The sequence below is a fragment of the Erythrobacter sp. JB1-7 genome (assembly GCF_057365015.1).
Map to the genome: position 1 here is coordinate 2,962,742 of NZ_CP200291.1, position 57,671 is coordinate 3,020,412.

The 57,671-nt window shown below is 58.1% G+C and carries 49 protein-coding genes, 1 tRNA gene and 5 pseudogenes (1 of these 55 cut by a window edge); 40 read left to right on the plus strand and 15 right to left on the minus strand.

Annotation, left to right across the window (positions count from 1 at the left end):
* Positions 1–54 precede the first annotated feature (54 nt).
* Positions 55–1,260: a type III PLP-dependent enzyme gene (locus tag AC0V6W_RS14465; RefSeq protein WP_486151144.1), complete on the plus strand. Its 1,206-nt coding sequence runs from the start codon at positions 55–57 to the stop codon at positions 1,258–1,260.
* Positions 1,261–1,485: 225 nt separating this feature from the next.
* Entirely contained in the window at positions 1,486–1,677 is a 192-nt protein-coding gene (locus AC0V6W_RS14470; protein WP_486151146.1) for a hypothetical protein, read from the plus strand.
* 42 nt (positions 1,678–1,719) lie between these two features.
* Here the strand turns inward: AC0V6W_RS14470 and AC0V6W_RS14475 are convergent, their stop codons facing one another.
* The 4 genes from AC0V6W_RS14475 to murI form a co-directional block, all read right to left on the minus strand.
* Entirely contained in the window at positions 1,720–2,424 is a 705-nt protein-coding gene (locus AC0V6W_RS14475) for a nitroreductase (protein ID WP_486151148.1), read from the minus strand.
* A 104-nt stretch (positions 2,425–2,528) separates the two neighbouring features.
* Entirely contained in the window at positions 2,529–3,401 is an 873-nt protein-coding gene (locus AC0V6W_RS14480) for a TauD/TfdA dioxygenase family protein (RefSeq protein WP_486151150.1), read from the minus strand.
* A 119-nt stretch (positions 3,402–3,520) separates the two neighbouring features.
* Positions 3,521–4,741: a 5-aminolevulinate synthase gene (gene hemA, locus AC0V6W_RS14485; RefSeq protein WP_486151152.1), complete on the minus strand. Its 1,221-nt coding sequence runs from the start codon at positions 4,739–4,741 to the stop codon at positions 3,521–3,523.
* A gap of 164 nt (positions 4,742–4,905) precedes the next feature.
* Entirely contained in the window at positions 4,906–5,706 is an 801-nt protein-coding gene (gene murI, locus AC0V6W_RS14490; protein ID WP_486151667.1) for a glutamate racemase, read from the minus strand.
* 95 nt (positions 5,707–5,801) lie between these two features.
* Between murI and plsY the strand changes: the two genes are divergently transcribed.
* The 5 genes from plsY to AC0V6W_RS14515 all read left to right on the plus strand — a co-directional run bounded on the left by plsY (position 5,802) and on the right by AC0V6W_RS14515 (position 11,150).
* Positions 5,802–6,401, plus strand: a complete 600-nt coding sequence (gene plsY, locus AC0V6W_RS14495) for a glycerol-3-phosphate 1-O-acyltransferase PlsY (RefSeq protein ID WP_486151154.1) — start codon at positions 5,802–5,804, stop codon at positions 6,399–6,401.
* Positions 6,398–7,510, plus strand: a complete 1,113-nt coding sequence (gene dprA / locus AC0V6W_RS14500) for a DNA-processing protein DprA (RefSeq protein ID WP_486151156.1) — start codon at positions 6,398–6,400, stop codon at positions 7,508–7,510. The genes plsY and dprA overlap by 4 nt, the downstream gene beginning before the upstream one ends.
* A 103-nt stretch (positions 7,511–7,613) precedes the next feature.
* Positions 7,614–8,303, plus strand: coding sequence for a hypothetical protein (locus AC0V6W_RS14505; RefSeq protein ID WP_486151158.1), 690 nt, complete (start codon positions 7,614–7,616; stop codon positions 8,301–8,303).
* 73 nt (positions 8,304–8,376) lie between these two features.
* Positions 8,377–10,962: a type I DNA topoisomerase gene (gene topA, locus AC0V6W_RS14510; RefSeq protein ID WP_486151160.1), complete on the plus strand. Its 2,586-nt coding sequence runs from the start codon at positions 8,377–8,379 to the stop codon at positions 10,960–10,962.
* Between the two features lie 5 nt (positions 10,963–10,967).
* A complete protein-coding gene (locus tag AC0V6W_RS14515; protein ID WP_486151162.1) occupies positions 10,968–11,150 on the plus strand; it encodes a hypothetical protein in 183 nt (60 codons plus the stop codon).
* Positions 11,151–11,281: 131 nt separating this feature from the next.
* Here AC0V6W_RS14515 and AC0V6W_RS14520 read toward each other — a convergent pair whose 3' ends face one another.
* The 4 genes from AC0V6W_RS14520 to lepB all read right to left on the minus strand — a co-directional run bounded on the left by AC0V6W_RS14520 (position 11,282) and on the right by lepB (position 14,574).
* Entirely contained in the window at positions 11,282–11,965 is a 684-nt protein-coding gene (locus tag AC0V6W_RS14520) for a hypothetical protein (protein ID WP_486151164.1), read from the minus strand.
* Positions 11,965–12,870: a GTPase Era gene (gene era, locus AC0V6W_RS14525; RefSeq protein ID WP_486151166.1), complete on the minus strand. Its 906-nt coding sequence runs from the start codon at positions 12,868–12,870 to the stop codon at positions 11,965–11,967. Before era ends, AC0V6W_RS14520 begins: the two co-directional genes overlap by 1 nt.
* A gap of 109 nt (positions 12,871–12,979) precedes the next feature.
* Positions 12,980–13,687, minus strand: coding sequence for a ribonuclease III (gene rnc, locus AC0V6W_RS14530; RefSeq protein WP_486151168.1), 708 nt, complete (start codon positions 13,685–13,687; stop codon positions 12,980–12,982).
* A complete protein-coding gene (gene lepB / locus AC0V6W_RS14535; RefSeq protein WP_486151170.1) occupies positions 13,684–14,574 on the minus strand; it encodes a signal peptidase I in 891 nt (296 codons plus the stop codon). Before lepB ends, rnc begins: the two co-directional genes overlap by 4 nt.
* A 50-nt stretch (positions 14,575–14,624) precedes the next feature.
* Here lepB and pgi point away from each other — a divergent pair, with 50 nt between their 5' ends.
* From pgi to AC0V6W_RS14620, 17 genes are all read left to right on the plus strand, one after another.
* Positions 14,625–16,157 (plus strand): glucose-6-phosphate isomerase, encoded by a 1,533-nt coding sequence (gene pgi / locus AC0V6W_RS14540; RefSeq protein ID WP_486151172.1) that lies wholly within the window; start codon positions 14,625–14,627, stop codon positions 16,155–16,157.
* A gap of 389 nt (positions 16,158–16,546) precedes the next feature.
* Positions 16,547–17,158: a hypothetical protein gene (locus AC0V6W_RS14545; protein ID WP_486151174.1), complete on the plus strand. Its 612-nt coding sequence runs from the start codon at positions 16,547–16,549 to the stop codon at positions 17,156–17,158.
* A 32-nt stretch (positions 17,159–17,190) separates the two neighbouring features.
* Positions 17,191–17,598, plus strand: a complete 408-nt coding sequence (locus AC0V6W_RS14550; protein ID WP_486151176.1) for a hypothetical protein — start codon at positions 17,191–17,193, stop codon at positions 17,596–17,598.
* A 229-nt stretch (positions 17,599–17,827) separates the two neighbouring features.
* Positions 17,828–19,294, plus strand: a complete 1,467-nt coding sequence (locus AC0V6W_RS14555; protein WP_486151178.1) for a DEAD/DEAH box helicase — start codon at positions 17,828–17,830, stop codon at positions 19,292–19,294.
* A gap of 105 nt (positions 19,295–19,399) precedes the next feature.
* Entirely contained in the window at positions 19,400–20,428 is a 1,029-nt protein-coding gene (locus tag AC0V6W_RS14560; RefSeq protein WP_486151180.1) for a hypothetical protein, read from the plus strand.
* Between the two features lie 99 nt (positions 20,429–20,527).
* Positions 20,528–21,883, plus strand: coding sequence for a glutathione-disulfide reductase (gene gorA, locus AC0V6W_RS14565; protein WP_486151182.1), 1,356 nt, complete (start codon positions 20,528–20,530; stop codon positions 21,881–21,883).
* A 107-nt stretch (positions 21,884–21,990) separates the two neighbouring features.
* Positions 21,991–23,523 (plus strand): acyl-CoA carboxylase subunit beta, encoded by a 1,533-nt coding sequence (locus AC0V6W_RS14570; RefSeq protein WP_486151184.1) that lies wholly within the window; start codon positions 21,991–21,993, stop codon positions 23,521–23,523.
* A 9-nt stretch (positions 23,524–23,532) separates the two neighbouring features.
* Complete coding sequence (locus AC0V6W_RS14575; protein ID WP_486151186.1) at positions 23,533–23,883, plus strand: hypothetical protein; 351 nt, start codon at positions 23,533–23,535, stop codon at positions 23,881–23,883.
* A 105-nt stretch (positions 23,884–23,988) separates the two neighbouring features.
* Positions 23,989–24,288 (plus strand): GIY-YIG nuclease family protein, encoded by a 300-nt coding sequence (locus AC0V6W_RS14580; RefSeq protein WP_486151669.1) that lies wholly within the window; start codon positions 23,989–23,991, stop codon positions 24,286–24,288.
* Between the two features lie 105 nt (positions 24,289–24,393).
* The gene (locus tag AC0V6W_RS14585; protein ID WP_486151188.1) at positions 24,394–24,834 is read left to right on the plus strand and encodes a VOC family protein; all 441 of its coding nucleotides are present in this window, start codon (positions 24,394–24,396) and stop codon (positions 24,832–24,834) included.
* Between the two features lie 121 nt (positions 24,835–24,955).
* Positions 24,956–25,744 carry an enoyl-CoA hydratase-related protein gene (locus AC0V6W_RS14590; RefSeq protein ID WP_486151190.1) on the plus strand — a complete coding sequence of 263 codons (789 nt, stop codon included), beginning with the start codon at positions 24,956–24,958 and terminating at the stop codon, positions 25,742–25,744.
* A gap of 46 nt (positions 25,745–25,790) precedes the next feature.
* Entirely contained in the window at positions 25,791–27,956 is a 2,166-nt protein-coding gene (scpA, locus tag AC0V6W_RS14595) for a methylmalonyl-CoA mutase (protein WP_486151192.1), read from the plus strand.
* Between the two features lie 95 nt (positions 27,957–28,051).
* Entirely contained in the window at positions 28,052–28,375 is a 324-nt protein-coding gene (locus AC0V6W_RS14600; RefSeq protein WP_486151194.1) for a hypothetical protein, read from the plus strand.
* On the plus strand, positions 28,372–29,382 hold the full coding sequence (gene bioB / locus AC0V6W_RS14605) for a biotin synthase BioB (RefSeq protein ID WP_486151196.1): 1,011 nt from the start codon (positions 28,372–28,374) through the stop codon (positions 29,380–29,382). The genes AC0V6W_RS14600 and bioB overlap by 4 nt, the downstream gene beginning before the upstream one ends.
* Before the next feature lie 50 nt (positions 29,383–29,432).
* On the plus strand, positions 29,433–30,734 hold the full coding sequence (locus AC0V6W_RS14610) for an O-acetylhomoserine aminocarboxypropyltransferase (RefSeq protein ID WP_486151198.1): 1,302 nt from the start codon (positions 29,433–29,435) through the stop codon (positions 30,732–30,734).
* 12 nt (positions 30,735–30,746) lie between these two features.
* Positions 30,747–31,166 carry a lysozyme inhibitor LprI family protein gene (locus AC0V6W_RS14615; protein WP_486151200.1) on the plus strand — a complete coding sequence of 140 codons (420 nt, stop codon included), beginning with the start codon at positions 30,747–30,749 and terminating at the stop codon, positions 31,164–31,166.
* Positions 31,167–31,251: 85 nt separating this feature from the next.
* Entirely contained in the window at positions 31,252–33,288 is a 2,037-nt protein-coding gene (locus AC0V6W_RS14620; RefSeq protein ID WP_486151671.1) for an ATP-binding protein, read from the plus strand.
* Positions 33,289–33,309: 21 nt separating this feature from the next.
* Here the strand turns inward: AC0V6W_RS14620 and AC0V6W_RS14625 are convergent, their stop codons facing one another.
* From AC0V6W_RS14625 to AC0V6W_RS14635, 3 genes and pseudogenes are all read right to left on the minus strand, one after another.
* The gene (locus AC0V6W_RS14625) at positions 33,310–34,080 is read right to left on the minus strand and encodes a cyclase family protein (RefSeq protein WP_486151202.1); all 771 of its coding nucleotides are present in this window, start codon (positions 34,078–34,080) and stop codon (positions 33,310–33,312) included.
* Positions 34,077–35,193: pseudogene (gene aroB / locus AC0V6W_RS14630) on the minus strand (3-dehydroquinate synthase). Before aroB ends, AC0V6W_RS14625 begins: the two are co-directional and overlap by 4 nt.
* Entirely contained in the window at positions 35,184–35,750 is a 567-nt protein-coding gene (locus tag AC0V6W_RS14635) for a shikimate kinase (RefSeq protein ID WP_486151204.1), read from the minus strand. Before AC0V6W_RS14635 ends, aroB begins: the two are co-directional and overlap by 10 nt.
* Positions 35,751–35,788: 38 nt before the next feature.
* Between AC0V6W_RS14635 and AC0V6W_RS14640 the strand changes: the two genes are divergently transcribed.
* The 5 genes and pseudogenes from AC0V6W_RS14640 to AC0V6W_RS14660 all read left to right on the plus strand — a co-directional run bounded on the left by AC0V6W_RS14640 (position 35,789) and on the right by AC0V6W_RS14660 (position 41,460).
* Positions 35,789–35,998, plus strand: coding sequence for a hypothetical protein (locus tag AC0V6W_RS14640; protein WP_486151206.1), 210 nt, complete (start codon positions 35,789–35,791; stop codon positions 35,996–35,998).
* Positions 35,995–37,911: a hypothetical protein gene (locus AC0V6W_RS14645; protein ID WP_486151208.1), complete on the plus strand. Its 1,917-nt coding sequence runs from the start codon at positions 35,995–35,997 to the stop codon at positions 37,909–37,911. Before AC0V6W_RS14640 ends, AC0V6W_RS14645 begins: the two co-directional genes overlap by 4 nt.
* A 39-nt stretch (positions 37,912–37,950) precedes the next feature.
* Positions 37,951–38,834, plus strand: a pseudogene (locus AC0V6W_RS14650) (tyrosine recombinase).
* Positions 38,835–38,899: 65 nt separating this feature from the next.
* Positions 38,900–39,838, plus strand: a pseudogene (locus AC0V6W_RS14655) (acetyl-CoA carboxylase carboxyltransferase subunit alpha); the annotation flags it as partial.
* Positions 39,839–39,968: 130 nt separating this feature from the next.
* Positions 39,969–41,460: pseudogene (locus AC0V6W_RS14660) on the plus strand (M48 family metalloprotease).
* 95 nt (positions 41,461–41,555) lie between these two features.
* Here the strand turns inward: AC0V6W_RS14660 and AC0V6W_RS14665 are convergent.
* Positions 41,556–41,717: a Flp family type IVb pilin gene (locus AC0V6W_RS14665; RefSeq protein WP_486151210.1), complete on the minus strand. Its 162-nt coding sequence runs from the start codon at positions 41,715–41,717 to the stop codon at positions 41,556–41,558.
* A gap of 130 nt (positions 41,718–41,847) precedes the next feature.
* Complete coding sequence (locus AC0V6W_RS14670) at positions 41,848–42,027, minus strand: Flp family type IVb pilin (protein WP_486151212.1); 180 nt, start codon at positions 42,025–42,027, stop codon at positions 41,848–41,850.
* A gap of 111 nt (positions 42,028–42,138) precedes the next feature.
* Between AC0V6W_RS14670 and AC0V6W_RS14675 the strand changes: the two genes are divergently transcribed.
* From AC0V6W_RS14675 to folE, 3 genes are all read left to right on the plus strand, one after another.
* The gene (locus AC0V6W_RS14675) at positions 42,139–42,543 is read left to right on the plus strand and encodes a (deoxy)nucleoside triphosphate pyrophosphohydrolase (RefSeq protein ID WP_486151214.1); all 405 of its coding nucleotides are present in this window, start codon (positions 42,139–42,141) and stop codon (positions 42,541–42,543) included.
* 53 nt (positions 42,544–42,596) lie between these two features.
* A tRNA-Arg gene (locus tag AC0V6W_RS14680) sits at positions 42,597–42,673 on the plus strand.
* 301 nt (positions 42,674–42,974) lie between these two features.
* Positions 42,975–43,586: a GTP cyclohydrolase I FolE gene (gene folE, locus AC0V6W_RS14685; RefSeq protein WP_486151673.1), complete on the plus strand. Its 612-nt coding sequence runs from the start codon at positions 42,975–42,977 to the stop codon at positions 43,584–43,586.
* 69 nt (positions 43,587–43,655) lie between these two features.
* Here folE and AC0V6W_RS14690 read toward each other — a convergent pair whose 3' ends face one another.
* Positions 43,656–44,135 (minus strand): redoxin family protein, encoded by a 480-nt coding sequence (locus AC0V6W_RS14690; protein ID WP_486151216.1) that lies wholly within the window; start codon positions 44,133–44,135, stop codon positions 43,656–43,658.
* A 152-nt stretch (positions 44,136–44,287) separates the two neighbouring features.
* Between AC0V6W_RS14690 and ahcY the strand changes: the two genes are divergently transcribed.
* From ahcY to trxA, 8 genes and pseudogenes are all read left to right on the plus strand, one after another.
* Entirely contained in the window at positions 44,288–45,706 is a 1,419-nt protein-coding gene (gene ahcY, locus AC0V6W_RS14695) for an adenosylhomocysteinase (protein ID WP_486151218.1), read from the plus strand.
* A gap of 105 nt (positions 45,707–45,811) precedes the next feature.
* Positions 45,812–48,191: pseudogene (locus tag AC0V6W_RS14700) on the plus strand (sensor histidine kinase).
* A gap of 41 nt (positions 48,192–48,232) precedes the next feature.
* A complete protein-coding gene (tsaE, locus tag AC0V6W_RS14705; protein WP_486151675.1) occupies positions 48,233–48,658 on the plus strand; it encodes a tRNA (adenosine(37)-N6)-threonylcarbamoyltransferase complex ATPase subunit type 1 TsaE in 426 nt (141 codons plus the stop codon).
* Between the two features lie 12 nt (positions 48,659–48,670).
* A complete protein-coding gene (locus AC0V6W_RS14710; RefSeq protein ID WP_486151220.1) occupies positions 48,671–49,672 on the plus strand; it encodes an aminoglycoside phosphotransferase family protein in 1,002 nt (333 codons plus the stop codon).
* Positions 49,669–50,403, plus strand: coding sequence for a nucleotidyltransferase family protein (locus AC0V6W_RS14715; protein WP_486151222.1), 735 nt, complete (start codon positions 49,669–49,671; stop codon positions 50,401–50,403). Before AC0V6W_RS14710 ends, AC0V6W_RS14715 begins: the two co-directional genes overlap by 4 nt.
* Positions 50,396–53,416, plus strand: a complete 3,021-nt coding sequence (locus AC0V6W_RS14720) for a PD-(D/E)XK nuclease family protein (RefSeq protein WP_486151224.1) — start codon at positions 50,396–50,398, stop codon at positions 53,414–53,416. Before AC0V6W_RS14715 ends, AC0V6W_RS14720 begins: the two co-directional genes overlap by 8 nt.
* Entirely contained in the window at positions 53,413–56,943 is a 3,531-nt protein-coding gene (gene addA / locus AC0V6W_RS14725) for a double-strand break repair helicase AddA (RefSeq protein WP_486151226.1), read from the plus strand. Before AC0V6W_RS14720 ends, addA begins: the two co-directional genes overlap by 4 nt.
* A 51-nt stretch (positions 56,944–56,994) precedes the next feature.
* Positions 56,995–57,315 (plus strand): thioredoxin, encoded by a 321-nt coding sequence (gene trxA / locus AC0V6W_RS14730; RefSeq protein WP_486151228.1) that lies wholly within the window; start codon positions 56,995–56,997, stop codon positions 57,313–57,315.
* A gap of 75 nt (positions 57,316–57,390) precedes the next feature.
* Here trxA and AC0V6W_RS14735 read toward each other — a convergent pair whose 3' ends face one another.
* Positions 57,391–57,671, minus strand: partial view of an inositol monophosphatase family protein gene (locus tag AC0V6W_RS14735; protein WP_486151230.1) — the final stretch only. It continues 523 nt past the right edge of the window; 281 of the gene's 804 nt are visible here — the last part of the coding sequence; its start codon lies off the right edge, out of view; its stop codon occupies positions 57,391–57,393.

Below are 57,671 nucleotides of genomic sequence, written 5' to 3' on the forward strand. Positions count from 1 at the left end.
AGCCCATAAACCGCTTAGGCGGACAGAAACTAAACCTTCTGGGGGTCCCTTGAGTTGCACACTTTTCCTGACGCACGCACTGTAGTCCGCTCGCTCGCTCCGGATGAGCCGATCATCCTTAACCGCCCCCACGCGGCAAAGCGGGCGGCTGCGTTCTTTGCCGAGAGATTTCCGGGCAAAGTGCTTTATGCGGTCAAAGCCAATCCTGCGCCCGATCTGATTGAATGCCTGTGGGATGCGGGCATCACGCATTACGATGTCGCCTCCATTGCTGAGGTGCGTTTGGTGCGCGGCCTGCTGGCGGATGCTGAGCTGTGCTTTATGCACCCCATCAAAACCCGCAAAACCATTGCCGAGGCGTATTTCCAGCACGGGGTGAAAACCTTCAGCCTTGATAGCCACGAAGAGCTGACCAAAATTGTCGATGCCTGCCGCGATCCCGAAACGGGCGAGGCGGCAACCGATTTGCGGTTATGCGTGCGGCTGCGGGTATCATCGGAACACGCGCAATTGAGCCTTGCGGCAAAGTTTGGCTGCGATCAGGCAGAAGCGCCCGGCCTACTTCAAGAAGCGCGCCAGCATTGCGATTGGCTGGGCGTGTGTTTCCATGTCGGCAGCCAGGCGATGACGCCGTGGGCTTTCGTACAAGCGCTGGACCGCACCCGCGCCGCGATTGCCAAAGCCAGCGTGGTGATCGACATGGTGGATGTGGGCGGAGGTTTCCCCAGCATCTATCCCGATATGGAGCCGCCCCCGCTCGAAGATTATTTCGCGATCATCGCCAAGCATTACGAAGAACTGCCCATCGCCTATAACGCAGAGCTGTGGTGCGAACCGGGCAGGGCGCTGGCGGCGGAATTTTCCAGCATGATCGTGCAAGTGACCAAGCGGCGCGGGGATGAGCTGTATATCAATGACGGCGCCTATGGCGCGCTTTATGATGCTGCTCATGTCGAGTGGCGTTTTCCTGTGCGCGCGCTCGAAGATGATTTGCGCGATGGTCTGGTGGACTTCGCCTTTTACGGGCCGACCTGCGATGATGCCGATTACATGGCAGGCCCCTTTTCTTTGCCCGGCGATATTCAGGCAAGCGATTATATCGAGATTGGCATGCTGGGCGCTTACGGCGCGGCGATGAAAACGGGCTTTAACGGATTTGGCGATGCGCAATGCGTGGTGGTCGAAGACGAACCGATGATGAGCCTGTTTACAGGTGAGCGCCCCCAAGTGGACGCGGACAATGTGGTGAGCCTGCGGTAAACCTGCGATCTACAGGCCCCACGGACACACTAATTTCTTCTTTTTCAATAATATGGCCGCGTCATGCGGAGGCTTAGGCGTGTCTTGTTACATCATTTAACCTTGGTGTATATTTAGTTTCATATGTTACTAGTGTAGTCCCATGTTGCACTGCAGCAATGCAGGCTGACGTAAGGACAATCGCACATGCACTGGGACATACGAAAATTATTGGAACCTTCTCTTATGACACGAGGAATTTTTAGAACACGAGGCGGTTGGGGCGATGATGATAGCGTTTGTGTACGCTATGCCGACGGGGCCGAGCTGGAAGTGCCGCGCATTCAATATGAAGCGCTGATCAACAATCCGCCCTTCGACGCTCTGCCATGGCAGGAAGATATGCCTGCGCAAAACGCCCAGAGCAAAGCGTTGTGAGAGCACGCTGAAGGTCCGAGGCTGGCAGAGCCAGCTTACGCCTCAATCAAACCCGACGAACCTGACAGCATCCTCTTCGCTTTTGCGGTTCGAATAGACGCGGTTTGCGGGGAAATCGGGATCGGGCCAGCCCATCGCGACCGCTTTCATAATGACCTGATCGTCGGGAATACCGGCATGTTCGCGCACCACCGGGCTTTGCATGATACCTTGTGAATTGATGACGCAGCCAAGCCCCTTGGACCATGCCGCATTGACCAGCGCGGTGGTGGCAGCGCCGCAATCAAACGCGGTGTCATCGCTTGTGCCCAGTTCGCGATCGTAAGTGACGATGACGCAAACGGGCGCGTCGAACTGGCGAAAGCCGCGCAGCACCCAATCCTGCCGCGCTTCCTTGTCATCGCGGGCAATGCCCATTTCGGTGAACAATTGGACCGCGACCTCAATCTGGCGTTCGCGGTGGACCCCTGCAAACGGCTCGCCGCGCCGAAATTCGCGGCTGTCGGGTTCGCCTGCAAGGATGCGTTCGGTGTTGCCTTTGCGAATGCGGTCCAGCGGTTCGCCTGTGATGACATGAAAGTGCCAGGGCTGTGTGTTCATGCTGGTGGGCGAGCGCATGGCAAGGGCGAGCACATCGGCGATCAGCTCTTTGGGCACAGGCTTGTCGAGATAGCCGCGAATGGATTTTCGCCCGCGCACAACCTCGGCAAAGGTCTGATTTTCGTTGCCGCCCAATTGGCTATCCATGCCGTATTCTCCCGATTCTGTTCGGCACGAGAGCTAGCGCAAGCGGAGGCAGGCGCAAAGGACGCTAGGGAACGGGTGGCTTGGGGGCGGGGACGCGAGCGGCGCTAGGCCGAGAAATAGGGCGCATCGCCCGCAATCGTCACGCGCTCCATCACGCGGCGCGCGGGAAAGTAGTCCGACACAGCCAGATGCTGGCACACCCGGTTATCCCAGAACGCAATAGACCCCTCGCGCCAGCGGAACCGGCATTGCAATTCAACATCCTTAGCGGTGGCGTATAGATGATCGAGCAGCCAACGGCTTTCATCATCCGCCAGCCCTTCGATATGCGAGGTAAAGGCGGTGTTGACATAGATCACGCGTTCACCCGTTTCGGGATGCGTGCGGATCACGGGATGGCGCACTGGCGGATATTTTTCGTGCAGGTCTTCGGGCGCTTTGCCCAGCCGCCGTGCAAAGACGCGCGCAATATCGTGCACCGCTATCAGCCCTTCGCAATGGTGCTGCATTTTTTCGGACAGCCGTTCGTAAGCAAGGTGCATATTGGCAAACAGGGTGTCTCCGCCAACCTCGGGCACTTCGCGCGCCAGCAGGATGGAGCCAAGCGATGGCTGTTTCCGCCACGTCACATCGGAATGCCAGTGATTTTCCTGCCCGCGGCTGTCCGGCCCATGCGCAATGCGCAGGACTTCGGGGTTGGGCTGATCCTTGGGAGTGGCCGGGTGAATTTCCAGATCGCCAAAATGGCGAGCAAAGGCGATGTGCGCCTCCTGCGTCAGATCCTGATCGCGAAAAAAGATCACGCCATATTTGAGCAAGGCGGAGCGGATTGCGGGAATGGTTTGGGCGATATCCGGCGCGCCCAGATCAATATCAAGAATTTCCGCGCCAATTGCAGGCGTCATTGGATGAATATTGAGCGCGCCTGTATCAAGCGCGGCTTTATCGAATGAGCCTTTATTGAATGTCGTGGCCACCTTGTCTCTCCCAAAACCGGCTGTCCCAAAACCGGCTGTCCCAAAACCGGCTGTCCCAAAAACCGGATGTCGCCCCGAGTGTGCGTCAGACCGCTTCCAAGATCAAGCGGCGCGGGCGATTACGCCGCCTCGCGCAGAGACATATCCAGCCTGTCCCATATTTCCACCAGAGCTTCGGTCAGCTCGTCCATCATCGCATCTGTGTGATGCGGGCCGGGGGTAAAGCGCAAACGCTCTGTCCCGCGCGGCACGGTGGGGAAATTGATCGGCTGCACATAGACGCCATACTCGGCGAGCAGAATATCGCTGATTTTCTTGGCGCGCACTGGATCGCCCACCATCAGCGGCACGATATGCGTCGTGCTGTCCATGACGGGCAGGCCGCTTTCGGCAAATTTCAGTTTGAGCATGGCGGCAGCGGCCTGCTGGGCATTACGCTCGGCGCTGCTGGATTTCAGATGCTTCACCGATGCCAGCACCCCGGCCACCAGAACGGGCGAAAGCGATGTGGTGAAGATGAAACCGGGGGCATAGCTGCGGATGCAATCAATCACGCGGGTATCGGCAGCGACATAGCCGCCCATCACGCCAAAGGCTTTGCCCAAAGTGCCTTCGATTATGTCGATCCGATCCGCAGCATTGTCGCGCTGAGATATACCGCCGCCATTTTCGCCGTACATGCCCACGGCATGCACTTCGTCGATATAGGTGAGTGCGTTGTATTTTTCGGCAAGGTCGCAAATCGCGTGAATTGGCGCGACATCGCCTTCCATGGAATAGACGCTTTCAAACGCGATCAGCTTGGGCAATTCGGGATCTTCAGCGGCCAAAAGCTCTTCGAGATGATCCATGTCGTTATGGCGATAAATGCGTTTTTCGCAGCCCGAATTGCGGATGCCTGCAATCATGCTTGCATGGTTCAATGCATCGGAGAAAACCACGCAGCCCGGCAGCAATTTGGCAATCGTCGATAAAGTCGCATCGTTGGAGACATATCCGCTGGTAAACAGCAGCGCGCCCTGTTTGCCGTGCAAGTCCGCCAGCTCGTTTTCCAGCTCAACATGCAGATGCGTGTTGCCGCCAATATTGCGCGTGCCGCCTGATCCTGCGCCCACATCGTGCAGCGCATCCTCCATCGCGGTGATAACCTTTTCGTGCTGGCCCATGGCGAGGTAATCGTTGGAGCACCACACCGTGATCGGCTTTGGCCCGTTATGCCCGTGAAAACAGCGCGCATTGGGGTAAGCGCCCTTATTGCGCATGATATCGATAAAGACGCGGTAGCGGCCTTCTTCGTGCAGGCGATCAATGGCAGAATCGAAGATTTGGTCGTAATTCACGGAAGTCTCGCTGCCCTGCGGGTCATGCCCTGCGATCAGAGCTTTTGTGACGGTTTGACCCTAATAACTCAGAACGTCTTGATTTGTTTCGCGGGTTTCTAGGTGAGAGTGATCGATTTTGCCATAAGGATCTTTGCGGCAAATCCTTTCATACCACTTTGCGATTAGAAAACGCGGATATCGTTGAGGTCATAGGGCGCAAATTGGCGGGCAAGCCTATCCAGCTGCGCCTTATCATGCTTGCCCGTCACAACGGCGAAATCGGGATGCGCGCGGGCAAACTCATGCTCCTGCGTTAGTGAGGCGATGCGGCGAGCGATACCAGCAGCCCCGTCGATACAGCGAACCTGCGGGCCGAATGTCGCGATCAGTTCCTCTTCCAGCAGCGGGAAATGGGTGCAGGCCAGAACAAGGGTGTCGATATCGCCTGCGCCCTCCATCGCGATCAATCCGGCCACTTCCGCTCGAACATCTTCGGCCGCAATCGCCTCTCCCGCCGCCTTTGCCTCTGCCAGATCGACCAATCCGGGGGCAGGGAAGCGGATCAGGCGTTTGTCGCTCGCAAATTCTGCCTCCAAGCGGTCGACATAGGGTTGGCGCACAGTGCCTTGGGTGCCCAGTAATCCAATCGTGCCGGTCTGCGTCATCGCAGCGGCAGGTTTGATCGCAGGCACAGTGCCCACCACCGGAATTTCCAAAACCTCGCGCACCATCGACAGCGCAATGGTGCTCGCCGTATTGCAGGCGATGCAGACGAGGCGCGGCTGATATCGCTCGCTCATCCGGCCCAGCAATCCAGCAACGCGCGCTGCGACCTCAGCCTCCGTTTTGGTGCCATAGGGCAGGCCAGCGCGGTCCGCTGCGAAAATCAACGGAGCATCAGGCAAAGCGCGCTGGATCTCACGCAGAACGGTCAGCCCGCCAACGCCGGTATCAAGAACAAGGATGGGTGAAAATTCGTTCAACTTGCCGTTTCCGCTGGCCCAAAGCTTGTCCAAGGGCTGTCTATCTTTACTTAGCCAGTGCGCTAGAAGAAGGACGATGCTTCGACAAGCTTGGCATGAACGGGGTGGTTGATTTGGAAACAGTTTACGCAGCTTTGTTGGCTTTTGTTTGCGGCTCGATTCCCTTCGGGCTGTTGCTCACCAAAGCGGCAGGGCTGGGCGATGTGCGCGATATTGGCTCTGGCAGCATCGGCGCGACCAATGTGCTGCGCACCGGCAATAAGGGTTTGGCAGCGGCGACTGTTTTGTTGGACGCGGCCAAAGGCGTTGTTCCTGTGCTTTTGGCGCTCGCCTTTGCGCCGGGCACCGAGGGCATTGCGGCAGTTGCGGCGGTAGCTGGGCATTGTTTTACCCCGTGGCTCAAATTCAAAGGGGGCAAGGGGTTTGCGACCGCTGCGGGCGTTCTGGGCGCGCTCAACTGGCCGATGATGCTGCTGTGCGCCGGCGTGTGGGCGGCGGTGCTCGCGATTTTCCGCACCTCTTCGATCGCCTCCATGGCGACGGTAATCGCCGCGCCCATTGCCGCTGCCGCCTTTGGTCATCAGGCGCTCATCATGCCGCTCATCGCCATTGCCGCCATCGTCATCGTCCAGCACCGTGCGAATATCGGCCGCCTGATGCGCGGTGAGGAGCCGAAAGTCGGCTCTTCGAAATGAGCCTTTCCCAGCCCGAAGCTTTTGCCCGTATCCGCTTGCTCAGATCGCCCAATATCGGGCCTGTGACCTATCGCCAATTGCTGGCGCGGTTCGGCACAGCAGAAGCCGCGATAGAGGCTTTGCCCGATCTGGGATCGCGCGGCAAAACCGCTTATCGCCCTGTCCCTGTAGCAAAGATTGAACGCGAGGTTGAAGGCGTGCGCAAAGCGGGTGCGCGCTATCTGTTTCACGATCAACAAGGTTACCCGCCGCTGCTGGCGGAACTGGAAAGCGCGCCGCCCATCCTGACATGCAGAGGCAATCTCGCGCTCGCATCAAAGCCATGCGCCGCGATGGTGGGCGCGCGCAATGCTTCTGGCGCTGCGGTGAAACTGGCGCGCGAATTTGCGAGCGAGCTGGCGCAGGCAGGTTTTACCATTGTCTCCGGATTGGCGCGCGGGATCGATGGGGCCTGCCATGAAGGGGCGATGCCAAACACCATTGGTGTGATCGCCAGCGGGATTGATATCACCTATCCTCCGCAGCACGAAAAACTGCAGGAACAGATCGCCAATCAAGGACTGCTGATCGCCGAACAGCCGCCAGGCACAGAGCCGCGCGGGCGCCATTTCCCCAGCCGCAACCGGATTATCGCAGGGCTTTCCAGCGGAACTCTGGTGGTGGAAGCCGCGCCCAAATCCGGCTCGCTCATCACCGCACGGCTGGCGGGTGAGGCGGGGCGCGAAGTGATGGCGATACCCGGCTCTCCGCTCGATCCTCGCTCGCTTGGCTGCAATCAGCTGATCCGCGATGGCGCGGTGCTGGTGCAGACACCGGAAGATGTGATCGAATTGCTCGAAAGCTTCACCGGCGCGCCCCGATCACAATTTCGCGTGGCGGAAACCGCGCAGCCGTTCGATTACGAAGAATTGCGCAACATGCAGTGGGGCGAGGCAAAAGGCGGCGAGAATGTCGATGTGACAAAGCTGCTGACCAAAGCCCCGATCGCGATTGACGAACTGATCCGCCAATCAGGCGCAAGCGCGGCGCAGGTGCATATGGCGCTGTTGGAACTGGAATTGTCAGGCGAGCTGGAACGCCACGATAACGGGGCCGTCAGCGTTCAGTGATGGCTCTCTGGATCTGTACAGGTTTTCCAACAAAGCTTGCGCATTAACCAGATGGCCGGATATTCGGCGTAAGCCCTAAAGCACGCAATTTAAACGAGATCCCATGGCAACCAACCAAAACCGCCAGGTTACAACGGGCGAATTGATCAACGGAACATTCCGCGAGCTGGCTGGGATCAAGCGCCCTTTGGCGATGTATTTCGGCTTTTTCTTCATCGCCGGCCTTGTCGCATCGGTCAGTTCTGCGTTTGGCTCTTTGCTTTCGATCCCGCTGTTTATCGCCTATTTCGCTGGGCAATATTACCTTTACCGCGAATTGCTTGGCGCGGCGCAAATCACCTTTGATGACAGGTTCAAGGTTTTCAGCTTTCTGTTTATGGGCGTGCTGCTGGGTATCGCGCTCTATTTCTCAGTGTTCTTCCTCGTGATTCCTGCGATCCTGCTGGGTGCCAAATGGATTATGGCGCCGACATTTCTGGTGGCAGAGGAGTTGAACCTGTTCGAAGCCATCGGCGCAAGCTGGCGCGCGAGCGAAGGTAATCTGGCGGCTATCGCGCTGACATTCACCATCATCTGGTTCATCTGGCTCGCGCTGATTGCAGGGCTGGGAGCGGTGTCCGGCGGGTTTGAAACAATCCTCAATTCTTTCGCTGGTGTTTCCCGCTCCAGTATCGGCAGCGCAGTGAGTTCGCTGACCATCCACGCCTTGCCGGTGATGCTGATGGGCCTATCTGTAACTTCTTATAGAGCGCTCAAAGATCCGGCAGAAAGCCTTGTCGCGATTTTCGAATAGGCTATTGACGCGCCTTCAAACCGGGCCCCACTCTCGCGCACACGTACACGTGTAAGGAAATTTCAGACCTCTCATGCAGCTTGTCATCGTTGAATCGCCCGCCAAGGCCAAGACCATCGAACAATATCTGGGCAAGGATTTCAAAGTCCTTGCCAGCTATGGTCATGTCCGCGATCTGCCGCCCAAAGATGGCAGCGTCCGGCCCGATGAAGATTTCGCGATGGATTGGGAGCTCTACCGGGACAAGCAGAAACGGTTCAAGGAAATCGCCGATGCGGCCAAGGGCGCGACCCGGCTGGTCCTCGCAACCGACCCTGACCGCGAAGGCGAAGCAATCAGCTGGCATGTGCAGGAGCTTTTGAAAAAGCGCAAAGCTCTGCCCAAGGATGTGGACCGGGTGACATTCAACTCGATCACCAAAAAGGCCGTGACCGACGCGATGGCGGCGCCGCGCGAACTCGATCAGCCGCTGATTGATGCCTATCTGGGCCGCCGAGCGCTTGATTATCTGTTTGGTTTTACCCTCTCGCCCGTATTGTGGCGCAAACTGCCCGGCGCAAAATCGGCAGGCCGGGTTCAATCGGTTGCGCTGCGTCTGATTGTCGAACGAGAACGCGAGATCGAGGCGTTCAAGCCTGATGAATACTGGTCGGTTCTCGCTAAGCTGGAGCAGGACGGCACCGAATTTGACGCGCGGCTAGTCAAATATAAAGGCGAGAAGCTGGAGAAGCTCTCGCTCGGCGCTGAAGGAATAGCGAACGAGGCGAAAGCGGCCGTTGAAGCCGGACGCTTCACGGTTGAGGCGGTGGAGACCAAGCCGCTCAAACGCAATCCATCGCCTCCGTTCACCACATCGACCATGCAGCAGGAAGCCGCGCGCAAGCTCGGCTTTTCTGCAAGCCACACCATGCGGTGCGCGCAGTCCTTGTATGAGGCGGGCGCGATTACGTATATGCGGACAGACGGCGTGCAGATGGATGGCAGCGCCATTGCGGCCGTTCGCGGAGAAATCGGGTCGCGCTATGACAGCGCTTATATGCCCGAAAAACCGCGCTTCTATTCCACCAAAGCGAAAAACGCGCAGGAGGCGCACGAAGCGATCCGGCCCACCAATTTTGCGCGCGATAAAGCAGGCGCGGGCGATGAGGCCAAGCTGTATTCGCTGATTTTCAAGCGCGCCATGGCGTCCCAAATGGCCGCCGCGCAATTGGAGCGCACCACGATCACTTTGCGCGATGCTACCGGCCAGCACGAATTGCGCGCCACGGGTCAGGTGATCAAATTTCCTGGGTTTTTCGCGGTCTATCAAGAGGGCTTCGACGACAAATCGGACGATGATGACGATGGCCTGCTGCCCGCAATGGCCAAAGGCGACAGCCCGGCGAAAAAGGGTGTTGAGGCCAATCAGCATTTCACCCAGCCGCCGCCGCGTTTTTCCGAAGCTTCGCTGGTTAAACGGCTTGAGGAATTGGGCATTGGCCGGCCATCAACTTATGCCTCAACCATCCAGACCCTGCGTGATCGCGACTATGTGCGGATGGAGAAAAACCGTTTCTTTGCAGAGGATTCCGGGCGGTTATTAACGGCATTTCTTGAACGGTTCTTCCCTACTTATGTCGCCTATGATTTTACCGCAGGCATGGAAGACGAGCTCGACACGGTTTCTGACGGGCGCGAGGATTACAAGGAATTGCTGTCCAAATTCTGGGCCGATTTCAAACCCAAAACCGAAGAGGTGATGGAGAAACTTCCCAGTGAAGTGACCGAAGTCCTCGACGAATATCTGTCCGATTACCTCTTCCCTCCGCGCGAAGATGGCAAGGATGCGCGCCACTGCCCCTTATGCGAAACAGAGGGGCGCGAAGGCGGCCGATTGTCGCTGCGCGGCGGGCGGTTTGGTGCGTTTATCGCGTGTCAGAATTATCCCGAATGCAAATTCACTCGCCGTTTTGCCCAGCCGGGCGGCGACGGGGATGATGGCAGCCAGGACGGCCTTATGGGCACGCACCCGGAAACAGGCGCAGAGATCCACCGCAAATCGGGCCGCTTTGGCCCCTATGTGGAAATGGAGCACGAGGAAAAGAAAAAGCGCGCCTCCATCCCCAAAGACCTCGATGATTTTGACCTCGAATGGGCGGTCAAATTGCTTGATCTGCCGCGCATCATTGGTGCGCATCCTGAAACGGCGAAGGAAATCGAGGCTGCGATTGGCCGCTATGGCCCCTATCTGCGCCACGATGGCAAATACGCCAAACTCACCTCAACGCGCGACGTGTTTGAAACGGGCATGAACCAGGCGGTCGTCCTGCTGGCCGAGGCTGCAAATCGCAAAGGCGGCGGGCGAGGGGCTGCGCGTGAGCCGATCAAGACTTTGGGCGAACACCCCACATCGGGCGGCGAGATGAAAGTGATGGAGGGCCGCTATGGCCCATACGTCACCGATGGCACGACCAATGCGACTTTGCCCAAGGACGTTAAACCAGAGGATATGGAGGCCGCGCAGGCCATCGAACTGATCGATGCGCGCGCCGCAAAAGGCCCGGCGAAGAAGAAGCGCAAGAAAGCGGCTCCAAAGAAAAAGGCAGCGGCGAAAAAGCCAGCGGCTAAGAAGAAGGCGCCAGCGAAGAAAAAGGCTCCGGCCAAGAAAGCCGCAGAATAGCCGGAATGGGCAAGGAACGCTTTGAACGCCACAAGCAACCGTGGAACGCAGAAGAAGCGGGCCGGCTGAAATTGCTCGCGTCCAAAGGGCAGGGGCTGAAACAAATCGCCAAAGCGCTGGGCCGGAGCGAAGATTCCACCAAGAACTTCGCGAAACAGCAGAAAATTAAGATCGCCAAGAAGCGGTAGGGGCTCATAGACCTTTCCCCTGCATTTCCTCCTCATTGCGAGGAGCGCAGCGACGCGGCAATCCATGGAGCCAAGCGTCACGGACTGGATTGCGTCGCTTCGCTCGCAATGACGGATCCCTGAGTCCAGACCTAGTCAGTTATCTCTTTCTCGAGCCGTTGAATGTGCTGAGTTGACAGACCTAGCAACTCGGAAATGCGAGTGCGGGTGATTTCAGGCCGTTCGCGCTTGAGGTCTTCGATCGTCCAGACAAGGGTCATAGCCAAATCGTCGAAAAACCTGCACGGGGTCGAGAGCTCTTTGCCAATGGCTAGAACTTCTTCGTAGGTCTGGAAACGTGCGGGCCAAGATCCACCACGTACTATCTCTACACCGGTCTTTGTTGGTGTTCTCGCGATGAAGTACTCGTCGTAGATCCTCTCTTCCTGAGCGACCAACCAAAATTGGTGGCAAACATTGCATTGCGAAAGGTAGAGCCACCATTGTTGCTCTCCTCGTTCTGCGCAGCGGTTAACGTTTGCGAAGAAAAGTTCATCTTTTCCTTCCCCACCCATTGGAATAGCATCTAGATCTCGGGTGTGTCGGCATTCGCATTTTTCAAGGGGCTTGAGACGTTCCATGATCCCCTGGCGCAAGCCCCTTACAGTGTCCGAGTCTTCGTAATTCGCGCTAATCAACTCCAAATGAAAATCTTCGCCGAGAAACGCGTCGATATCTAGATTGTCGTAAAGCCACCTTTCAAAACTCTTTGGGCTGCAGTCCCCTCTCGCAAATGCCCATAAGCAATCAAGTTGATTTGGAGACAAGTCTCCCATCACCCAAAATCCAACCCGATCTCTTCGTAAACCTCTTTATCCTCGTCCCATTTCTCGCTCACTTTCACGTGCAAGAACAGATGGACCTTCACGCCCAATATCTCCGCCAATTCCGCCCGCGCCGCTTCGCCGATAGATTTGATCTTCGAGCCGCCTTTGCCAAGAACGATGGGTTTCTGGCTGGGCTTTGCGATCACGATTTGCTGGCGCACTTCGACGCTGCCGTCCTTGCGCACGTCGTAGCTTTCCGGGCGCACGGCGGCGTCATAGGGGAGTTCCTCGTGCAATTGGGCATAGAGCTGTTCGCGAGTGATTTCGGCGGCCAGCAGGCGCTCTGACGCGTCGGAAACCTGATCTTCGGGATAATGCCACGGCCCCTCAGGCATCATTGCTGCGAGCGCGTCTTTCATCTCCGCCACTCCGTCGCCTGTTAGTGCGGACACGAAGAAAATCTCGGCAAATTCCACTTGCCCGCCCAATTCCTGTGCGAGCGCGAGCAGCGGTTCTTTCTTCGCCTTATCGACTTTGTTGAGGACCAGGATCTTGCGCTCGGGCCGTTTGGCCAATGCCTCCACCAGCGGCACCAATTCGTGGCGGCGCTGTTTGATCGGATCGACAATCAGCAGCACAGCATCAGCCTGCGCGGTGGAATCCCACGCGGCCGACACCATGGCCCGGTCAAGCTTGCGCTTGGGCGAGAATATGCCGGGAGTGTCCACCAGGATCATCTGGGTCGCGGCATCGCCAGCTTCGTGCAGTGCAATTCCCAGCATCCGCGCGCGGGTTGTCTGCGCCTTGGCAGACGTGATCGCGACCTTTTGGCCGACAAGCTGGTTCACCAATGTCGATTTGCCCGCATTGGGCGCACCGATAACGGCGACAACGCCGCATTTTTGCCCGGTCATTGCGTGAGCTCCTCGCCGCGTTCTCGCAGCATAGCTGCGGAGCGGCTGCGGATAACCGGTCGGTCTTGCGAAACCTGGCGATTTCGAAGTTGTCTTAACGATGGGGTGTTCACCCAAATTCCTCCAAAAAGCTTTGTGCGGCGCGCTTTTCAGCTTCGCCTTTGCTGCCCGCAACGCCTTTCGCGCTGCCGACATTGTTGATCGATACCTCAACGGTAAAGCTGGCATTGTGATCCGGCCCAGTGCGCTCGATCACTTCGTAATTGGGCATGGAGCGCTTGTTGCCCGCAGCCCATTCCTGAAGCGCGCTTTTGGGATGTTTGGATTTGCCGGCATCACCAGAAAATTCCGCTTCCCACAACAGGTGGACAAGATCGCGGGTCACATCAAAACCGTTTTCGATAAAGCACGCCCCGATCAGCGCCTCCATCACATCGCCCAGAATGTTGTCGCTATCCGCCCCGCCATCCTCGCGCGCTTGTTTGCCAAGGCGGATGTGATCGGGCAATCCGATGCGCCGTGCGATCCGAGCGCAAGTTGCCCCGCTGACGAGAGCATTGAGGCGCTGCGATAATTTGCCTTCGGGAAAATTGCCCGCGCCGTAAAGCCATTCTGCCACCGAAAGCCCCAGCACGCGGTCGCCCAGAAATTCAAGCCGCTGATAGTCCGGTTCGTGCAAGCTGCCAGCGCCGCTGCCGCCGTTAAAGCTGCCATGGGTCAGCGCTTCTAACCATTTGCTTTCATCGCTGACCGGGAAATTCTGCGCGGCCAGCCATGCGCGTGTTTCGGGGGCAAGAGAGGCGGCAGGCGCGCTCACAATGCATCCCCGATCCGGTTCCAACGGGCGGCGGTGAACCAAGTCCACGGTTTGATCCATTCCGCGCTGCCATCGGTGGACCACATCAGCACGCTTGCCCGGCCAACCAGCAAGTCCTGATCGACCATGCCCACGCCATCGCCTGCCATGGCTTCGAACCGGCTGTCTTGTGAATAATCGCGATTGTCGCCCATCACGAACATCGCGCCTTCGGGCACGGGCTTTTCCGCAAACGTATCGTGTGAGGGCTTAAGGCCGAAATCGAGCACATCATATTCGCGCCCGCCCGGCAGCGTCTCACGAAAACGGCGATAGCGGCATACAATTTCGCCGCTGTCCAAGCGCACTTCATCGCCGCCCCATGCGCAGCTGGTGTTTTCAGAAAGCGGGATCTCAAAATCATCAATTTGGGTGCGCGGGACCAATTCGCCGTTCAGCACCAATTGCCCGCCAGCAACCGCAATGGTGTCGCCGGGCAGAGCGATGACGCGTTTCACATAATCCTGCCCGTCCACCGGATGCTTGAAGATCACGATATCGCCGCGTTCCGGCGCGCCGGACAGCACCCGGCCGGGTATCAGCGGCGCGGAAAACGGCAGCGAATTGCTGGTAAAGCCGTAAGGCCATTTGGCTGCGAGCAGATAATCGCCATTCCACAGCCTTGGCAGCATGCTTTCAGACGGGATGGAGAAGGGGGCAAACACGAAACTGCGAAAGATCAGCACGGCAAGCACCAGTTTGAACAGGAACCTGGCGAAACTGAACCAGCTTTCCGGCGCGTCCTCTTCGTTTGCGGGGTTTGCGGGATCGGCCATAGCGCTCCCCTGGCCGCCGCTGTGACCATCGCCTGAAATGGGCAGTTGTGCAGATTGGGTCTTAACATCCATCGCATCCACCCTTAGGCGCGCTATTGAAACGCGCAAAGGGGATTTGCCCAATGACCGATCCAATCTCGTCCGCCTGGGAAGCACTACGCAATCTCAAACCCGCCACTTTGGCCGATCTGTTCGCCGCCGATGAGGGGCGCGCGCAGAAGCTGAGCCACCGGATTGAGGGGTCTTGCGGCGAATTGGGCGAGGTGGGGATCCTCGTTGATTTTTCCAAAACGCACCTGGACGAAGCCGCGCTTGATGCGTTTGAGACCTTGGCAAAGGCGTGCGATTTTGATGGCATGCGAAAGGCGCTGTTTACCGGCGGGATTGTCAATCCGACCGAAGGCCGCTCTGCCAGTCACGCAGCCTTGCGCGGGACAGGGCCAGAGGCGGAAGTTGAAGAGGCCGCCGCACTGGTTGATCGGATGGGCATTCTGGTAAAAGCCATCCACGAAGGGACTTTTGGCGAGGTAAAGCACCTTATCCATATCGGGATTGGCGGATCGGCGCTTGGTCCTGCTTTGGCGGTCGACGCACTGACACGCGATCTGGCGCTGGTGGATTGCCATATTGTTTCGAACATTGATGGGCTTGCGCTGGAACAGGCCTTTGCCAAATGCGATCCGGCGGCGACGATGATTGCGGTTGCTTCCAAGACCTTCACCACCACTGAAACCATGACCAATGCCGCCAGCGCGCTGAAATGGCTGGCGGACAATGGCGTGGATGATCCGGGCGGGCGCGTGATCGCGCTGACGGCAAACCCCGAAGGCGCGGTGGAATGGGGCGTTGATGAAACGCGCATTCTGCCATTCCCTGAGAGCGTGGGCGGGCGATATTCGCTGTGGTCCTCTATCGGTTTCCCGGTGGCCTTGGGCGCAGGCATGGATGATTTTCGCGCGATGCTGGCGGGGGCAAAGGTCATTGATGAGCATTTCCGCGACACCAGCGGACGCGACAATCTGCCGTTATTGGCGGCATTTGCAGATCAATATTACACCCGCCTGCGCGGATGTCAGAGCCGGGCGGTGTTCGCTTATGACGAACGGCTGACCCTGTTTCCCGACTACCTCCAGCAACTGGAGATGGAATCGAACGGCAAAAGCGTAATGCATTCGGGCGAGCCGGTGCCCGCACCCACTGCGCCTGTCACATGGGGCGGGGTAGGGACCGATGCGCAGCATGCGGTGTTTCAATTGCTCCACCAGGGCACAGTGCTGATCCCGGTGGATTTCATTGCCAGCATTGCGCCGGGCGATATGCTCGATCCTGCGCATCACAAGGCTTTGCTGATGAATTGTCTGGCGCAAGGCGCGGCGCTGATGGCTGGCAAACCCTCCGATGATCCGGCGCGCGCTTATTCGGGCGACAGGCCATCTACGATGTTCCTTGTCGATGATCTGGATGCCGCAACGCTTGGCGCGCTCATCGCGTTTCATGAACACCGGACCTTTGCCAATGCGGTGCTGATGCAGATCAATCCATTCGATCAATTCGGCGTCGAGCTGGGCAAAGCCATCGCCAAGCAATTGGATGCAGGCGAAGGCAGCTTTGACCCAAGCACGGCGGCGCTGATGGAAGCGGCTGGATTAAGTTGAGGCAAACTCACTCTTATCTTTATTTAACAATTCACTGGGCGGCAAAGTTCAGGTCAAATTCAACTGCAGCGTTGTAGAGACGCCACAGTTTGCTGCCAATGCGCGCGTTAAGCATTGCGGACCGGAAACCGGGGTAAGTTTATGCGCCCCGCGAAATGTTTGCGAATCCGGCAGATATGGTAAATTTGCGCGATTCCGACAGATAATTACGCGCTTTTGGTCCCGTGGCTCTCCATGTTGCGCTGCAGCGCAGTGTTTGAGTCCAATTTGCACTGTGCCGATTTGTGGGTATGGTGCGCGCTTTAAGTTCTTGTTCACCCCGTTTATTTTGAGGTCGCATGTCCAACCGTCTCGGATCGCTTTCGCTTGCAGCAGTGGCTCTTTTTTCGGTGGCATCCACTGCCGCAGCCCAGCCTTCAGCCCAGCCGTCGACGCAGCCTGAAATTGCGCTCGAAGTGGTTGAGCTTGAAGAGTTTCAGGGCGGAGCAGATTTTCAGGCGAGCGAGCGCGCTGTTATTGCCAACCTGCTGCAATCCATCGGGGCGCAGAGCCCGGCCAACCCGACCGAATACCGCTTGCAATTCGTTGATGTCGGACAGTTTGCGGGCGGGGCAGCCTATCAAGAAGCGCAGCGGCAATTTGTCGTGAGCCTGCTTGCCGCTGACATCGCGCCCACTTCTTTGCAGCCCGCGGGCGATGCATCGAAACCGCGTCTTGTTTCTTTTGATGGCGACAAAAGGTTCCTTGATGTCTCTCGCCGCCTGCGAGTTTGGCGTCCGGCGGTGGAATTTCAGATCACTGTCGATGCGCAGGGCAAGGCCACGTCTTGCGAACTTACCGAGAAATTTCGGCGTGCTTACGTCAACCAAAAACTCTGCGAAGTTTTGAGCAAACACCACCATTTTGAACCAGCCCGCGATGCGAGCACGGATCAGCCGGTTGAAGGGCAATACACCTCGCGGCTCGTCTACCTCGACATGCGCGAAAAACAGGGCAAGTAAGCGTCTGAAAGGGAAGCTTCGAGGTTCGGCACATGGCCATCCACGCTTGCACAAAATTCGGGGCCGGATTTATTGGCTTGGCAGCGTTTTTGGCCTTTCCAGTGCAGGCTGAAACCAATCAGTCATCACCGCCGCGTCTGATCGCGTTTGATGGCATTAATCAACTCGCAGCAGAAGCATCGCGTGTGGGAATGCTGTCGCAAGTTTTGCATTACACTTTGAAAGTTGATGCTGCGGGCAGGCCCACGGATTGCGACATCAGCCGCGAATTTCGGCGCAAATATATCAAGATTGCGCTGTGCAGGCCGCTGCTCAAACACCATACATTTGAACCCGCGCGCAATGATGCTGGCAACCCGGTCGAGGGGCAATATTCTGCCTCAATCGATTTCAGGATGTTTTTCCATCCCGGAGGCGGCTCCAATGCTCGCGATTTGTGAGATTGCCGCAGGGTTTTAAGCTAAACCTTTGACATTTCGCATCCAAGCGCCCATCTGCACGCCAATCGAAGCGCATTTGTCTGCGTGAAGCGGCGGCCATAAAGATCGGCCTGCCCCGGCATCGTTTCGTTCGGAACCCCTTTTAGACTTCCCTTTTCACGCGGGCGGTTTTGACCCCCGCGACGCCGCGCCGATTGTGCGCGCGCGCCCGATATCTTGTGAGTAAATAATGACAACATTTGACCAGCTTGGTCTGTCCCAGCCCGTTTTGAGCGCGCTGGACCTTAAAGGCTATTCAGAGCCTACCCCCATCCAAACCCAGGCGATCCCGCCCGTTCTTGAAGGACGCGATCTGCTCGGTATTGCGCAGACCGGCACTGGCAAGACGGCGGCATTTATGCTGCCCAGCATCGACCGGCTGCGCGAAGCGGATAACCGCATTCCGTTTAAAAGCTGCCGGATGCTTGTGCTTGCCCCCACGCGCGAATTGGCCACTCAAATCGCCACCAGCGCCAAGGATTATGGCGCGATGGCGGGGCTGAAAGTTCAGTCGATTGTCGGCGGCACATCGGTGAACAAGGATCGCAACAAGCTGCACCGGGGCACTGATATTCTGGTGGCGACGCCGGGACGGCTGCTCGATCTGATCGATCAAAAGGCGTTCAATTTGTCCGGCGTCGAAGTGCTGGTGCTGGATGAAGCGGATCAGATGCTTGACCTGGGCTTTATCCATGCCTTGCGTAAAATCAGCCAATTGGTGCCCAAGGAGCGCCAGACGCTGTTTTTCAGCGCGACCATGCCCAAGCAGATCAAGGAATTGGTCAGCGGGTTTTGCCACAATCCGGTGCGCGTTTCGGTGACGCCGGAATCGAGCACGGCAGAGCGGGTTGAACAATATCTGTTCATGGTCCAGCAGAACGAAAAGCAATCGCTGCTCGATATGATCCTGTCGCGCCGCCACAAAGTGCCCGGAGAACAGGAGCGGGTGCTGATCTTTACCCGCACAAAGCACGGCGCAGACCGCGTGGTGAAAAAGCTGCGGCAGTCGGGCATCAAATCCGAAGCCATTCACGGCAACAAATCGCAAGGTCAAAGACAGCGCGCGCTTGATGAATTTCGCTCTGGCAAATGCCTGATTTTGGTGGCGACCGATGTGGCTGCACGCGGGATTGATATTCCGGGTGTTTCGCACGTTATCAATTATGAGCTTCCCAATGTACCCGAACAATATGTCCACCGCATTGGCCGCACCGCGCGCGCCGGGCGTGATGGGATTGCGATTGCGTTTTGTGCAGAGGATGAGCGCGCCTATCTGAAGGATATTCAGAAAGTCACCGATGCGCAGATGGAACGGCTTGATCTGCCGGAGAATTTCCGCGCCGTGGTCGAAGGGGTGGGGCCGACGAAGCCCGCACCGCGCGGGGCGACGCGGGTATCGAAAAAACGGATCAAACCGCGTGCCTCGGGCCAATCGGGTGGCGGCCATTCCGGCGGCTCTAAATCTTCCTCCAAACCCAAGGCAAAGCATCCTTCGCGCAAAGGCAGGCCGCAATCGAGCTCTGATGGCCGGAATGATCGCGCGGGCGGGGGCGAAAGCCGCGCCGGCGCGCCACCGCGCAGGCGGCGTAATCGGCGGCCCGGAGGCGGTAATTCGGGCGGCGGTTCTGGTGGCGGGCAGCGGCGCGGTGGCGCCTAGGATTGTCGCCTTTAATCGGGCTGTAAGCTAAAGCCATATTAACCCTATTGCGCTTAGGAGCCTTGTAAGCAGAAATCCCGCCTTACAAGGAGCCCGCGACCCGCCATGTTCAGAACCGAAACGACGCTGGTGATCGGCGCGGGCGCGAACCGCGAAATTGAAATGCCCGATGGGCCGGAACTGCTCGACAGGATCGCAGCGGGCTATGATTTCGATCGGCTTGGCTCGGATGTGCAAAGCCGCGATCTGGTTAACCTTGCGCACATTTTCGAAAGCATCGCTCCGCGCTTTGACACGAGTGCGGATGAGCTGATGAAAGCTGCCCGCAAAATTCGTGCTGCCGCGTTTATCACCCCATCGATTGAATCGATTATGGAGCAATTGTCCGATGATCCGCTGGTCGGCATCGCGGGCAAGGTCGGGATTGTTTACTACACGCTTCAGGCGGAATCGAAGTCCACCTTGGCGCGCGAGCCGCGCAATGTGGGCGAAATGCCGCTGCGCGGTACAGAAAACTGGCTGTTCAAGCTGGCTCAGATGATCGTGACAGGCGCACCGAGGCGTGAGGCGGAAAACTGCTTTTACAAATTGTCGATCATCGCTTTCACCTATGATCGCGCGATCGAAAACTATCTGCCGTGGGTGGTCGCCATCGCGTTCGGCATGGACATTGATGAAGCGCGCGCGCTGGTCGATCTGCATGTCAGGATCGTGCATCCCTTTGGCACAGCCGGGCAATTGCCGTGGCAACAGGATGATAAGCCAATTGCCGATTGGGGGCAGGTGGAACCAGACGATTATGCCGATCTTACCAGAGGCATTTTCACCTATGGCAAGCGCAGCGCCAATCGCCAGTTTTCCAGCTATATGAAAGCGGAAATGGAGCAGGGCAAACGCCTCGCCATGCTGGGATTTGATTTTGACCCGCTCAAACTCGCGATGATCTTTGGCGCGCCGATGGATCACGATCCCGAAGTGCTGGTGTCCTTTGCTGGCACGGTCGAGGAACAACGCGCCGCCATCGCCCGCCTGATGAAGCGCAAGACCGGGATCACCAGTGATGATCTGTTCACCCATCATGATGGCGGTTCTTATGAGCTGCTGCGTGACAATGCGCCGCTGCTGGAAAGCTAGGCTTTCACAGGCAAAAGCAATGTGACCGGCAAAGGCGCTTGGCAAGATAGCTGGCGCGCTCCATATCGCCCCTGACATTCAACAGGAGCGATCCCCGCTATGGCCGATACGCAATATGATTTTGATCTTTTCACCATCGGCATAGGGTCCGGCGGTGTCCGGGCCAGCCGTATGGCCGCAGCGCACGGCGCACGGGTTGCAGCGGCTGAGGAATACCGCGTGGGCGGCACCTGTGTGATCCGCGGCTGCGTGCCCAAAAAGATGCTCGTTTACGGTGCGCATTTTTCTGAAGACTTGGAAGATGCAAAGCAGTTCGGCTGGAACATTGAAGGCAAAAGCTTTGATTGGGTGCGGCTGCGCGATCATGTCCAGCAGGATATCGACCGGCTCGAAGGGCTGTACGGCGAAACGCTCGACAACAACAATGTCACCGTTTTTCGCGAACGAGCGGTGATCAGCGGCGATCATGAGATTACTTTGGCCAGCGGCAAGGTGGTCACCGCAAAATACATACTGGTCGCAACAGGTGCCACTCCGCACAAACCTGATTTTCCCGGCAATGAGCACACAATCACGTCCAATGAGGCGTTTCATCTCGATGCAATACCGGAGCGCGTGTTGATTGCGGGCGGAGGCTATATCGCCAATGAGTTTGCCGGAATTTTCAATGAATTTGGCAGCAAGGTGGCGATTGCCAACCGGACAGATGTGATCCTGCGCGGTTATGATGAGGCGCTGCGTGACCGTTTGCTCCAGATCAGTTTGGTCAAGGGAATCGAGTTTTGCTTCAACGTCGAATTTGAATGGGTCGAAAAACAGGAGGATGGCTCTCTTCTGGTCAAGATGACCGGCCACGACCCGCGCGAGTTTGACCAAGTGATGATTGCCACCGGGCGCGTCCCCAATACGGGCGGGCTGGGCCTTGAAACGGTTGGCGTGGAGCTGGGCAAAAAGGGTGAGATCAAAGTTGATGCCTACAGCCAGACCAATGCCGATTACATCTATGCCGTCGGCGATGTGACAGACAGAGTGCAGCTGACCCCTGTTGCCATCCGCGAAGGCCAGGCTTTTGCCGATAGCGTCTTTGGCAAGGGTGAACCTTATGCGGTTGACCATTCCTGCATTCCCAGCGCAGTTTTCAGCCACCCACCAATTGCTTCGGTTGGTCTAACTGAAGGCGAGGCGCGCAACACATTTGGCAATATCGCTGTCTACCAATCCGATTTCCGCCCGATGAAAAATGTGGTGGCAGGCCGCAATGAACGCGGGCTCTACAAGATGGTCACCAATGCTGCGGATGGAAAGATCCTGGGCGTGCATATGATCGGGCCTGAATCGCCAGAGATTATGCAAGCCGCTGCCGTTGCAGTGAAAGCAGGGCTGACCAAAGCGGATTTTGATGCGACCACCGCGATCCATCCGACAATGGCTGAAGAATTGGTGCTGCTGAAATAGCCACTGGGCGGCGATTCTAGGAAACCCATCACTTTTGCATGATTGACCCAGGGCGGAGGCTGCGGCAACGGTTTGCAGCCAATCAGATAACCATCAGGGGAAGCCGTTTGTCCGCCAATATCGCTGAAATGGAACGCCGCCGGGACGCTGCAAAGCTGGGCGGGGGCGAAAAACGCATTGCCGCACAGCACGCGAAAGGCAAACTGACCGCGCGGGAACGGCTGGATGTTCTGCTGGATGCTGGCAGCTTCGAAGAGCTCGACACTTATGTCGAACACGATTGCGTCGATTTCGGCATGGAGACACAAAAGATACCGGGGGATGGCGTGGTCACCGGATCGGGCACGATCAATGGCCGGCTCGTTTATGTGTTCTCTCAGGACTTCACCGTGTTCGGCGGTTCCCTTTCGAAACGCCATGCAGAGAAAATCTGTAAAGTGATGGAAACGGCGATGAAAGTCGGCGCGCCCGTTATCGGCCTTAACGATTCTGGCGGGGCGCGTATTCAGGAAGGCGTGGCATCGCTGGGCGGATATGCTGAGGTGTTTCAGAAGAACGTGCTCGCCAGCGGCGTCGTCCCGCAGATCAGCCTTATCATGGGACCATGCGCGGGTGGGGCGGTGTATTCGCCTGCCATGACGGACTTCATCTTTATGGTGAAAGATTCCAGCTATATGTTCGTCACCGGCCCGGATGTGGTGAAAACGGTCACCAACGAAGTTGTTACGCAGGAAGAGCTGGGCGGGGCGATCACCCATTCGACCAAGACATCGGTGGCTGATTGTGCGTTTGAGAACGACATTGAAACGCTGATGGCGACGCGCGAGTTCTTCAATTATCTGCCGCTGTCGAACCGCGAAACCGCGCCCGAGCTACCCACCAATGATCCGTGGGACCGCGAGGACAAAAGCCTCGACACGCTGATCCCGGACAATGCGAACCAGCCTTATGATATGCATGAGGTGATTGCGAAGACCTTGGACGAAGGCGAGTTTTTCGAAATTCAACCGGGGCACGCCGCGAACATCATCTGCGGTTTTGGCCGCGTTGAAGGACGCACAGTCGGCGTGGTCGCGAACCAGCCTATGGTGCTTGCCGGAGTGCTCGACATCAATTCCTCCAAAAAAGCGGCACGCTTTGTGCGGTTCTGCGATGCGTTTGAAATCCCGATTGTGACGTTTGTTGATGTGCCCGGCTTCCTGCCCGGGACCGCGCAAGAATTGGGCGGCATTATCAAACACGGCGCGAAACTGCTGTTCGCTTATGCCGAGGCAACTGTGCCCAAGATCACCGTCATCACCCGCAAAGCCTATGGCGGCGCATATGACGTGATGGCATCGAAGCACCTGCGCGGCGACTTAAACTACGCATGGCCAACCGCTGAGATTGCGGTGATGGGCGCAAAAGGCGCGGTGGAAATCATCTTCAGGCAAGACCGCGGCGATGCAGAAAAGATCGCTGAGAAAACCAAGGAATATGAGGACCGCTTTGCCAATCCGTTTGTGGCAGCGCAGCGGGGATATATCGACGAGGTGATCCACCCGCATTCGACACGGCGTAGGGTCGCGCTGGGGCTAAGGAAGCTGCGGACGAAGCAGTTGGAGAACCCGTGGAAGAAGCATGATAATATTCCGCTTTAAGGAGGTGAAATGACATTTCAGGAAGCTGTCAAAAAGGCTGGGTTTTTCAAGAAGCATTACGCAGCCGCCATCTCCATGCCGGTAGATGATAGCGATCAACTGGTATCTGAACTGGATCAGGCCAAGATTGAAATTCTGCACTGGGTTAAAGAGCGGAGCAGTGCGGCCAAGGAGATTTGGCTGATAATGGTTGTCGACAAAGCTTCGGCCGAAGAGTTGAAGGCAAAGTTCTTAGAGATATTCCAAGGTGATGAACTTTGGCAGGCGTTTGCCTCAAAACATGAAATGGAACTTCAGATTTTGGATGAAACTGGCGCGGAGTTAGATGTTTTGGTCTTTACGTCGTTGTATGATCAATGAAACTAGGCCGCGCCAATCGTCATTGCGACCCCGGCCTTGAGCCGGGGAGGCAATCCAGGGCGGCTCGCGTCCACTCTGGATTGCCGCGTCGCTTCGCTCCTCGCAATGACGATTGAGAAGCTTCCTTGCGTCTATATCATGGCCAATGCGCGCAACGGAACGATCTACACTGGCGTCACATCGGATTTGCCAAAACGAGTGTGGCAACACCGGCAGGGCGCGGCTAATGGCTTCTCTAAGAAATACGGCTGCAAATCGCTGGTTTGGTCTGAGCGCCATGACACGATTGAAAGCGCGATTGCGAGGGAGAAACAGATCAAAGCTGGCAATCGAAAGGCGAAATTGAAATTGATCGAAGCCGTAAACCCAACTTGGCGCGATCTGTTTGAGGATATTGCGCAATGACCTCACACCCGTCATTGCGAGGAGCGAAGCGACGCGGCAATCCAGAGCGGTTGAGAGAGACGCTCTGGATTGCTTCGCTACGCTTGCAATGACGAAAGACAACAAATGAAACTAGGCCGCTTGAACCACGTCGGGGTCGCAACTCCCTCCATCGCTGACAGCGTCGCGCACTATCGCGACATTATGGGCGCAACTTCGATCTCGGATGAAATTATCCTCGAAAGCCGAGGTCTAAAAGTCGTCTTCGTCGACACCCCAACACATTCCGGCATGAACGGCACGCAAATCGAGCTGATCGAAGAGCTCAAACCTGGCAAAACCGCCATTTCCGCCTTCCTCGCCAAAAACCCTGCGGGCGGTCAGCATCATGTTTGCTTTGAAGTTGAGGATATCGAAGAAGCACGCGCATGGTTTGAAGGGAAGGGCAAGCGCATCCTCGGCCCCACTATCCCCGGCGCGCATGGGACACCTATCTTTTTCGTGCATCCCAAGGATATGCAGGGCATGCTTACCGAGATCATGGAAACGCCCAAGGCCGATCACTAAAGCACCACATTGAGAGCCGTTCGGGCTGAGCTTGTCGAAGTCCCGCACTTTTCTTAATCCCCGCGCCAGAAGGAAGAACGGCCCTTCAACAGGCTCAGGGTGAACGGGAAGGATTACCACCATGTCAGAATACGAAACCATCAAGGTCGAAACCGAAGGCCCGCTCAAGATCATCACCCTCAACCGTCCTGATCGGCTGAATGCGATGCCTCCGCAAATGGCCGATGAAATTGGCGAGGCGTTTTACGATCTTGGCGATGCGCGCGCTGTGCTTATCACAGGTGAGGGCAAGGGATTTTGCTCTGGTGCGGATCTCGCCGCGCGTGGAGAAGCGTCCGCGCTCACCAGCAAAGGCGGCAGTCACAAGGCTCTCCAAAATCACTACAATCCCGCCATCAGCCAGGTTCTGCGCGCCGAAGTGCCGGTGATCTGCGCAGTCAACGGCCCGGCGGCGGGCGTCGGGTGCAGCCTTGCGCTGGCCGCGGATTTCACGATCGCTTCGGAAAAAGCCTACTTCCTTCAGGCGTTCGTCAATATCGGCCTGGTGCCCGATGGCGGATCGACATGGCTGCTTGCCCGCGCGATTGGCCGCGCGCGCGCCACGCAAATGATGATGCTGGGCGAGAAAATCGGTGCGCAGCAGGCTGAGGATTGGGGCCTAATCTACAAGGCGGTTGACGCCGACAGCCTGATGGATGAAGCGCGAGCCTTGGGCGAAAAGCTCGCCAATGGGCCGACGCTTGCGCTCAAAACGATGAAGAAACAGCTGAACGTCGCGCTCGACAGCAGTGTGCAGGAAGTGTTCGTCACCGAAGCAGAAGGCCAGCGCATAGCGGGCGCAAGCGCCGATGCGATGGAAGGCGGGATGGCGTTCCTGCAAAAACGTAAGGCTGAATTTAAGGGGCAATAAGTCTCGACAACTTTCGTCCTTGTGTCTTTGTGCTAGTGGCTTTCTGATGACTGATACGAACAACTCTGCGCCAACTCCCGCCGATTGGAAAGCTCTTGCCGACAAAGAGGCCAAGGGCCGCGATCTTTCGACGCAAACGCCCGAAGGCTTTACGGTAAAGCCGCTTTATACGGGCGAAGATCACGCTGATTTTGACCCCGGCCTTCCCGGTTTTGCGCCGTTTACGCGCGGGGTAAAGGCGAGCATGTATGCGGGCCGCCCGTGGACGATCCGGCAATATGCGGGTTTTTCAACGGCGGAAGAATCGAACGCTTTTTACCGCCGCAATCTGGCGGCAGGTCAAAAAGGGCTCAGCGTCGCGTTCGATCTGGCGACGCATCGCGGTTATGACAGCGATCATGAACGCGTAACCGGCGACGTTGGTAAAGCGGGCGTCGCGATTGATACGGTTGCGGATATGGAAATCCTGTTCGACCAGATCCCGCTCGATACCATGTCGGTTTCGATGACCATGAACGGCGCGGTGATCCCGGTTCTGGCATTCTACATTGTTGCAGGCGAGCGTCAGGGTGTGAGCGCAGAAAAGCTGTCAGGCACTATCCAGAACGATATCCTCAAAGAGTTTATGGTCCGCAACACCTATATCTATCCGCCCGAGCCCAGCATGCGGATTATCTCAGACATTATCGCATATACGTCTGCCAATATGCCGAAATTCAACAGTATTTCGATCAGCGGCTATCACATGCACGAAGCGGGCGCGACGGCCGTGCAAGAGCTCGCCTTCACCATTGCGGACGGCAAGGAATATGTTGAGCGGGCCTGTGCGACGGGGCTGGATATTGATGCGTTTGCAGGGCGGCTCTCGTTCTTTTTCGGCATCGGCATGAACTTCTTTATGGAAATCGCCAAGCTGCGCGCCGCGCGCACGCTTTGGTACCGGACTATGGATGCTCTGGGTGCCCAAAAAGAGCGTTCCAAAATGCTGCGCACGCATTGCCAGACGTCGGGCGTGAGCTTGCAGGAGCAAGACCCCTATAACAACGTCATCCGCACTACGGTTGAGGCGATGGCGGCGACACTGGGCGGCACGCAGTCGCTGCACACCAATGCTTTGGATGAGGCGATTGCACTCCCCACCGATTTCTCCGCCCGCATCGCGCGCAACACGCAATTGGTGCTGCAAGAGGAAAGCGGGATCACGCAGGTCGTCGATCCGCTCGGCGGTTCGCATTATATCGAGGCACTGACCGCGACCTTGGTTGAAAAAGCCGAGGCAATGATGGCCGAAGTTGATGCAGCAGGCGGGATGACAGCCTATGTTGCGACCGGCGCTCCCAAAGCGGCGATTGAGCGTGCTGCGGCTGAAAAGCAAACGGGTATCGACAAGGGCGAGACGGTTATTGTCGGCGTCAACAAATACAAGCTGGCAGAGCAAGAGCAGATCGAAACGCTTGATATTGACAATGCCGCTGTGCGCAAGGGTCAGATCAAACGGTTGGCGCAGGTGCGCGAAGGACGCGATGAGGCCGCTTGCCGTGCGGCTTTGGAGGCCTTGACTGCGGGCTGCTCTGATGGCGGCAATGTGCTCGAACTGGCAGTGGCAGCCGCGCGCCATGATGCGACTCTTGGCGAGATATCCTCTGCGATGGAAGAGGTGTTTGGCCGCCATGATGCAACGCCAAAGCCGGTTTCGGGCGTCTATAAAACCGCCTACGAATTCGATCAGCGCTGGGCGCAGGTCACGGACGGCGTGGCGGCGGTGGAGCGGCGATTGGGCCGGAAACCGCGCATAATGGTCGCCAAAATGGGTCAGGACGGGCATGACCGCGGTGCGAATGTGATCGCAAGCGCCTTTGCCGATATGGGATTTGAAGTCGTCTCAGGCGCGCTGTTCCAAACCCCGCCAGAAGCCTGCGCGACGGCGTTGGAAAAAGACGTTGATGTGGTTGGCGCATCCAGCCTTGCCGCTGGTCACAAGACGCTGATCCCCGAGCTGATCCGCTTGCTGAAAGAAGCAGGCCGCGCCGATATTAAAGTCACCGCAGGCGGCGTGATCCCGCCGCAGGACTATGACTTCCTTCGCGAGGCAGGCGTGCAGGGGATCTATGGGCCGGGTTCCAATGTGGTGGAATGTGCGGCGGATATCCTGACGCTGCTGGGGCACAATATGCCGCCTTTGGGAGAGGGACTTGAGGAGGCGGCGGAGTGAGGTTTGTCGCAAGTTTTGCCCTTGTAGTCGCGGCGATCGCGTCATCGGCATCGGCGCATGCTTGCAGGCAACTAGATACGCCGAGTAAACATAGATTGAGCGACGCAGTCATTGACGGAGTTGCCAGCTGCCAGAGAAATCAAGATCGTTGCACCCTTCGCATTGATAGCGTTTTGAAGGGCGATGAATCCCTTACAAGCGGTACGATCAGCATTTCGGTGGACGTGCGCCACCCGATCAAGAGGGATGGAAATACGATAACTCTCGGAAATTGTCCGCAAACCTTTGAACCGTGGAAGTCTGAAACAACCGGACGTTTTTTTCTGGTTGTATCAAAGGACGGAACCTACGATGCGGCCTTTCCGCCCAATGTCTCAGACGCCGAACTTCTAGACTTTGAATTTGAAGAGACTCAATGACCCAAATCCGCACCGACTGGACCCGCGAAGAAATCGCGGACCTTTTCAACTTGCCTTTCACAGAGCTGCTTTTCCAAGCAGCCAGCGTTCACCGCGAAAACCATCCGCCTGATCAAGTGCAATTGTGCACTCTGCTCAGCATCAAAACAGGCGGGTGCCCGGAGGATTGCGGCTATTGCTCGCAAAGCGTGAAAGCGGACAGCGGCGTCGAAGCCACCAAGCTGATGGATGTGCAGGCCGTTCTGCAACGCGCGGCCGAGGCGAAGGATGCCGGATCGCAAAGGTTCTGCATGGGCGCTGCGTGGCGCAATCCCAAAGACCGCGATATGCCTGCGATTGTCGAGATCGTTAAAGGCGTATCGGGCATGGGGCTTGAGACTTGCATGACGCTGGGCATGCTGGAGCCGCACCAGGCCGAGCAGCTCGCCGAAGCGGGCCTCGATTATTACAACCACAATATCGACAGCAGCCCGGAATATTATGAGCGGGTGATTTCAACGCGCGAATTTCAATGCCGCCTCGATACGCTCGATCATGTGCGCGGTGCTGGCATCAATGTGTGCAGTGGCGGGATCGTCGGCATGGGCGAAACGCGCGAGGACAGGGTCGGCTTTGTCCACACTCTGGCGACTTTGCCCGAACATCCTGAAAGCGTGCCGGTGAACGCTTTGGTGCCCGTTAAAGGCACGGTTTTGGGCGATATGCTGGCCGATACCCCGCTTGCGAAGATCGACGATATTGAATTTGTGCGCACCATTGCGGTGGCTCGCATTACGATGCCGATGAGTATGGTTCGCTTGTCCGCCGGGCGCGAAAGCATGTCTGAGGCGACGCAAGCCTTGGCTTTTCTTGCAGGGGCAAACTCGATCTTTACCGGCGACAAATTGCTAACCGCGCCCAATGCAGGCGATGATAGCGATGGAGCGCTGTTTGCGAAGCTTGGCCTCTCAGCGCTGCAAGGCGAAGAACCAGCGAGAGCGTGCAAAGTGAGCGAGCCGGCCGAGTGATGGCGGGGTCATAGCGCCGCCGACCAACAAATTTGACCTGAGGAACAGCCATGACCGATCTGCCGCCCGAAACCCGCCCGGAAACGCTTAGCGTGCATGCAGGGTGCGCGCCTGATCCCACCACCAATGCGCGCATAACACCGATTTATCAGACCAGCTCATATGTGTTCGATAGCCCCGAACATGCAGCCAATCTGTTCTCGCTGTCCGAGTTCGGCAATATCTACAGCCGGATCATGAACCCCACCAATGATGCGCTGGAAAAGAAAGTCGCAGCTTTGGAAGGCGGCGTGGGCGCGCTTGGGTGCGCATCGGGCCATGCGGCGCAGCTCCTCGCATTTCACACCTTGATGGAAGCGGGCTGCAACATTGTCGCGGCCAAGAAATTATATGGCGGATCACTCAACCAGCTGGGCGAGGCGATCACAAAATTCGGTTGGGAAGCCCGCTTCGTCGATACCGACAATCTCGATGAAGTGCGCGCTGCGATGGATGACAAGACGCGCCTTGTCTTTATTGAAAGCCTCGCCAATCCTGGCGGTGTGGTCAGCGACATTTCTGCCATTGCCGAGGTCGCGCATGAAGGCGGCGTGCCGCTGATGGTGGACAATACCATGGCATCGCCCGCTTTGTGCCGTCCCATCGAACACGGCGCAGATATTGTTGTGCATTCGACCACCAAGTTCCTGAACGGCCATGGCAATGCAATTGGCGGCGTGCTGGTTGATAGCGGCAAGTTTGACTGGAAAGCGCATGGCGACAAATACCCCTCGCTGACCCAGCCAAATGGTTCGTATCACGGCGCGGTGCTGGTCGATGCTTTGGAGCCTATTGGACCGATCGCATTCATTATTGGCTGCCGTGTATTGGGCATGCGCGATCTTGGACCTGCGATGGCTCCGATGAATGCGTTTTTGGCGCTGACGGGGATGGAGACATTGCATCTTCGCATGGAGCGGCATTGTGCAAACGCGCAGGCATTGGCCGAATGGCTGACGCAGCAGCCGCAGGTCGCATGGGTGAATTATGCAGGCCTGCCCGAAAATCCCTATCATGAACGCGCGCACAGATATCTTGGCGGCAAAGGCGGGGCGGTGTTCACCTTTGGGCTTGAAGGCGGATATGAGGCTGGCAAAAAGCTGGTCTCAAGCGTGAAATTGTTCAGCCACTTGGCCAATATCGGGGACACACGCTCGCTGATTATCCACCCGGCATCAACCACGCATTCGCAATTGTCAGCCGATGAGCTGGAAGCGGCGGGCGCTGGCCCGGATGTGGTGCGCATTTCGGTTGGGATCGAGCATATTGACGATATCAAAGCCGATCTTGCCGCCGCATTTGCCAAGCTTTGATCGGAGTATATCGTGATTGCACAACTGTTATTGCTGCTTTCCTCGCCGCCGCCCGAGACGTATTTGCCCGAGTGCAATCAGGAAGCGGCTGACCGCGGCATTCAGCAAGAGATGAATATCTGCGCACACCGCGATTACATCATCGCAGACAGAGCGCTCAACGATCAATGGGCCATCACCTACGCGAAAATGCAAGCCCGGGATAAAAGCTGGAGTGAGGCAGATGCACGCGGTGATGATCGGCCCGGTTGGCGCGAAAGCCTGTTGGATGCGCAGCGCGCGTGGATCACCTTTCGCGATGCGCATTGCCGGGTGGACGGGTATACCGCGCGAGGAGGCAGTCTTGAGCCGCTCTTGGTCTCGACTTGCAAAACCGTTCTCACCGAGGCGCGGACAGCGCAGCTGAAAGAATTGGCAGACAGTCCTGCTTGAATGCACCCAATTCCGATAGGTTGCGCGCGGTGCACGCACGCGCCATAGCCATGTACGAACACCAAATGTGATGGAGATCACGACTTTGTTTTCCAAAATCCTGATTGCCAATCGCGGCGAGATTGCATGCCGCGTTATCCAGACTGCGCAGAAAATGGGGATCGCAACTGTCGCGGTCTATTCTGATGCTGACAAGCAAGCGCCATTTGTGCGTATGGCGGATGAGGCGGTTCATATCGGCCCCGCTCCAGCAGCGGAAAGCTATCTGATCCCGGAAAAAATTATCGCGGCGTGCAAGGAAACCGGTGCAGAGGCGGTGCATCCCGGATACGGTTTCTTATCAGAACGCGCGAGTTTTGTTGAAGCTTTGGCGGCTGAGAACATCGCCTTTATCGGCCCGCCAGCAGGCGCGATTGCGGCAATGGGCGACAAGATTGAATCAAAGAAGCTTGCGATGGAAGCGGGCGTCAATGTCGTTCCCGGTTTCGTTGGCGAAATCCGCGACACAGAACACGCTGTCGAAATATCGGACGGCATCGGCTATCCGGTGATGATGAAAGCTTCCGCTGGCGGCGGGGGCAAAGGGATGCGTCTTGCCTGGTCTGAAAAAGACGTGCGCGAAGGCTTTGAGGCGACCAAACGTGAAGGGCTAAACTCGTTCGGCGATGACCGCGTGTTTATCGAGAAATTCATCGAAAACCCGCGTCACATCGAAATTCAGATCTTGGGCGATAAACACGGCAACATCCTGTATCTGAACGAGCGTGAATGCTCGATCCAGCGGCGGCACCAAAAGGTTGTCGAAGAAGCGCCTTCGCCGTTTGTCACACCCAAAATGCGCAAAGCCATGGGCGAACAATGCGTCGCTTTGTCGCGGGCGGTGGACTATCATTCTGCCGGCACCGTTGAGCTGATTGTCAGCGGGGCAGACCCAACGGGCGAGAGTTTTTACTTCCTCGAAATGAACACGCGTCTGCAGGTCGAACACCCTGTGACTGAGGCCATCACCGGGGTTGATCTGGTTGAACAGATGATCCGTGTTGCAGCGGGGGAAGAACTGTCGATCACGCAGGATGATATCGGCATTGATGGCTGGTCGATCGAAAACCGCGTCTATGCAGAAGACCCTTATCGCGGTTTCCTTCCATCAACGGGCCGTCTTGTCCGATATCAGCCACCAATCGCTGGCTGGGGCGAAGATGACATGGTCGGCGGCAAAGCGCGCCGCGGGACTGCGCACGGATCAGGCAGCATCCGTGTGGATGATGGCGTGTTCGAAGGCGGCGAAGTGTCGATGTTCTACGACCCCATGATCGCCAAGCTTATCACCTGGGCACCCACGCGGGAGGAAGCGGCCGATTTGCAGATTGAGGCGCTCGACCGGTTCCAGATCAAGGGGCTTGGCCACAATGTCGATTTCCTCAGCGCAATCATGCAGCACGAAAGGTTCCGTTCGGGCGAGTTGACCACCGGCTTTATCGCCGAGGAATATCCCGATGGCTTTACCGGCGCGCCTGCCGATGATGCGCATCTGCGGCAATTGGCGGCGCTTTTTGCTGGCGCTGAATTCGATCATCAGGTCCGCTCGCGCCGCATTTCTGGCCAGCTTAGCGATCCTGGCAATCCGCCATCGCGCTGGATGGTGACGATTGCGCAGCGAAAATTTGACGTGCTGCTCGAAGAAGGCGGCGCGAATGTCGATGGCCACACTTTGCGCGGCACATGGGATTGGCGCGTGGGTGAGCAACTCGCCAATGTGACGGGCGACAAGGAAATGGCTGTTCAGGTCGAAAGGATCGGTGTTCGCTGGCGGATGACGACGAGGGGCGCCTCGCATGAGGCATTGGTGCTGCCCGCAGATGTGGCTCCGCTGACCCAGCACATGATCGAAAAGATCCCTCCGGATCTGTCCAAAATGCTGATCTGCCCTATGCCCGGTATGCTGGTGAAACTGCATGTGGCAGAAGGCGAAGAAGTCCAGCCGGGTCAGCCGCTTGCCACAGTGGAAGCGATGAAGATGGAGAACATCTTACGCGCTGAGAAAGAGGGCGTGATTGCCAAACTCAACGCCGAAGAGGGCGAGAGCCTGGCAGTGGATGCGGTGATTTTGGAGCTGGAGTGAGCGGCGTTTATAGGCGGGCGTCTAGTCCTCGACAATCGCCACAGCTCTGATCCATCCCGCACTCGCGCGTTCGATCTTCACGGGAAAGCAGCTGAACATAAAGCCGTGCGGCGGTAGTGCGTCGAGGTTCGTTAGTTTCTCGATCTGGTAATAGGGCCGAATGCGCCCTGCCTTGTGACCTTCCCAAATGATCGCCGTGTCGCGCGTTTCGGCCCACCGCTTTGCCGTGTGGCTGAACGGCGCATCCCAGCTCCACGCATCGGTGCCGACAACCTCGACGCCTTGGCTTGTGAGCCAGAGGGTCGCCTCGGCTCCCAATCCCACGCCCTGATCGGTGAAGTTTTCGGTGCCGTAAACCGCACCCGATTGGATCAGGACAATATCGAGCGGCTCTAGAGTGTATTTGGTCTTTGAGAGCGCTTCTTCCACCTGCGCCGCGCTGACGACCGCCCCGTGCGCTAGATGCGAGAAATCGAGCTTTACGCAGGGGCGAAAGAACCGGTCGAGCGGCGCTTCATCGATGCTGGGTGCAGGCGCCGCACCGCTATCTGTGGTTGAATGATAATGCCACGGCGCGTCCATATGCGTGCCGTTATGCGTGGACAATTCGAGCGTTTCGACAGCCCATCCTTCGCCATCGGGCAGGTCTTCTTTGGTAAGACCGGGAAAGAACATGGCGATCTGTTCCCAGGTATTCTGATGCGTCATGTAGGTGATTTTGGGACGCATCACTTCGGGATCAGAGATCACATTATTGGTGATCGGGATCGACAGATCGATGAAGCGGGTCAAACGAGTTGCTCGTCAAGAAACTCGGCGACATCATCCAGCGCCACATCGCGCGCGAGATAGGCCTCGCCAATGCCGCGCAGCAGCAGGAAGGGGAGGGTGCCGCCTTCCATTTTCTTGTCGTGCCGCATGTGATCGGCGAGCTTCGCGCCATTGCAGTGCATGCCAAGCTGGGCGATCTCATGGCGCATCCCCGCATCGGATACCGCGCGCGCAATCTTCTGCGCATCCGCATCACTCAAGTCGCCGCGCCGCGCCGAATAGCGTGCGGCGAGCACCATGCCGAGTGCGACCGCCTCGCCATGCAGCAGGTCTTGCGAAAACCCTGTTTCGGCTTCCAAAGCGTGCCCGAAAGTGTGGCCCAGATTGAGCAGCGCGCGCACGCCCGATGTCTCGCGCTCATCCTCGGCGACGATGCGGGCCTTGGCGGCGATGCTGGTCGCAATGGCATGGCCCAATTCTCTCGGTTCGCGCGCGAGAACCTTCGGGCCATTGGCCTCAAGCCAGCCGAAAAACTCCGCATCGCCCAGCACGCCATATTTTAGCACTTCAGCATAACCCGCCTGCATTTCGCGCTTTGGCAAAGTGTCCAGCACAAGCGGGTCGATCAGCACTGCGGCAGGCTGGTGAAACGCACCGATCAGGTTCTTGCCCGCGCCCGTGTTGATTGCGGTCTTTCCGCCTACCGACAGAATCCACCTGTGCAAGCAGTGTCGTCGGGATCTGCACGAACTCACAGCCGCGCTTGGTAATCGCGCAGGCAAAGCCGGTAAGATCGCCCACTACTCCGCCGCCAAGCGCGAAGACATGGTCAGACCGGGTGACCCCTTGGGCGAGTAGCCAGTCGGTGAGCTTTTCCAAAACGCCCCACGATTTCGCGCTTTCGCCCGGTTGAGCGATGAACCAGGCAGGTTCATACCCTGCGGCGGCTAGGCTTTTCTCTATCGCCTCACCAAACAGATTATGCGTGTTGCTATCTGCAACAAAAGGCACCTTGCGCGCGCCATAAGAGGCAAGGAAAGGCTGAGCATGAGCTGCAAGATCGCTCAGCACGCACCCTTCTTCAATTGTGACATCGTAACTGCGCCCCGCCAGAGCGACTTTAATCACATCCATTCGCCCACTGCCTCGATAATTGCGCGCGCTGTGTCGGCATGCAGGCCATTGCGGCTTTGCACGCGCACTGGCGCTTGCCGGTAGAACGGTTCGCGGCGGGTGAACAGGTCAGTCAAGATTTCGCGCGGGTCACCATTTTTGAGCAATGGCCGCGTGTCGCGCCGGCTGGTGCGTTCAACCAAAATGTCGATATCGCAGTCGATCCAGACTGCAATGGCGTTGTCCAAAATCTGCGAGCGGGTTTCGTCATCCACAAATGCGCCGCCGCCTGTTGCAATGACGCCCTGGCCCTCTTCGATCAGGCGGCCAATCACGCGGCGTTCTCCATCGCGGAAATAATCCTCGCCGAACTCCTCGAAGATTTCAGCAATGGTGCGCTGGGCGGCCTTTTCGATTTCTTCGTCAGCATCAATAAAATCGCGCTCGAGCATAGCGGCCAATCGCCGCCCAACTGTCGATTTGCCAACTCCCATCAATCCGACAAGGACAATCGGGCGATCAATCCGCTCTGCGATTTGCGCAATTGCGCTGTCGTTCAAAGTCGCCTGCTGGGTCATTGCCCGAAGGCCTATAGATGGGTTAAAGCGCGCGCAATATGGCAAACGCTGAACCCACTGATAGAAATTTTTCTGATGGTCCGCCGGATCGCTCTTTCGCCGCCGGATTGCGCCGCCGCGCGCCTGTTTATGCGATTTTGGCTGTGATCGGCATTGTTGCGCTCGCATATGTTGATGGGGGCGACGAGCCTTTGCATCCGATTGTGCAGGATATTGCTGTGCCGCAGAAAACAGGGGCCGCATCATGAGCGCTGCAACAGGGAAAAGAAGCGTGTGGCTTGGCTCTGTCGCGGCTCTAGGTATTGCGGGGGCGGCAATGGGCGCGCTCGCGTCAGGCTTGGCGAGCGCGCAGGATGCTCCGGAATCGCTGTTGCCGCCGGGCTTTGACGATCCCGCTCCTGCGCCAAGTCCTGCGCCGCGTCCCTCTCCATCATCGCCATCGCCTGCTCCCGCAGCGAGTAGTGGAGGCAGCGCGGCTGCACCTTCTGGCAGTCCCGGTGGCAACGCTGCCCAAAGCGGTGCTGCCCCGCCTGTCCCGTCAATATCGCGCGGGCAATTGGACCGGGTTCCATCGCTGAGCGAGCTTGAAAACCTCTCCACCGATGAACTCGACGATTTGCTCGGTTTGACGCCCAAATTCGATATTCCGCCCGCCGCGCGGCGCACTTTGTCGCAAGTGGGGCTGTTGTCAGAACAGGAAGGCGGATTGCCAACAGCGTCATTGGCCAAACAGCCCGAAAGCCTCGTGCGCGCTGTATTGCAAGGGATCGATGGCCCGTTCGTTTCGCGCTGGGGGCATATCCTTGTGCGCCGCACGCTCGCCAGCCGGTTGACTGCACCCGAAGGCATGGAGCCCGTTGAGTTTGCAACTTTGCGTGTGCGCATCATGAATGAAATGGGCGAATTCGCTGCTGCACGCGCTTTGGTCCAGGATATTGACACGGGCAATTGGGACAAAGCGCTCACCGATGAGGCGGTGCGCGCTTATATCGCCGCATCCGATTTGTCGGGCGCGTGTCCGGGTGTGCGCGGGCAGAGCGCTGACCGCGAAGATGATCCTCAATGGCTGATGCTAGAGGCGATCTGCCAGGCCTATGGCGGGGAGACCGCCCGTTCGAACGCCAATCTCGACAATGCCCTGGCTGAAGAGGTCGCGCCTGAAATCGACCTCATTCTGGCGCTGCGATATGCAGGGGCTGCAGGGCGCGGCAGGCGGGCTGCGGAAATTGACTGGGAACCGGTCGAAACGCTGACGCCGTGGCGGTTTTCGCTTGCCAATGCCGTGGGTGAAGATGTGCCGGATGATTTGCTCAAAGAGGCGCTTGAAAGCGCATCGGGCCGCTATTTTGCCCATGCAGCAGCGGCCAGCGCGATGCTGCCCATGGCCAAGCGCGCGCAGCTTGCCGATAGCGCGGCACAGCGAGGCATTCTGTCATCGCGCGCAATGGTTGATCTATACAGCGCGATTTATGCGCAGCCCGGCATACAGGGTGATCCGGCGCAAAAAGCGGATCTGCTGCGCCAAGCCTATATTGGCGGCAACCCTTCGGCCCGCATCGGTGCGATGCGCGCTTTGTGGGGGGAAACGGGCTCGGGCGATTATGCTGGCAAAGTGCTCACCGCTTATGCGGCTGCGCGGATTGTCCCATCCAAGCAGGTGACCGATCAGGCACCGGGTCTGATCGCCTCCATGCTGTCAGCCGGGCTTGACCGTGATGCGGCCGTTTGGCGCGATTTTGTTGCCGATGGCAGCGAGGGTTGGGCGCAATTGGCGCTTGCCCGGTCGGGCGCTGGTCAGGCGAGCGCGGATGCGATTGATGCCTATATGTCCAACGATTACAGCGAGGATGCGCGCCGGTCGAAATTTCTGATTGCGGGGCTTGCAGGGCTTGGGCGGATTGCGCCTGCGGATCTGGAGGAATTCTCCGGCGATCTTGAGATTGATCTCAACCGCAACACGCGCTGGACGCAGCTGATTTCGAAAGCGGCGGATGTTGATAACCCCGCTCTCGTTTCGCTGCTTGCGGGGCTTGGGATGCAGGGCGAGAATTGGGGGCAGATGACACCGCTTCATCTGTTTCATGTGGTGCGCGCATTGGATCGCAGCGGGCTGAAGGCAGAAGCGCGCATGATCGCTGCCGAAGCGGTGGCGCGTGGGTAGCTTTCACCCGCTGTCTCACGCTTGCTAACGCGCCGGCCTATGTCGCCTGCCGTATCCGCTTTCCTTGATATGCTTGCCGCAGAGCGCGGTGCGGCGGCGAACACTTTGGCTGCTTATTCGCGCGATTTGGCGGGAGCGGAGGAGATCATCGGTGATCTCGCCGATGCGCCGCGAGCGCAGGTCGGAAAGCTTGCCGGGCATTGGAGCGATCTTGCCCCGTCCAGCGTAGCGCGCAAAGCGTCGGCTTTGCGGCAGTTCTTTGGTTTTGCTGTGGATGAAGGCTGGCGCAGCGATGATCCCTCGGGCGCTTTGCCAGAGCCCAGAACCCGCCGCCCGCTGCCCAAAGTGCTTTCGCACGGTGAGGTCGAGGCGCTGTTTGAACGCGCGCAAGTGGAAGCGGAAAGCGGCAAAGCTGCTGATATTCGCCAGCTTGCCCTCATAGAAATGCTCTACGGATCAGGGCTGAGAGCGAGCGAGCTGGTTTCGCTCCCTTTATCGGCAGTGCCGCGCGATGCGCCTTTGCTGACGGTAATGGGCAAAGGAGGGCAGGCGCGTATGGTCCCGGTGAGCGAGCGTGCTGGCGAGGCATTGGCGCGGTGGTGCGATGTGCGTGAGGCTGAGCCCAAATCGGCGTTTCTATTTCCCTCTCGCGGGAAAACGGGGCATCTCACCCGTGTGCGATTATTCCAGCTTTTGAAAGGCTTGGCGGCGCGTGCAGGCATCGATCCGGCAGGGATCAGTCCGCATGTTCTGCGCCATGCCTTTGCCACGCATCTGCTCGAAGGGGGGCTGATTTGCGAGTCCTTCAAACGCTGCTGGGCCATGCCGACATCGCCACGACGCAGATTTACACCCATGTCGATGCGGCGCGTCTGGTTGCTTTGGTGAATGAACGGCACCCGCTCGCGGCGCATAAAAGCTGACGCAAGGTCGGGATAAACGCGCGATCCTCTTGCAGCGCGGCTCGCATCGCTTTAGCGACATCGCCATGATTACTTATCTCGATTTCGAGAAACCGGTCGCCAGCCTCGAAGAACGCATCGATGAATTGCGCGGCGTGGATGCGCATCACGGTGTTGACGTGGCCTCGGAGATCGAACGGCTCGAAAACAAAAGCGCTGAATTGCTGGCGAGCACCTATGCCTCGCTTACGCCCTGGCAGAAAACGCAGGTCGCGCGGCACCCCCAGCGCCCGCATTTTCGCGACTATGTGGCGAATGCCTTTACCGATTTCATGCCGCTGGGCGGGGATCGGCTGTACGGCGATGACATCGCGATAATGGGCGGATTTGCGCGGCTGAATGGCCGCCGGGTGATGCTGATCGGCCATGAAAAAGGCAATGATACGCAAAGCCGGATCGCGCACAATTTCGGCATGGGCAAACCCGAAGGATACCGCAAAGCGATCCGTATGATGGAGCTTGCCGGGCGGTTTGGCCTGCCGGTTGTGACTTTGGTGGACACATCGGGCGCTTTTCCCGGAGTGGAAGCAGAGGAACGCGGCCAAGCAGAAGCGATTGCGCGTTCGACCGAGGCGTGTCTGGCTCTGCCGGTTCCCATGGTCGCGGTGATCGTGGGCGAAGGCGGATCGGGCGGCGCGGTTGCGCTGGCCAGTGCAGAGCGCGTCCTGATGCTTGAACATGCCGTTTATTCTGTGATTTCGCCCGAAGGATGCGCTTCGATTCTATGGCGCACAGCCGAAAAAGCGGCCGATGCGGCGCAGGCCATGAAGGTAACCGCGCAGCACCTTAAGCGGCTCAAAGTCATTGATCGCATTGTCAAAGAGCCTGCTGGCGGCGCGCACCGCGATCCGGCAGGCGTGTCGGGTAACCTTGCCAAAGCTTTGAGCGAGGAGCTGGATGCGCTGTCTGATATGCCAAGCGAAGACCTGATTAGAATGCGCGAGGAACGTTTCCTGCAATTAGGGGTTAGCGGCCTGAAAAGAGGGCGGGGTGCCTCTCGTTTAAGGTTAATTTTGATTGCCGGTCTTGTTCCCATGCGCCCACTGCCGATACCCTTGGGGCAGTTGATAAATACAGGCCGGCGGGAGAGATGCGATGAAAACCAAGAAGAACTTCACCAAAATGGCGGCCCGGTTTTCCGGTGCCGGCTTGGGCGCGTTGGCGCTGGCGGGTTGTATGGGGGGCGGCGCTATCCCGTCTGCTTCCACTCCGATTACGCAAACCGAAGCCAAGCAGGGCGCGGAATATCACCCGCAATTGCTCAATGAATTTGGCGGCGCGATGACAGGCACGCAGGCGGCCTATGTCGAGCAGGTGGGCAAGAATATTGCGGTGCAATCCGGGCTGGGCAATGCGCGCGAAAGTTTCACGGTCAGCCTGCTCAATTCATCGGTAAACAACGCTTTTGCGGTGCCAGGCGGGTATATCTACACCACGCGCCAGCTGGTCGGCTTGATGAACAACGAAGCGGAATTGGCGGCGGTTTTGGGACATGAAGTTGGCCATGTCGCAGCGCGCCATTCGCAGCGCCGGCAACAAAACGCTCAGCGCAATTCGATCCTTGGTGTGCTCGGCGCGATTGGGTCTTCGATCCTGCTGGGCAATAGCGGTATTGGCGAGACAGTTTCGCGCGGCTTTTTGCAGGGTTCGCAGCTTTTGACTCTGCGTTTTTCGCGCAGTCAGGAATTGGAAGCCGATGATCTGGGCATCCAATATCTTACCAAGGCAGGCTATGATCCGCGCGCCATGGGCACAGTGCTCGCCAGCCTTGCTGCGCAAAATTCGCTAGATGCGCAATTGCAGGGCCGCGGCAATGCAAGCGTTCCCGCTTGGGCATCCACTCACCCCGATCCCGCCAGCCGGGTGCGGGGGGCCTTGTCGAAAGCCGAAGGTTTGCAGGGAAGCGTCACCAATCGCGACACATTCCTCAGCCGGATTGATGGGCTGTTGTACGGCGATGATCCGGAACAGGGCGTGATTGAAGGATCGCAATTTATCCATCCTCAGCTCCGCCTGAGTTTCACTGCGCCGCAAGGGTTTTACATGGTCAATGGCAGCCGCGCTGTCAGCATTAACGGCCAAAGCGGCAAGGCGCAGCTTACACTTGCCGCCTATGCAGGCGATCTGGAGAGCTATGTTCGCCAGCAATTCACGACCATGGGCGGGAAAGAAAACAACCTTGCCCCCTCCAGCATTCAGCGCACGCGGGTTAACGGATTGAGTGCGGCATACGGCACTGCGCGAGTTAATAACGGGCAAAGCCAGGTTGATCTGGTGATCTTTGCGTATGAATTTTCGCCTGATCGCGCCTATCATTTTGCCGCTATCGCGCCTGCAGGCAAAGCTGCGACGTTTAATCCGATGTTCCAATCGATGAAACGAGATCACGCAAGCGCAGGCAGACCGCGTGGTTGAACGGGAAATTGATGTGGTAACCGTCCAGCGCGGTGACACTGTCAGCTCGCTCGCCCGGCGCATGGCTTACACCACCGGGCAGGAAGCGCGGTTCCGTGTGCTTAATGGACTTGGCGCCAATGATCGTTTGACCGCAGGCCGCAAAGTTAAATTGGTGGTGAGAGCGCGCTAATCGCGTCTGCGTTTTGAACCAGCACAACAAAAAAGCGGCGGAGGTTTCCCTCCGCCGCTCTTTTTTGGTCAACTTAGCTCGTTAGAGCTAAAGGCTTATGCGCCTTCCATTTCGTCCGAAACGGTGTTGAAGGTGTTGCCGAGGTTATCACCCAGGCTGCCCATTGCAGTGATGGCAGCGACAGCGATAAGAGCAGCGATCAGGCCGTACTCAATAGCAGTTGCACCCTGTTCGTCGCGAAGCATTTTAATAAACATAACTGTATTCTCCTGGTTTTTTGGTCTTCTGTACCCGTATCTGATTCGAAACGTTCTCATCAGACATTCATCGTTCTAATCATGAGCTCTTGAAGAATTGCTAATCCGCATTGTTTCGAAAGAGTTAATTCTACGAGGCTTGCTCATAAGCATTAGAAACCTCATTCCACATACCGTCATTGGAATCGGCAACGGACGTAAAGGCCCCGATCATGGCAATCACGATCAGGCTTACGATCAGACCGTATTCCACGGCTGTGGCGCCCGAATTGTCGGTTCCAAGGTCATTCAGGAATTTCGTCAATTTCATGGTGTCACCCGTTTGTACGTTTCTGACAATTCGTGAAATCGCGGTTGCGGGTTAAGAAAAGGTTGATCTGATGGCTGATGATGGAAAAAAACCGACAGGTCGCTTCCTTGGATGCCGGTTGTTGCGGGCGCTTTAACGCGGGGGGACGGGTTATGGCTTATGCAGCGCAGGCCCATGGCCAAACAGCATGGCGGTCTATGGGAATTCCCTGGTGGCAAGGTTGAAGCTTCTGAAATTCCTGCAGAAGCTCTTGTTCGAGAGTTGAAAGAGGAGTTGGGTATTGATGCTTCGCCGCAGTCTTGCTCGCCAGCGGCCTTTGCTCAGAGCGCGCCTTTGCCTGCAGAGCCTGCGATTGTAATACTCCTTTACAAATTGAGTGATTGGGATGGGCAGCCGAAATCGCTGGAGGGCGGCGGGGTCGGTTGGTTCACGCCGGAAGAAATCGATTCTCTGCCAAAGCCGCCCTTGGATGAAGCTCTAGCAGCCCAGCTGTTTGAAAAAGCTTTGCACGGGTGACGCATTAAGGATTGCCAAGCTTGGAATGCCCGCTTATGTGCCGCTGCTCACGCGCACCCGTAGCTCAGCTGGATAGAGTACCTGACTACGAATCAGGGGGCCGGAGGTTCGAATCCTTCCGGGTGCGCCATAGAAAGGGACTGCCTGCGAGGGCGGTCCCTTTTTTGTTTCACCGCCATCGCGAAGGTTAAATCTTACCCTCAGGGGTGAATAAGGCCGCGATCCTTCCTATATACGAGTTGAAGAAAACGCATGTGGTTCGCTTTTTTCAACTGAGGGTGCAGATTGCAAATTTCGCACGGAACTCACTGAAGCCACGTCAGTTTTTTCATATGGGATCATAACGAGGGAGTGACGGGCCGGGCACCGGGTCCATTTGCTTGCCAGAAATAGGCCGGAGACGGCTACAGAAAGGTAATGCCGTGAACTATATGAACCACGATTGCGATGAATTTGATCCGGATAATCCATTGAACAAGCCCGATGTCCCCGATGATGTGCAGGACGCCATCCGCACTTTGCTCAAATGGGCAGGCGATGATCCGTCGCGGGAAGGCTTGCTGGATACCCCCAAACGCGTTGGCCGTGCATGGCTGGAATATTGCCGCGGCAATCAGGAAGATCCGGCCATTCACCTCTCTCGCATTTTTGAAGAGGTTGGCGGCTATCAGGAAATCGTCCTGTTGAAAGGGATCCCGTTTCAATCCCATTGCGAACACCACATGGCACCGATCACGGGCAAAGCGCATATTGCGTACCTGCCCGACAAGAAGATCGTCGGCATTTCGAAGCTCGCGCGGGTGCTGCACGGCTATGCCAATCGTCTCCAGGTGCAAGAACGCCTGACTGCCGAAGTGGCAGAGTGCATCTGGGACAATCTTGAACCGCTTGGCGTTGCCGTGGTGATCGAAGCGGAACATGGCTGCATGACCGGGCGCGGCGTTAAAGTGCACGAGGTGGAAATGCTGACCAGCCGGATGATGGGCTGTTTCCTCGAGGATCATCGCAGCCGCAAGGAAGTGATGAGCCTGATGGGATTTTGAATCGACCCTCGCTGACAATAAAAAGGGCGCCGCGATTGGGCGCCCTTTTTTTGGATTGCATTGCCGGTTCTACAATTGGCCGAGCATATGTTCCGCGCTGGACACCTTGAAATCGCCGGGTGCCTCGACGTTCAATTGTTCCACCACGCCATCATTGACCACCATAGAGAATCGCTGGCCGCGCTTGCCCATGCCAAAACCTGATCCATCCATGGTCAGGCCAACGCTATCGGCGAAATCGCCATTGCCATCGGCCAGCATGGTGATGTCATCCGATCCAGCAGAGGCGTTCCACGCGCCCATGACGAACGCATCGTTCACTGCGGTTCCGACGATTTCGTCAACGCCTTTGGCTTTCAAATCTGCTGCTTTTTCGACAAATCCGGGCAAGTGTTTTGCCGAGCATGTCGGAGTGAATGCGCCGGGCACAGAGAACAGCGCCACTTTCTTGCCTGCGAAATATTCAGCGGCCTGAACCGGCTGCGGCCCTTCGGCTGTGGCTTTCACCATTTGGACATCGGGCAGTTTGTCGCCAACAGAAATTGTCATCGGGAGCTCCTTTAGTTGATTAAACACCTACCAGAGCGGCTATAGGGGATCAGCGGCGCGCGGCAACAATTACAGATATAAAGATAAGTTTATATTTGCCTCTCGCACAGCACACGGCTAGGGCGCAGGCAATCGATTTACGGAGACATATTATGGCCACTGCTGCCGCTACCCAGGAATACATCATCAAAGACATCGCGCTTGCTCAATATGGCCGCGATGAGATTGCGATTGCCGAAACCGAAATGCCCGGCCTGATGGCCTTGCGCGAAGAATATGGCGCAGCCCAGCCGCTGAAAGGCGCGCGGATCACGGGCTCGCTGCACATGACGATCCAAACCGCTGTCTTAATTGAGACTTTGGTCGCGCTGGGCGCGGATGTGCGCTGGGCGACGTGCAATATCTTTTCCACGCAGGATCATGCGGCGGCGGCGATTGCCGATCAGGGCATTCCGGTGTTCGCGATCAAAGGTGAGACTTTGGCGGATTACTGGGATTATGTTGGCCGCATCTTTGATTGGTCAACCGATGCAAACGCAGATCAAACCGCCAATATCATTCTGGATGATGGCGGCGATGCGACCATGTTTGCGCTTTGGGGCGCGCGGATCGAAGCGGGCGAGGAAATGCCTGCACCAGCCAACGCAGAAGAGATCGAATTCCAGCGCGCTTTGAAAGCCTATGTGAAAGCCAAGCCGGGCTATCTCACCAAAAGCGTCCAGAACATCAAAGGCGTTTCCGAAGAGACCACCACAGGCGTTATGCGCCTTTATCAGATCGCCAAACAGGGCAAACTGCCATTCCCCGCGATTAACGTGAATGACAGCGTGACCAAGTCGAAATTCGACAACTTGTACGGCTGTAAAGAATCGCTCGTTGATGCGATCCGCCGCGCCACCGATGTGATGCTGGCGGGTAAAGTCGCTTGTGTCGCGGGGTACGGCGATGTCGGCAAAGGCTCTGCCGCGTCGCTTCGTGATGGCGGCGCGCGCGTTATGGTGACCGAGATTGACCCCATCTGCGCGCTTCAGGCTGCAATGGATGGGTACGAAGTCGTCACCATGGATGAAGCGGTCACACGCGCTGACATCTTTGTAACGGCAACCGGCAATGAAGGTGTCATCACCGGTGAGCACATGAAGAACATGAAGAACATGGCCATCGTTTCGAACATCGGCCATTTCGACAGCGAGATCCAGATCAGCGCGCTCGACAATTACGACTGGAAAGAGATCAAGGACGGCACCGATATGGTGACGTTCCCTGATGGCAAGTCCATCCTAGTGCTCGCCAAGGGCCGCCTTGTGAACCTGGGCTGCGCAACCGGCCACCCAAGCTTTGTGATGAGCGCGAGCTTCACCAACCAGGTGCTCGCCCAGATCGAGCTTTATACAAAGGCCGATGAGTATAAAAACGAGGTATATGTCCTGCCTAAGCATCTGGATGAAAAAGTGGCCGCTTTGCACCTTGAAAAACTGGGCGTGCAGCTAAGCCAGCTGAGCCAGAGCCAGGCCGACTATATCGGTGTGCCGCAGGCTGGACCGTTCAAGCCGGATCATTACCGCTATTGATCGCAAACGGTTCATCATGAAAACATGGGAAAGCCCTCGCAATTGCGGGGGCTTTTCTGATTCCAGCCGTTGCATCGGGCACGCCGCGCGCATAGCTGAGATGTCATGGAATTTTCGCCTCTCGCATTGGTTGTGATCGGCCTGCTGCTGGCCGCATGGGCAGGAGCAGCGGCCTATGCGATTGTGCGCGCCAATGGCCGGACCCGGCGGATGGAAGCAACGCAAACCTCGCTCAAGCGGATGCAGCACATGCTGGAAGTGGCTCCATCTGTGCCGATGCTGGTGCGAGTTGATGGCAAAGTAGAAGCGCCCGTGCGGCTGGCCCGGTGGCTGGGGCTGGAGGCTATGCCCGAATATCTCAGCGAATTGGCTGCGGATGAAGACGGAGCGGATGGGGTCATAGCGGCAGGCGCTGGCCTTACTCGCGCTCAGCTGGACACGCTGACGGAGCATGTGCGCCGCACTCAGAAAACCGCAGCGCCGTTCCACATGGCGATCACACCGCCGGGATCAAGCCGGTCGCTTGCCTTGCATGGCGCGCTGGCCGACAGCCAAGTGTCGCCCGGCGGGGCTGCGTTGATCTGGGTCTTTGACTTTACCCAAAGCGAAGATGAACTGCACCGCCTTCGCACCAGCACAGCGCGGGCGGAAAAGGATTTTGCAGCGCTTGTCGGTCTGATCGAAGCGGCACCTGTCCCCATGTGGTTTCGGGCCAAGGATATGCGCCTGCAATTGGTCAACCAATCCTATGTTGATGCGGTGGGCGCAGACGATGCCGCCGCAGTGATCGCCGATCAGATCGAACTTGTTGAAACGGTCGATGGGAAAAGCCCGGCTGCTATCGCAAAGGCGGCAATGGCCAGTCAGGAAAAGAAGGAGCGTGAATTGGCCACCACGATCCTTGGCGCGCGGCGATCGCTCAGGGTCACCGATTTGCCTTTGGGTCAGGAAGGCGTGGCCGGATATGCGATTGATATCGAGGAGCAGCAGCAGGTCCGCCGGGAATTTCGCGCCTTTCGCGATGCGCAGCGCGCGATGCTCGATCAATTGTCAGTGGGCGTGGCCCAATTCAATGCGAGCGAGCAGCTGACTTTTGCGAACCGCCCGCTGCGCCGCCTGTTTGAATTGCCAAGCGAAGCGATTGAGGAAAAGCAGCGCTTTGACCGGTTCCTGTCCGATGCGCGCGAACGGGGCCTGACGCCCGAAGTGCGCGATTTTATGGAATGGCGGCGTGAACACGAAGCGTGGTTCGGCGCGCCAGATATGATCGAAGAATTGTGGCCGCTGCCCGGCGGCACGCATTTGCGCATTGTTGCACAGCCCATGCCTGATGGCGGGCTGGTGCTGGTCGCAGAGGACCGCACTGAAAGCCTCGCTTTATCCGCCACGCGCGATACCTTGCTGCGCACGCGCACCGCGACTTTGGACAGCCTGTTCGAAGCGCTGGCGATTTTCGCGCCGGATGGATCGGTGCAATTGTGGAATCGCAGTTTTGCAGGCACTTGGGGGCTGACGCCTGAATTTCTTGATACGCATCCGGCTGCGTCCGACTTGCTCGACGCGATTGGCGCCAATTTGAAACGGCCCGATGAAGCGCGCGAAATTGGCGCTGCGGTGCGATCAGCCACGCTTGATCGGCGCGAGAAAGGCGGCCAGGTGGATCTGGCAGATGGGCGCACTTTGCGGTTTGCCGGTGTGCCGCTGCCCGATGGCAATGGGCTGCTCAGCGTTCTCGACATCACCGATCTCGCAAAAAGCGGAAAAAGCTCTGCGTGACCGCGCTGTGGCATTGGAAGAAGCAGATGCGGTCAAAGCGCGCTTTCTTGCCAATATGTCATACGAGTTTCGCACTCCGCTTACCTCGATTGGCGGGTTTGCCGAAATGATCAAAAGCGGTGCGGCGGGCGAAGTGAATGAGCAGACGGGCGAATATGTCGATGCCATTCTGACAGCAGTCGCGCGGCTGACAGAGCAGGTGGAAAACGTGCTCGACCTGTCGCAGAGCGAGGCCGGGCTGCTGCCGATTGATAAGGAGGACACCGATCTGTTGCGGTTCCTCACCCGGTTGGTGCGCGCACGCGAAGAGGCGATTATTGGTGCCGGGCTCGGGCTTGATCTGAAAGGGCGCAGTGGCCGCATCATAGAGCTTGACCCGCGCCAAATGGGCCGCGCTTTGGGCCATTTGCTCGACAATGCGATTGCCGGCACACCGCGCGATGGGAAAATCCTGATCGAGATACAAGCGGCCCCTGCAGACAGCGAATTTGCCGCGCAGATCATTATCTCTGACAATGGCGAAGGGATGAGCAAGGAAGAACTCGCCCGCGCGATGGACGGCGACAAGGACGGCGGCAGTGATGGCGCGAAAAAGCGCAGCGGGCTTGGCATACCGCTCGCGCGGCAATTGATCGAAGCGCATGGCGGGGAACTCGACCTTGCAAGCGAAAAAGGCGCGGGCACGACCGCGATTATCCGGCTGCTGTGACCGGCTCTGAAACGCGCACTTCGCTGCCCGATCTTGCGGCTATGGCTCAATATGGCGCGCGTATCGCTGCGCAATTGCGCGCGGGCGATGTGGTCGCGCTGTCAGGCGGGCTGGGCGCTGGCAAAACGACATTGGCGCGCGCTATGCTCGCCGCTTTGGGGCACCAAGGCGAAGTGCCAAGCCCCACATTCACTATCATCGAAACCTATGATGCGCCCCCTTTGCGGTTGCCGATTGTCCATGCGGATTTTTACCGTCTGGACGATCCGAGCGAACTGGCAGAGATAGGCCTTGATGATTACCGCGAGGGCGCAGCGCTGATCGCTGAATGGCCCGATCATGCGGGCGGCTTTGCGCATGAGGCGGGATGCCTTCACATTGAACTTGAAAGGTCTGACAACCCTGAGGATCACACGCGAATTGCGATTGCGAGATATGGGGCGGATTGGCTAAGGCGCACAATATGAGTGATGTACCGCATGAGTGATCTACCCGAGGGCATAGGCGCGTTTCTGGATAAAGCGGGCTGGGCGGATGCGGCGATTGATCCCATTCCCGGCGATGCTTCGTTCCGGCGTTATTTTAGATTGTCCAAAGCGGATGGAGCCAAACCGGATGGCGATAAGGCGATGCTGATGCACGCTCCGCCGCCGCACGAAGATCCCGCGCCGTTCCTGAAAGTCGCCCATTGGCTGCGCGAAAACGGCATGCGCGCGCCCGATATCCTTGCCGATGATGCAGCGCGCGGATGGGTGCTGATCGAGGATTTTGGCGATGACCGGATGCGCGATTGGATAGACCTAAATCCCGACGGCGAAACCGCCGCTTACGAAACCGCGATTGATGCGCTGGTTGAATTGCATCAGCGCGCCGCAGGCCCTTTTGATCCCTATGATATGGCGACATATAATCGCGAAGTGGCTCTGCTGACCGAATGGTATGCGCCGGCCCAGGGCCTTGATGTCGATGTCGATAGCTATATCGCAGCATGGGAAGAAGCGCTTGGCCCCATGATTGCCCGTCAGGCAAAGCCAGTGACAGTGCTGCGCGATTATCATGCGGAAAACATCATGCTGCTGGGCGGATCGCCTTCTGCGACGCAAGGACTGATCGATTTTCAGGACGCGCTTGCCGGCCATCCCGCTTATGATCTGGTGTCGCTGTTGCAGGATGCGCGGCGCGATGTTTCGGCCGAGTTAGAGGCCGCCATGCTGGAACGGTATGTGGCGCGCGCAAAGCCTGATGAACACTTTGCCGCCGATTACGCGCGGCTTGGGGCGCAGCGCAATGCGAAGATTGTGGGCATTTTCACCCGGCTTTACAAACGCGATGGAAAGCCGCGCTATCTCAGCATGATCCCGCGGGTCTGGGCCGCGATGGAGCGTGATTTGGCGCATAGCGCGCTCAGCCCTGTGGCCGCGTGGTTTGATGCCAATATCCCTGCCGATCTGCGCGCATCGGGCGGGGGCACGATCGCATGACAAAGGAGCCAGGAGCACACGGCCTTGCCAGCGATACTGCTATGGTGATGGCCGCCGGAATGGGCAAACGCATGCGCCCGCTCACCGCCAGCCAGCCCAAGCCTTTGGTTCGCGTCGCCGGCAAACCTCTAATCGATCACGCCCTTGACCGCTTGGCCGAAGCGGGCGTGGCGCGCGCAGTGGTCAATGTGCATTACCTTGCCGATGCGCTGGAGGCGCATGTTCTGGACCGGCCCGCACCCAAAGTCGTCATCTCGGATGAGCGTGAGGCGCTGCTCGAAACAGGCGGCGGCATGGTCAAAGCGCAAAGCAAGCTTGCCGATCCGTTCTTCTGTTTGAATGCGGACAATATCTGGCTTGATGGTCCGCGCGATGCCTTCGCTGATTTGTCGGCACGCTGGAATGCAGATGAAATGGACGCATTGCTGCTGGTCGTCCCGCATATTCGCGCGGCCAATTTTAGCGGTACGGGTGATTTTTATATGGACCCGCGCGGCAAATTGTCCCGCCGGCGTCCGGGCCTGATTGCGCCGTTCATCTATACCGGCATTCAGCTGGTATCGCACCGCCTGCTGCGCGATGCGCCCGATGGCAAATTCTCAACCAATATATTGTGGAACCGCGCGATAGAGGAAGGCCGTCTGTTCGGCGTGTCCTTTACCGGGCAATGGTATGAGGTCGGCACGCCGCAAGCGATCAAGCCTACCGAAGACGCTCTCCAGCGTGGCTGATACATCCTCGCTCAATCTCTATTCCATCGCTGCGCATCGCGGCTTTGCTGATGCTCTGGTGGCCGGATTGGTGCCGCGTTACGCAGACCCGCTTTTGGGCCTTGCAAAAACCACTTTGCTTGTCCCCAGCACCCGCGCCGCGCGCACTTTGTCCGAGGCATTTATCCGGCATTCGGGCGATGCGGGCCTGCTGATGCCGCGCATGGTCGCGATTGGCGATCTTGATCTGGATGAGGCGCTGGGCGCGCTGCTCGATCCGCTGGATGCGGCCGAGATTGCGCCTGCGGTGGAGCCGGGGCGGCGCTGGCTGGAACTGGCCGAATTGATCGCGCAGGAACGCGCCAAGGAAAATGAGCCCCCGCTCCCCGGCGCGGTGCGGCTGCGCATGGCACGTGATTTTGCGCGCGTGATGGACCGATTGCTGGTTGAGGAGAAATCGCCCGCTGATCTGGTTGATCCTGCTGTCATCAACGAATTTCAGAACATTTCAAAGCACTATCAAAACTCGATCCGCATCTTTGCCAATGTGCAAGCGCACTGGAATGATCGCCTGGCCCGAACGGGCGAAGTGGATGCGGCCACGCGGCGCAACGCTTTGTTTGATCGCGCGGCAAAGCAATGGCGCGCCAACCCGCCGCAATCGCCAATCATTGCGACTGGCGTTACCAGCGCCGCGCCAGCTTTGGCGCGCTTGCTGCGCGTGGTCGCAGGGCTGCCTCAGGGGTCGGTCGTGCTGCCCGATCTCGATCTGGCGATGAGCGAGGAGGCGTGGGACGAGCTTGGCAGAGCAGGCGCTGCTGACGAAGTTGGTGGCGAAGCCTTCAGCAGGCGCGATGCCGTCACCCATCCTCAATATCACCTAAAATTGCTGCTCGAACGCATGGGCGCTGCACGCGGAGAGGTTCGCAATTGGCATCGCAAAGGCGAAGGGGCCGCACCCCCGCAGCGCAGCAAAGCGATCAGCTCGCTATTCCTGCCGCCCAACGCGAGCAAGGTCTGGGTTGATCTGGATGCAGATAAGCGGCGGATGCCGGGTCTGTCCCTGATGGAAACTGGCACATCCGAAGAAGAAGCGCAGGCCATCGCTCTGATGGTGCGAGAGGCTTTGGAAACGCCGGAAAAACGCATCGCTGTCATCAGCGCCGACAGGTCCATGGCGCGCCGGGTGGTGCAGCATTTGTCGCGCTGGAATATAACAGCTGACGACAGTGCAGGGCGGCCCTTGTCTCTGACGGCTGCTGGGCGACTGCTGGGGCTGATTGCGCAAATCGGGTCTGACGGGTTGGAGCCTGCCGGATTGATCGCGGCATTGGCTCATCCCTTGGTGCGCGCCCAAACCGAAGGTGCACGCGGCCCGTGGCTTGCTGCACTGCGCGCTTTTGATCACCGATTGCGCGGCCCGGCGCCTGCGCCCGGGCTTGAACCGCTTCGCGAAACCGCGCGCAAAGCGGATGTGGCGCAGTGGTTTGCCGAAGTGGAAAGCCTGCTTGGCCCCGTCACCGACATGCCTGCGCAAATCGGCTTGGCCGACGCGCTTGATGCCTGCGCGCAGACCGCTGAGGCGCTGGGCGGCGAGGATGTCTGGGCGCTCGAAGATGGGCGCGCTCTTGCCAATATGATTGAGGATGTGCGCCTCCACGCGCGCAATGCGGGCACGCAGATTGCGTCTGCTGATCTGGCGCTCATCCTGCGCGAGGCGATGGACGAGATTGCAGTGCGCCCCCCTTATGGCAGCCACCCGCGTATTGCGATTTATGGCCTGCTGGAATCGCGCATGGCGCGCGCCGATCTGGTGATTTGTGCCGGGCTGAATGAAGGCAGCTGGCCGCAAGTGCCGGGGCCTGATCCGGTGCTTGCCCCGCCTATTCTGCGCGCATTGGGAGTGCCGGGGGCTGAATTCCGCATCGGGCTGGCCGCGCACGATCTGGCCGGCGCAATGGGCGCGCGCGAAGTGGTGCTGACCCGGTCCTTGCGCGATGCCGATGGGCCAACTTTGCCTTCGCGTTTCTGGTTGCGCGTCACCGCCTTGCTGGGCGAGGATATGACGCGCGAGCACACTTTGCGCGATATTCCTGCGATCATGCCGCTGATCGACCGGACCCCGCCTGACAATCCGCCCAAATACCCGGTCCCCGCGCCGTGCCCGACCGCGAAACAGCGCGATGTCGCGATCAAAGTGACCGCGCTCGATCGGTTGCTGGGCGATCCTTATCAGTTTTACGCCTCAGAGATTTTGCAGCTGCGCAGGCTTGATCCGCTGGGCGCTGATCCGTTCAGCGATCCCGCTTTGCGCGGAACTTTGGTGCATGATCTGCTGGATGCATGGAACAGGGCAGGGGCAAGCGAGAATATCGCCGATTTTGCGCGTGATTTCCTCGCAAAACGCAATGTCCACCCGCTGTTTCGCGGGCTGTGGCAACCGCGCATTCTGGCCGCGCTGGAGCGGTTTGAAGCGTGGATAACCGAAGCGCGCGCTGATGGGCGAGAAATCCTTGCCACAGAGATCAAAGGCGCGATGACATTTAACGGCGTGCGCGTGCTGGGCCGGGCTGATCGGATTGATCTGATGGCAGATGGAAGCCTTGCCATTGTTGACTATAAAACGGGATCGCCGCCCAAACCCGATCAGGTTGAAGCGGGCTATGCGCTGCAATTGGGGCTGCTTGGCCTGATCGCGCAATATGGCAGTTTTGAAGAAGGCACCCGGTTAATCAGCGGCAAGGCAAGCGCGTTTGAATATTGGTCATCTGGCAAAGACAAAGGCGAATTTGGCTATGTCCAGTCGCCCGTTCAATTGCCGGGCAAACGGTCCGGATTGCCGCCCGAGGATTTCCTCCCCCATCACGAAGCCAAGCTGACCGAGGCGATTGCCAAATACCTGAAAGGCACGCAGCCTTTCACCGCGCGCGAAAACCCTGATTACGATGGCTATTCGGATTACGATCAACTGATGCGGCTTGAAGAATGGGCGATTGATCTGTTCGCGGGCAGCACCGCCGGCGGTGACGCATGAGCGGCAAGGTTTTCCCGCTTATCGGCAACCAGCTGAAAGCAGCGCAGCCTGAGGATAATGTCTGGCTATCTGCCTCTGCTGGCACGGGCAAAACGCAGGTTCTTTCGGCCCGTGTACTCAGAATGCTGCTTCGCCCCGATGTCGATCCGGGCGATATTCTGTGCCTGACTTTTACCAAAGCGGGCGCGGCCGAAATGGCGATCCGCATCAATTCGGTGCTGGCGCGTTGGGTCAGGATGCCGGGCACGCGGCTTAGTAAGGAATTGAAGGCGCTGGGCGCAGATATCGGTCCTGAAACACAGGCCCATGCGCGCACTTTGTTTGCAAGCGTGCTCGATTGTCCCGGCGGGGGGCTGCGGATTGATACGATCCACGCTTTTTCGCAGTGGCTGCTCGCCAATTTCCCGGAAGAGGCCAATCTCGCCCCCGGTGCGCGCCCGATGGAGGACCGCGAACGCGACCTGCTATCCCGCGATGTGCTGGCCGATGTGCTGATCGAGGCAGAGGCGAATAGCGACGCGGTTGTGCTTGATGCGATGCGCATGCTGACCACGCGCAAGGATCCCGCAGCGGTGCAGAGCTGGTTGATGCGCTGCGCCGGGGCAAGCGGGATGTGGCACGGAAATGCGCCGTGGAAACGCCCGATGCGCGCGCGGGTTTGCCGCCTCATTGAAATTCCCGTCAGCGCGGATGAGGATTGGGCATTTGAAGGTCTGCACCCTGATGTCTTCCCCGATAGCGAGGCAGCCGCAATGGTTGAGCCTTTGCGCGAATGGGGCACGAAAACGGCGGATAAATGCCTTGATTTCATTGCCCAATGGATCGGCGCGGATGAGGCTGTTCGGCGCGATATTTACCCGATGTTTCGCAAGACGCTATTGAAAGCGGACGGCACAGCCAGTCTGGTGCTCAAAAAACCGCGCGAGGCATCGCCTGGCTTTGCCGAGGGGCAGGATCTGATCGCAGATGCGGTCAGCCGAGTGGAAGAGCGCCGCACTTTGCTTGCGCTGTCCCATTTCCTTACCGCTGCGTTTGAGTTGGGCGGCGCATTTGCGCACAAATGGGAAGCGGCCAAAGCGCGCGAGGGGTTGATCGATTTTGACGATCTGATCGTCAAAGCGGCGCAATTGCTGGGCAATCCCGACACATCTGCCTGGATCCGCTATAAGCTTGATCGCCAGTTTAACCACATTCTCATCGACGAAGCGCAGGATACCAATCAGGCGCAATGGGATATTGTGTTTGCGCTGATCGATGATTTCTTCAGCGGCGACGGGGCATCGGGTGATGCCTTGCGCACCATTTTTACTGTCGGCGATTATAAACAGGCCATTTTCGGGTTTCAGGGGACCAGCCCTGAGAACTTCGCGCGCGCTCGCAAAAAGGTTGAGCGCCAGATTGCCTCTGCTCAGCAATATGCCAGCGGCCTGCGCGATCAGCGCCGCGTGCCGACATGGCAGGAATTGGAGCTGGGCCTTTCCTATCGCACCACGCCTGCGGTGCTGAATTTCGTCAATGCGGCGATGGCGCAGTTGGGGCACGATGCGTTCGGCCTTGATAAACCGCCCCAAGAACACCGATCTTTCAAACCGGAACTGGGCGGACAGGTCACCTTGTGGAAGCCGGTGATTGCGGGCGAAAACGAAGTCGAAAGCAATTCTGACGATGGCGAAGGGCGCAATTGGCTGGCCAAGCATGAAACGGTGCTCGCCGAGAAAATCGCTGAACAGGTGCGCCGATGGGTCAGCCTTGAAGAGCCGCTGGTGCTCGAAAAAGGGGACACACCGCGCCATGCGCAAGCAGGCGATGTGCTGGTGCTGGTCCAAAAACGGCGCGAGCTAGCAGGGCAAATTGTCGCCAAACTGCATGAAAAGCGTGTGGCCGTTGCCGGGGTTGATCGGCTGCGTCTGGGTGATCCGCTGGCTGTGAAGGATTTGATAGCGGCTCTTAAGTTTGCTGCACAACCTTATGATAATCTGTCGCTTGCTAACGTTCTGGTTTCGCCATTGCTCGGGTGGTCGCAGGATGATCTGCTGCAATATGCTCCGCGCGATTACGGAGTGAAATTGTGGGATCACCTGCGCAAATCAGACGCTCCTTTTGCCGCGCAAACCGCTGATGCCTTGCGCGAATTGCTGCGGCGGGCCGATTATCAGACCCCGCAGGCGCTTATTTCCTGGCTGCTGGTGGGGCCATGGCAGGGCCGATCCAGATTGATTGCGCGATTGGGGCGCGAGGCGAATGATCCGATTGACGAATTGGTCAACGCCGCTTTCGCCTATGAGACGATTGGGACGCCCAGCCTCGCGGGATTTATCCAATGGTTTGAAGCAGGCTCTGCTGAGTTGAAACGCGATGCCGACAGCGCGGCGGGGCAAGTGCGGGTGATGACCGTCCATGGCTCCAAAGGCTTGCAAGCGCCGATCGTTATCCTTGCCGATGCAGCAGGCGCGCCGGGGTCGCCCGGTGATCTTAAACTGCAAGAGATGGCGCTGGGCGGTGCACCGGATGACATCCCGCCTTCTTCCATCCCGCTGCCCGCGCTTTCCAAAACCGAAAAAGCCGGGCGAGTGGAAGAGGCCGAGGACGCGGCCAAGGCTGCTCAGGAACAGGAACATTGGCGGCTGATGTATGTCGCCATGACACGCGCAGAAGAAGCGCTGTTTGTGGGCGGGTCGCTTGGCCCGCGTGCAGCGAAAAACGGCGTGCCGCACGAGGATAGCTGGTATGCGCGGCTTGCCCCGCTGTTTGAAGGGCACGAGATTGACGATGGCATCTGGGGGATACGCCGCGAATGGGGCGTGCGCGCCGATCCGCTGGTGCCCGATGATGATGCAGGCGGAGCGCCAACAGCGACCAAGCTGCCGCATTGGGCGACGACACCTATTGGCGAGGAGCCGCGCCCGCCGCGCCCGCTTGCCCCCAGCAATGCAGGGGAGGATCTGGGCAGCGATCCGCCGCTTGGCACCGGTGCTGCGAGCGCGCCAGAGGCCGCTCGGCGCGGGGTGTTGATCCACAAATTGCTCGAACGCTTGCCCGATATTGCGCCCGGTTTGCGGGGCGATGCGGGTGCGGCATGGCTTGGCCGGCAAGCGGCTGATCTGTCAGAGGCGGCGCGGGCCGATATGCTCAGCGATGCGATGAAGGTTCTGGAACACCCCGCCTTTGCCGATCTGTTTGCGCCCGGCACTTTGGCCGAGGTGCCGCTGGCCGCAACGGTTGATGGCGCGGTGATTGCGGGCACGATTGATCGGCTGCTGGTGACAGACAGCGATATTCTGGTGGTCGATTACAAAACCACGCGCCGCCCGCCTGCCGGCGTGGATGCCGTTCCGCGTGCGGCTTTGCGCCAGATGGCGGCCTATGTCGCGGCGTTGCAAGTGATCTATCCGGGACGCAGCGTTCGCGCTGGCCTGCTTTACACACACGCGCCGCAGCTGTTCGAATTGCCCGCTGCACTGATCGAAGCGCACAAGAATGCTTTGGGCAAGACGCAGGAAAGCTATCTGCCGCCGCTTATTGAGTGATCGCGCCTGCCGCACTAGATGCAATGCAACACTTTTCAGGAGACCTTAGATATGGCTACCGTCAATGTAACCGATGACAGTTTTCAAACCGATGTGCTGGATAGCGATAAGCCCGTGCTGGTCGATTTCTGGGCCGATTGGTGCGGACCGTGCAAAATGATCGCGCCCGCTTTGGAAGAGATCAGCGAGGAATTGAGCGATAGCGTGACTATCGCGAAAATGGACATCATGGAAAGCACAGGCGTGCCAGCGGATATGGGCGTCCAGTCGATCCCGCTCATGGTGATGTTCAAAAACGGCGAAGAGGTCGCGCGCAAAGTTGGCGCAGTGCCGAAAAGCCAGCTGAAAGAGTGGATTGAAAGCGCGATCTGATTTGTGGTGAGCCCCCGCAGAGGCTGGGGCCTCTTCGCATATAGAGAGAGGTCCCCGCCTGCGCGGGGACTCGCATCAATCTAGTACCCGACTGGCAAATTCATCCCAGATCGCTGGGCTGGATGCGCCGACCAATCCCGGTTTGCCGTGTTCGTCGACGCGGTATTCGCTGCCATCCAGCCGCGCGGCTTTCCCGCCTGCTTCGTTCAGCCATAACACGCCCGCTGCATGGTCCCAGGCCAATGTCCGCTTGAAGCTCGACACATCGTTTTCGCCCAGCGCAAGCCGGGGATATTGTTCAGCAGCGCAGCGCGGGATATCGACCAGAGTGTAATGCGGGGCGAGCTTTTCAACGA

Coding starts and splice junctions, on each gene's coding strand:
- bioB (WP_486151196.1), top strand. CDS start 28,372: ATGACCCAAATCCGCACCGACTGGACCCGCGAAGAAATCGCGGACCTT.
- AC0V6W_RS14515 (WP_486151162.1), top strand. CDS start 10,968: ATGGGCAAGGAACGCTTTGAACGCCACAAGCAACCGTGGAACGCAGAA.
- AC0V6W_RS14520 (WP_486151164.1), bottom strand. CDS start 11,965: ATGGGAGACTTGTCTCCAAATCAACTTGATTGCTTATGGGCATTTGCG.
- AC0V6W_RS14675 (WP_486151214.1), top strand. CDS start 42,139: ATGCCGGTTGTTGCGGGCGCTTTAACGCGGGGGGACGGGTTATGGCTT.
- scpA (WP_486151192.1), top strand. CDS start 25,791: ATGACTGATACGAACAACTCTGCGCCAACTCCCGCCGATTGGAAAGCT.
- AC0V6W_RS14635 (WP_486151204.1), bottom strand. CDS start 35,750: ATGACCCAGCAGGCGACTTTGAACGACAGCGCAATTGCGCAAATCGCA.
- gorA (WP_486151182.1), top strand. CDS start 20,528: ATGGCCGATACGCAATATGATTTTGATCTTTTCACCATCGGCATAGGG.
- tsaE (WP_486151675.1), top strand. CDS start 48,233: ATGGCTCAATATGGCGCGCGTATCGCTGCGCAATTGCGCGCGGGCGAT.
- AC0V6W_RS14580 (WP_486151669.1), top strand. CDS start 23,989: ATGACGATTGAGAAGCTTCCTTGCGTCTATATCATGGCCAATGCGCGC.
- AC0V6W_RS14640 (WP_486151206.1), top strand. CDS start 35,789: ATGGCAAACGCTGAACCCACTGATAGAAATTTTTCTGATGGTCCGCCG.
- AC0V6W_RS14715 (WP_486151222.1), top strand. CDS start 49,669: ATGACAAAGGAGCCAGGAGCACACGGCCTTGCCAGCGATACTGCTATG.
- AC0V6W_RS14690 (WP_486151216.1), bottom strand. CDS start 44,135: ATGACAATTTCTGTTGGCGACAAACTGCCCGATGTCCAAATGGTGAAA.
- AC0V6W_RS14550 (WP_486151176.1), top strand. CDS start 17,191: ATGGCCATCCACGCTTGCACAAAATTCGGGGCCGGATTTATTGGCTTG.
- era (WP_486151166.1), bottom strand. CDS start 12,870: ATGACCGGGCAAAAATGCGGCGTTGTCGCCGTTATCGGTGCGCCCAAT.
- AC0V6W_RS14475 (WP_486151148.1), bottom strand. CDS start 2,424: ATGGATAGCCAATTGGGCGGCAACGAAAATCAGACCTTTGCCGAGGTT.
- AC0V6W_RS14590 (WP_486151190.1), top strand. CDS start 24,956: ATGTCAGAATACGAAACCATCAAGGTCGAAACCGAAGGCCCGCTCAAG.
- topA (WP_486151160.1), top strand. CDS start 8,377: ATGCAGCTTGTCATCGTTGAATCGCCCGCCAAGGCCAAGACCATCGAA.
- AC0V6W_RS14555 (WP_486151178.1), top strand. CDS start 17,828: ATGACAACATTTGACCAGCTTGGTCTGTCCCAGCCCGTTTTGAGCGCG.
- folE (WP_486151673.1), top strand. CDS start 42,975: ATGAACCACGATTGCGATGAATTTGATCCGGATAATCCATTGAACAAG.
- AC0V6W_RS14645 (WP_486151208.1), top strand. CDS start 35,995: ATGAGCGCTGCAACAGGGAAAAGAAGCGTGTGGCTTGGCTCTGTCGCG.
- addA (WP_486151226.1), top strand. CDS start 53,413: ATGAGCGGCAAGGTTTTCCCGCTTATCGGCAACCAGCTGAAAGCAGCG.
- trxA (WP_486151228.1), top strand. CDS start 56,995: ATGGCTACCGTCAATGTAACCGATGACAGTTTTCAAACCGATGTGCTG.
- AC0V6W_RS14710 (WP_486151220.1), top strand. CDS start 48,671: ATGAGTGATCTACCCGAGGGCATAGGCGCGTTTCTGGATAAAGCGGGC.
- AC0V6W_RS14610 (WP_486151198.1), top strand. CDS start 29,433: ATGACCGATCTGCCGCCCGAAACCCGCCCGGAAACGCTTAGCGTGCAT.
- dprA (WP_486151156.1), top strand. CDS start 6,398: ATGAGCCTTTCCCAGCCCGAAGCTTTTGCCCGTATCCGCTTGCTCAGA.
- AC0V6W_RS14470 (WP_486151146.1), top strand. CDS start 1,486: ATGACACGAGGAATTTTTAGAACACGAGGCGGTTGGGGCGATGATGAT.
- lepB (WP_486151170.1), bottom strand. CDS start 14,574: ATGGATGTTAAGACCCAATCTGCACAACTGCCCATTTCAGGCGATGGT.
- ahcY (WP_486151218.1), top strand. CDS start 44,288: ATGGCCACTGCTGCCGCTACCCAGGAATACATCATCAAAGACATCGCG.
- plsY (WP_486151154.1), top strand. CDS start 5,802: ATGAACGGGGTGGTTGATTTGGAAACAGTTTACGCAGCTTTGTTGGCT.
- AC0V6W_RS14505 (WP_486151158.1), top strand. CDS start 7,614: ATGGCAACCAACCAAAACCGCCAGGTTACAACGGGCGAATTGATCAAC.
- AC0V6W_RS14575 (WP_486151186.1), top strand. CDS start 23,533: ATGACATTTCAGGAAGCTGTCAAAAAGGCTGGGTTTTTCAAGAAGCAT.
- AC0V6W_RS14585 (WP_486151188.1), top strand. CDS start 24,394: ATGAAACTAGGCCGCTTGAACCACGTCGGGGTCGCAACTCCCTCCATC.
- AC0V6W_RS14665 (WP_486151210.1), bottom strand. CDS start 41,717: ATGTTTATTAAAATGCTTCGCGACGAACAGGGTGCAACTGCTATTGAG.
- pgi (WP_486151172.1), top strand. CDS start 14,625: ATGACCGATCCAATCTCGTCCGCCTGGGAAGCACTACGCAATCTCAAA.
- AC0V6W_RS14670 (WP_486151212.1), bottom strand. CDS start 42,027: ATGAAATTGACGAAATTCCTGAATGACCTTGGAACCGACAATTCGGGC.
- AC0V6W_RS14560 (WP_486151180.1), top strand. CDS start 19,400: ATGTTCAGAACCGAAACGACGCTGGTGATCGGCGCGGGCGCGAACCGC.